Below are 57,671 nucleotides of genomic sequence, written 5' to 3'. Positions count from 1 at the left end.
GTAGCGAGTGTTGTCGCCGCCGATAAAGCCGCCGACCAACGTCGTTCCGAAGAAATCCGCAATGCGCGGGAGACCTTCGCCGCTCTAAGCGGCAAGGAGCGCGAAGGGTTTGTACGAAAATTTACTGCTCATAACAACAGTCTCGGCATTCGCAGTATCGAACGCCAGGGGTTAAAGCCCGCGGAGATCAACGAGGCAAACGTATTGCAATGGCCCAGCATCGCGGATACGTTCTGTCTGTTCGTGGCTGGCGAACTGCGCAAGGCGAAGCGGACAAAGGCGCCTGCTGCCTAAGTTCCAGTCTCCTACCGAACACGAAGATCAAGTTCGCAGATTTGCAATTCGCGGTTCGAGTGATCGTCTTCGTCATCCTCTTCCCGCGAGCGGCGCTCTGTAATTGAAGCGCTCCGTCGACGCAGGTTGATGACGTCGGCACACTCTCAACTCGAAGGGTGGGCGCCCATGTATCGATTCGAAGAGTACGACCTGATCATCGACGCGCGCTGCGAGCGGGAATTTGCGGAGGATCATATTCCCGGCGCAATCAACCTGCCGGTCGTCAACAACGACGAATACGCGGAAGTGGGAACCTTGCATCGGACCGACAAGATGCAGGCGTACCTGATCGGTGTGGCGTATTCGCTCAAAAATATTGCGCGCCACCTCGAAGGCGTGATCGCGAAGCGTCCTCGCCGCGACAGAATCCTCGTGTACTGCTTTCGCGGTGGAAAGCGGAGCCGTCTATGGTTCGACGCTCTCGATACGATCGGTTACAAGGTACAGCGGTTGCCAGGAGGCTGGAAGGGCTATCGTCGTTGGGTCAACGAACAACTGGAAACTTACCCGCGCGAGTTCTCCTATGTCGTGCTTTCTGGTCCGACCGGCTGCGGGAAAACGCGTCTGCTAAACCAGCTCGAGACCGAAGGCGCACAGGTGCTCGACCTCGAAGCGATTGCCGCTCATCGTGGCTCGGTGATCGGAGCGATACCTGGAGTTTCACAACCGACCCAGAAGTACTTTGATAGCTTGCTTCTTCAGAAGCTTTCGACGTATTCCAGGGACCGTACTGTTTGGGTCGAAGCCGAAAGCAAGAAGATAGGTGATGTTCAGCTACCGCCGGCGCTGCTCGAAACGATGCACTCGAAAGGGATTCTCCTGCAGGTCAGTGCTCCCATGGCCGAACGCGTACGGCTTTGGCGCGAAGACTACGCGCATTTCGAAAGCGATCCGGATGCGCTGGTCGAGCGGCTTGCTTATCTACGTAGCCTCGTGGGCGGGAAGGAATTTGACCTTTGGCGTGGTTTGGCTGGAAGCCGAAAGATTCCCGAATTATTCGAACGACTAATGATCGCACACTATGATCCTTCGTACTCGCGCTCGATGAAGCGAAACTATCAAATGCACGCCGACGTACCTCGAATCGAACTCTGTGACCTGAGACCGGCCGTGTTGAATCAGTGCGCTCGGATTCTGATCGGTCGTCTTGGTTGATTTGTGGAATATAACCAAGTTGGCTGGACGAATGCACCTTACCTGTTCAGTAATTGTTTCCGATTTTATTGATTCCGCATATACGGGTAATTTTTCTTCTCTGAAAAATGCCGCGTGAATTCACTATGCTCGGGAGACTATTTCGGAATGTAACAGAGGTAGTGCGCCGCAATATCGGAGCGGTATTTTCATATCAATGCGTCTCGCTCCTACCATCCTGGATAAGGGTGCGTGTCGAAGAAGCGCTTCGGCTTTCCGTTCGCGAGCTAGGACTGTTATGGGCATGCGCCGGTTGCGCCCATGCCACGCTGCGCAGGGCTTCGGGGACGCAGGCACCAGTTCGTGAACTCGCGGGCCGGCGTCGTTCGTCATAAGGAGCGCTGCCCGTACATCGCTAGCCGGATGTGATGCGTGCTCACTGCTGCCTTATCGGCACCAAACTGATGGGTGAGAAACTATGAGTCAGCCAATCAGCATCGTTTGTCCGGCCTGCGGAAACATATTCGGCGATGACCCGTGGGACTGTTTGCCAGAAGACGAGGTTCATCAATTGACGTGTCAGGCATGTCGGGCCCAATTTTTCATGAGCCTGTTCGAATGCGAAGCCTGCGTCTCGGACAATGTAATTACCTCCATGTTGTCGAATGACTGCGTCGATCGCACGTGCAGAAAGTGTGGTTTTCACCCAGGCGCCATTGGTGAGGACTATGAGGAATCTCTTGTTTGAACGTTATATTGCCGCGTCGACCGAACAAGTCGGCATTAGGCTGTACCGCGTCGAAACCGGGTTCATCGCCGAGCGGTTTGTCGTTCAAGGGAAGCAGATGGTCGCCGTGCAGGTACTTCCGATGTTTGAATTGGCTGACTTCGAAGACTTCGCGTCGTCCGATCCTCACTATTCGATGATGCGAGCCATTTATAGCGAAGTGCGGCAGTTGGTGTGGGGAAGGTAAGGATAGTGCAGCGCATGGAGTAGGGTGGCTGTCATGGAATTTAGCGTTGATGATCTCCAGAATGCGGCTGACGAGATGGAATTGATTCCACTCGTTAAACGGACCGTCCAGACCTACGGTGCAGACTGGTTTGTATTCGTCACCTTGCATCCTTCCGACTATTCCGATAGTCGGTCAACCTACCGATTCCTGATCGGTTGTCGCCCCGAATGGTGCCAGCTGTATAACGCAAACCGTTGGTATCTGACAGACCCGTGCCTGGAATATGCGCGCTCTAACACAGCACCCGTGCTAGGTTCCGTGCTGCCGGTCCAGACCGCTGGGCAGCGGCGCATGCTCGTTGTTGCTGCGGAATACGGATTCCGGAGTTTCTATATCGTTCCTGTCCACACGAGTGAGAGAGGGCGCATCGGCATTCTTTATCTTGGGTCCGAGCAGGCACCCGAACAGATGGAGCCACGATTCCACGACGCACGCCCTTTCTATCGCGCGCTGGCAATGGAACTCCTAGATTGGTCCTCGGGTGCCGTGAGGGAAGAAGCTCTACAGACAACTGGCCTGACGCACGAAGAACTTCGGATCTTGCGGCTGGTAAAGGCCGGATTCACCGCCACAGACATTGCCGCTGAGCTGAAGGTATCGTCCATCACGGTCTATCGTCAGTTCCAGCGCATCAATGAGAAGCTCGGCGTTGCACGCATCACTGCGGCAGTGAAATTCGCGGACGAGCATGATCTCCTGGCGTGATAAACCTGGGTGGTACTGGTTGTCGTCGACACTGCCAGCTTCAGCCATCGTCGCTTTTCAGTACGATCACCCATGGGTGTACCTCGGTTGCATGATCGCTGCAATTCTTGTCTTCGATACGATGCTCGGTGAGCATGTCGCCGTGGAAAATCAACAATGCGATGTTGCATCGGCGCGGATCGCTGTTCCCATCGGTTTCATTTGCTTGTGGTTGCTCGCGGTCCTGGATTCGACTTCCCGAATCAAGCAGGTCGCAGTGCCGGAATTTGTGGGCCTTACTGTTGTATGCGGCGTTCTAGGCGCGTTTGTAATGGCGCACATTCACGAGGTGATGCACCGCGATAGCCGCTGGGCAAGAAGAGCTTCCGATGTAGCGATGACACTCGCAGGCTATCCACACTATCGATTGGTACACGAACTGCATCACGCACATGTAGGCGATTCCCAGTTCGGGTCAACTGCACCCATCGGACTGTCGCTTTGGAGGCATGTGGGGCGTTCCTTCGGCAACTCACTGATTGCGGTTCTTGCCGACGATCGCCGACGACTAGCTCAAGGGCGAAAGCGCAGGCTTTGGTTTCCTGTCTCTGTGTGGCTCGGAATGGCGGTGCTATTCGTGTCCTTTTGTGGGCCCCGCGGCATACTGTTCTACGTGGGGCAATGTGCGATCTCTATTTTCGTTGTCGAAACGATCGGCTACATACAGCACTACGGGCTCGTTGATGTCGGTGATCCTGTCGCCTGGAACTGCCATTCGTGGCTGTCAAATCGACTGTTTGTGAATAACGGCCTTCACGCCCATCACCACCTCGAACAAACACTTTCCTATGAGCACCTCAAGCGCGGCGCTGCAATGCTGCCTGCAGGTTACATTCACATGTTCTTCCTCGCGCTCATTCCACCGCTTTGGTTCTCGGTCATGAAACGCCACGCCATCAGAAGCGCTGGCGAATCGCCATAGCATCAACGAGTGCAGAAAACAAGAATAAACACGCCTCTTGAACTTATCAGGGTGTTTCAACGAGAGTGTCAGTGCGGTGTCGATTGAGTGTTGCCTTCGACGAGCGATGTGACAGGTAGCACGACGAAAGTACGTAAGGGGAGGTGGGAATGAGTGACGTCGTTCGCTCGCAGTGTCGATTACCCAAGGAGTTAAACGATTGGTTGGCCGAGCGCGCAAAGCGTGAGTCACGCTCGAAGAACGCGCAGCTGATCGTTGAGCTTCGTGCCCGGCACGCCGAAGTGGAGGGAAAGCGGCTGGTGTGCTTTCGCGCCGTCTGCACACGGTAACGTTCGCACAGGCGCTTAATCCGCGTGAGTGATATGACCTCGCGAGGGCACTTACTTGTCACTAGCGAGCAGTGCCTGTAGTCGCTTAGCGACCGTATCTAATTCTTTTGGGGTCAGCAGGTTCCGCAGGCCGATATGCCCTAGAACCTGGGAGAGTTGGTCGGTTGTCAAGGGCGAGGGAGCAACCTTCCCCAATGCCACCTCGTCGCTTGGTGTTAACAGGGCGTTGCTGAGCTGTGCCACCAATTCGCCGTTTAGAGACCGCCCGCTCGCCGCCGCCGCCGCTTTAAGTTGGAGGTAGACCGGCCACGGCAGCCGGAACTGGGAGCGAAATGTGTCATCCATAGGTGCAACATTTGACACTACGTAGACACCAACGAATAGTGACGAGTAATGTCACTCGTAGTGTCACTATTGAGTGACATATTAAGGCAGGCCGCGTTCACGTACGGAAACGAGTGCTTGATGTCCCTGTTGGAATCCTGCACGGTAGCCAGTGAGGAAAATGGGCATGACTAATGGTTCGCGTCAATCGCCGAAGTTTTCGAGGTTGCCATGATGTCGATAGATTTCGATACTCTCGCACAACAGTGTGCTCCGGCTGTTCATCCGATCACACTCCAGGCGATCGTCCGTACGGAATCCGATTTCAACCCTTATGCGATTGGCATTGTCGGTGGCCATCTTGTGCATCAGCCCCGCAATCGCGCGGAAGCTTTTGCGACGGCAAAAGCACTGGATGCACGCGGCATCAACTTCAGCTTGGGGCTAGGCCAGATCAACAAGGTCAATTTGACCCGCTACGGCCTGACGTACGAAACCGTATTCGACATATGTGCGAATCTGAGCGCTAGCGCGGACATCCTGCGTCGCTGCTACGAACGTGCAATTGAGACCATCGGTTCCGAAGGGCGGGCGATGGGCGCCGCAATCAGCTGCTACTACAGCGGAAACTTCGAGCGTGGATTTGTCACTGAGCTCGATGGTGCGAGCTACGTTTCCCGCGTGTCGGCGAACGCTCAGTACGCGGAAGGTCCAGTAAACGTTGTGCCGGCGATTCCGGTCGTTATGAATCGGCCGGCGGTAATGAAAGCATCTTTGCCGCGGCCGAATCACGTGCGCCGGGCGACAACATCAGGGGACGAAGTGGGAAGTGACCCCGCCTCACGCACACATCCGTCCTGGGATGCCTTTGGGGATTACCCGTGCGACGGTAACTCGTGCAAATGAATTTGACCCCGCCGCTACGCGGCAGTTGATCGATCGCGAACAGATGGAGGAATCATGTGTAGCCGGATCAAGCTCAAATCTTCGAAATCAGTACTGCAGAGAAAATATGTGGCATACGTTGCTGGCTGCCGTGCCACAGGCTATATGCGGATGGCGTTCGTTCTGACCAGCATCACCGGAACCCAACTGGCCTTCGCCAGCGGTCTGGACTCGGCGACGCAGGGCGCGAATACGTTCAAGATCTGGCTCTACACAATCTTGGGAATTATCGCGTCATGTGTGTTGCTCTGGAAGGGCGCGGAATGCTGGGCGGACCGCGCGCACTGGGCAGAATTCGTTACGCTGGGCGGCAAGGTCGCGGTGGTAGGCGCCGTGGTCGGTACTCTCGCCCCGTACCTGTGGAACCTTTTTACCTGAGAGCGCGCCATGTCAGATGAGAAGGCCCACTATCCAGGCTTCAACGGACTGGGCCGTACGCCGAACATCTGGGGTGTACCCTACATGGCTATGCTCGTGGTCGTTGTGTCTTCCATGCTGCTCGCGATGTTCGTTGGATTCTTCCTCGGACCGGGGGGGCTTGCCTTTGTCTTTCTGGGAGGCCCCGTACTTCTTTATTTCAAGAAGGTGTGCGAAACCGACGATCAGGGACTGCGCATCATGTGGCTTGAGATGCGCTGTCGCTTTTACTTTCTGATGCAGAAGCTCCGCGCGTCCGTCAGAGCGAGCCGCGCCGCTCCACGCTTTGGTAACACGCTGACACTGGCGCCGCTTCGTTACGGACGCCAGCGAAGGGTCTATCGCCACTTTCTCAGCCCATTGCCCCGCGGCACGCACCGTCTGCGCGAGCTCGATCCGGAAGAGTCATGACACAGAAGCCCGAAATTTCGAGTGAGATACTTGGCGGCCTCGGCGCCGTCGAGGACTGGCTGCCAAGGTTCGGTCACCCGGTCACGAAGCACGTCCAGCATCTTGACGGCAACCGGTTCATGGTGACGCTCGCGATGAGCGGTGTGCCATTTGAGGTGCACGACAATCCGGCGCTCGAACGCATCTTCGACCGTGACACAGAAACCTACAGCAAGCTTGGGCGCGATCTGGGAGGCCGGCTCGGCTACTGCACGACATTCGCACGGCGCAGGGTGAATTTTGACCGCGTCTATCGGTTTAAACAGCGCTTTATGCAGTGGTTCGCGCATGAATACATTGGGCACTTCAACGACGACCGTTTTTACGAAAACCGCTACTACTTCTCGCTAATCCTGAAGTACGAGGATTTCGACGATGGCCTGAAGGAGATCGAATCGCTCGCGAAGCAGGCGGTGCTGCAGTTCGCCGACTACGAGGCAGGGCCGCTTGAGGTGTATCCGCGCACGCACATGAGCGGCATGCAGATGCTCTTCTCGAAGCAGTACGGCTTTATCAGCGACCTCATCAATGCGGTATGGACTGACGTGCCGGTCGCGGCGGAGCCAGGTAACGACGTCATCCCGTCAAGCTATCTGCATTTCGGCTACAACACGGTGGCGATTCGTGGGCCCGGGGTTGCGGCTGGTCGGCAGTTTGCAACCTGCCTTGACTTGCGGGGATTTCCAGACAAGCCGGGCTGGGGCCAGTTGAATCCGCTGCTGACGCTGCCAATGGAGTTCACGATAACCCAATCGTTCAACTGCCTCACCGGGTTCGATGCGAACCGGGCGATCGATTCGGCTGTCAACAAGCTGGAGTCCGCTGGCGACAAGGCGGAGCATCAGCGCAAGGAGCTGAGACAGGCCCAGGGATATGTCAACACAGGCGAGCTCAGCTTCGGGGAGTATCACGGCGCGGCAGTCATTTATGGCGAGACGGCGAAGGAGGCGATCACAAACGGCGATCTGTTTGTTTCACGTTCGCGCAATGAATGCGGCGTCGAATGGATGACCGCTACCGGCTCGGCGCCGTTCACGTACTTTTCTCAGGTGCCAGGCGCAAGGGTCAAGCCGCGGCCCAAGGTACAGTCCTCGCGCAATTTCGCTTCGATGAATGCGTGTCACGACTACTCCACAGGCAAGGCGGAGGGCAATCCCGTCGGTGATGGGTCGGCGATCGTTCCGTTTCGCACGAAGGCTAACAACGTCTATAACTTCAATTTTCACGCAACACGTCTGGGTGATGTCAACGTGGCCGAGAGACTAGCCGGTCATACCGAGGTGAAGGGGACGACAGGTACTGGCAAGACAACCCTCGTTGCCTCGGCAATATCCCTGCTCATGCGGTTCGAACCGTTGCTTTTTGTGCTCGACAAGGGACGGGGCTGGGAGCCGACTGTTCGCATGCTGGGCGGGGCGTATGTCTACGTGGAGAAGGGCGCACCTACTGGCTGGGCGCCGTTCCAGTTAGCTGATACCGCAGAAAACCGCGAATTTCTCTACGGCCTCGTTGAATTGTGCGGCCGCAAGAGCGGCCCCGATCATCAAGGCAAACCCGTCAAGCTTGACCTGACTGCAACCGAGAAAGCCCATTGCCGTACCGCCGTCGACGCAGTCATGGATATTGAAGATGTGCGGCTGCGTCGCTTCAGCATTCTTTTGGACAGCATCCCGGACGAGGGCGACGACTGCCTGCGTGCGCGCCTGTCGATCTGGTGCAAGTCGGAGAGCGGCCGGTTCTGGTGGGTGTTCGACAACCCGCCAAACCTTTCGCTGAACCTCACCGAGCAGCGGTGCATCGGCTTTGATGTCGAGGCATTCCTCGTAGAGAACTATGAGCCGTCAGAGGCGGTGTTCGCGTGGCTCTTTCACCTGAAGAATCTCATGCGGAAGAAGGGTGCGCTGATGGCGACCGTTATTGAAGAATACTGGTTGCCCATCCGCTTCCGCACGATCCGGGAGCAGATCGAGGAAACACTCGCGAGCGGTCGCAAGGAAGGTGAATTCATGATCGTGCTCACGCAGCAGCCGGAGCAGGCACAGAAGGCGGCCGACCTGTATCCGGCGCTGCGCAGCCTTATCGCGACGAAGCTGTACCTTGCCGACCCTGCTGCCGAAGAGGCACCGTATTTGCGCGATGGCCAGACAAAGAAGGAATTTCAGGAGTTCAGGAAACTGACGCCGCAATCACGCGGTGTCCTGATCAAGCAGGGCAATCAGTCGGCCTTCGCCAGTTTCGACTTGCGCGGTATGGACGACGCGATCGCCGTGTTTTCAGGCGACCGAGAAAACGCCCTGATTCTCGATGGCGTGCGCGCCGACGTGGGCAATGACCCCGACGTATGGCTGCCCGTCTACCTGTACCGCGTATTCGAACGCAAGCAGCGTACGCGGTTGATCTCGAAGTACGGCGTGGATGAGGCGCTGTGGAGCGATGAACTGACCGTGGCACTGATGCGCAAGCGTGCGGAGCTCGAAGCAGTCTACGGCCACCTCGCGCAGATCATGACCGAAGTGGCAGCGGCCTGACCCTAAAACCGAATGGAGATATCCGTGGAACCTTTGATTGCCGTATCGACCGCATTCCGAGGACTCACGCGCCGCGGCTTTCCGGTCGTCTCTTTTCTTTGCGTTGGGCTGACCGCGCAAGCCCAGGGGGTACCGACCATCTCGCCCGCGGAGCTCGCGCAGCAGATGACGATGGTGCAGAAGCTCGTCCAGCAGATCCAGAATCAGGAGGATCAGATCCGTGCCATCACCGGTAATAGCGGCCTCGGGACGATCGCGAACAACCCGGCACTGCGCAGCTATCTACCCGATGAGTGGCAGGACATCTATTCGCAAGTCAGGGCTGGTAGCCTCTCGGGCATTAGTTCACCCATGCAGACCATAGAGCAGCAGGAGGGTATGACCGGGGCGAGCACGCCCGCCCAGCAGCGCTACTACGACACACTCGCCGCCAACAAGGCGATGGACGAACAGGCGTACTCGGCGATCATGGAGCGTTTCAGCAACATCCAGTCGCTCATGCAGCAATCGAATCTGACTCAGGATCCGACCGAGAAGGCCGACCTTCTAAACCGTCTGGCCGCCGAAGAGGCGATGGTGACAAATGACCAGACGCGCCTGCAGCTCACCGCAAACCTGCAGGGCCAAGAACTCAGACTCGCGGAGGAGCAACGTGATCGAGAATTCGACAACGCTTTCCTGGGGAAAACCAATGGCCAATAAAGCACTTCTCGGAGCAGCTATCTCCCTGCTGGTTGTGATCGCAGGCTATCTCGGATATCTCGCATGGGACCGTCATCAGCACAACTTGGAGGAGGCGCAGCAGCAACAGCAGGATCTTAAGTTCGATGCTTCATTTCTTGGTACGACGCCAGAAAAACTGGCTGCTGAACGCAAGGCGAAAGGTATCAATCCGGCGAGCGACGCTGCCGAAGCGAGCGCGGCAGGACTGAAATAGTTCTACTTGGCCATCCCCTTGATTGAAGCAGGAGGCATCCGTGGCAGCTATCCAGCTTTTCACGTCAATGACGAATTCGTTCGACCAGAACGTGCTGAACACGATCTCGTCCGGTTCGACGCGAATTATTTCGCTGATTTCGCCACTGATGGCCGTGTGCTTCAGTATCTACGTACTCCTCGTATGTTGGGGCTACTGGCAGGGCCGCAATGATGATCCGATCGATGACTTCATGAGGCGGGTGGTGAGCTGGACATTCATTCTAACCTGTGGGATGAATATCCAGTTCTACAGCACCTATGTTGTTCCGTTTTTCAATGGGCTGGGAGAGCAGCTTGCAGGCACGTTGACCGATGGCAGCAACCCGGTATCGGGGCTTGATAACCTGCTCAACGCCTATATCAACGCCGCACAGGCCATTTACCTGCAGGCGTCTGGTCTCAAGATCATTGCCGCAATCTGGACGATCGCGCTGATGATCATTCTCGGCGCTGCCTTCATGGCGATTGCGATTGCCTACATCATTCTCGCGAAATTCGCGCTCGGCCTTTTGCTCGCCCTCGGGCCATTGTTCATTTCGGCCGCGCTCTTCCCGCCGGTGCGGCAGTTTTTCTGGAACTGGGTGGGGCAGTGCATGAACTACGTTTTGCTGGTCGCGCTTTTCGCGGCCGCATGTGCACTGCAGGTCAATTTTGCGATGGGTATTGTGCCCCTCGATGGCTCTCCGTCTCTCGCGCAGGTTATTGAGCTCGACGTCATGGGGTTGTCGTTCTGGATCATTTCACTGAATCTGCCTGGCCTCGCCTCGTCTCTCGCCGGCGGGGTCGGAATTTCCACCATGGTGGGCAAGCTCGGGACTGTCGCCAGGCTCGCGACCGAACTCGGAAAGCTTGGTGGTGCTGGCAAGGCGGCGACCGGAGGCAGTCTGCGCGAAGCGGGGTAAGCAATGGCCCGATTCCTTCTACTGATGGCGCGGTGGTGGTTGATCGCCGCCGTGGTAGCAACGATCGGTACGATCGTATCGATCAAGCTGTTCTTTTGAACACCCGAGAGAGAGTGAGGGCCAGGTGAAAGCAAGACATACCTATATCGCGAGAAAGGTGGAGGCGATAGCCGTCGTCCTGGTGGTGGCGATCTTCTCGGGCTGCAGTTCACCCCCGAAGCCGCCGGAGCCCACAGGCCAGTGGGTACCCGTCAACCCGATCACGGCGCAGGTGAGCCGGACACAACAGAAGTGAGGGTGGGATGTCAGCCTTGATCAGGCGGTGGATTGCCGCAGCGATGCCGGCGCGCGGGCGCAAGGCGGAGACTGCATCATTCGTTGCTCCGGCAGAGCACGAGACGCTCGATATAGCTGGCAACGATGTGGTGGGATGGTACCTGAAACAGGCGCTCACGTTCGAGCGCTCGAAGGTGCAGGCCGCGCAAGAAAAGGCGCGGATTGCCGACCGCAGGTCGGTGCTCTCGGGTGGCGTCGCTCTTGCTGCCGTTTTTGGCATGGGAACATTAGGAATACTAAATAGGCCAAATCCGCCCGCTGTACTACGGGTGAACGATACGACGGGCACTGTGGACGTCCTGCCGACGACGGCGAACGGCCATGTGACCTTTACGCAAAAGACTGACCGCCATGACCTCCACACCTATGTTGTGCTGCGCGAGAGCTACGACTGGGAAACGATCGAGGACACTCACAAGGCCGTGATGGTGATGAGTGACGATCGCGAGAAACAAATTTACGACACCTTCATGCGGGGAAGTGGCGGTCCCCTCAAGATGCTGAAGGACCAGGCGCGGGTCATTGCCAGTGTCGGCTCGATTACGTTTGTTGGGTCGACCGCGCAGGTCTTCTTTTCCAGGCAACTGATCCCCCTGAACCCGGCGGCACAGCGTCCCGATCCGACGTTCTGGATCGCGACCGTGGCCTTTACTCGTGTGAACGTTCCCGAGAGGACTGACGAACAGGATATCGACCCGGACGGATTTCGCTGCGCGAGCTATGAAGTTTCACGGGACTGGACGCGCGCGCCTGCCGATGCCTCGCCAGGCGGCCGCGCAGCGCCGGCCGCTTCCGCGATCTCGTCGAGCGGAGGTGCCGCATGACGGTGCGCGTGTTTCCCGCCTGTCCCGCTCTGGCGCTCGCGACCGCGCTTGCGGCGGGCACCGCGGCGTTCGCCGTCGAAACACCGCATAGCTGCGGCGGCGATCCGCATGTTCAGTGCGCGACCTATGATCCTAACCAGTCTTATCGCGTCGCGACTGCTGCGGGAACTGCCGTATTCATCCAGTTCGAGCCCGGTGAACATGTGATCGACAATGGCGCCGGAATGGGCGACAGGAGGGCGTGGTCACTCGGCATGAACGATAGCGGTGCGCTACTGAAGCCTCAGGCCCTGCAGCCGCAGACCAACTTCCTCATCGTGACGAACCGTCGTGTCTACGCGATATCGCTGGCCGACGCGACGGCGGTCCAGCCGGCCACATGGATATTGCGCTTCAACTATCCCGATACGCGCGCGAAGGCGAGCGCCGCGCAACTGCGCCGGGAGCAGGAGGTCACAGCGACGCTCGGCGCTGCTTCACACGGGCCGATCCCCGGGACAGCGCCGACGGCGAGTTTGCAGGCGGCGGGTAGTCCGGGCGTGCCGCCATCGGTGCAGGCGGTCTCGACCGCTAATGCGTCGAACATGCAGTACATGATGCGCGGCGATCGGGTGCTTGCGCCGACACTGCTGTGGGACGACGGGCGCTTTACGTATTTCAAGTATTCGACCACGCGCGATCTCCCGACGATCTTTACGAAGCTGCCTGACGACAGTGAGGCGACTGCAAACTACCACATGGAAGGCGATACCGTCGTCGTCCACGAGGTTTCGAAAGCGTTCGTCATTCGGTACGGGCAGTCGGTGCTTGGTATCCGTAATGACGGTTATTCGCCAGACGGGCGCTATGACGCTTCGGGCTCGTCCCTGCCGGGAACGGCGCGGCTCACGCGCCGGCATGAAACGTCTACCCCCACTCCGAATCCGGGCAGCTGAGCTCTGCGCATATACAGATGAAAGAGCGCAACGAAATCGCAAATGGGTCATCTCCCGATGTCGGGCCGCAGCCTTCGCTTGAGCTTCCGGCGCGGCGCAAGACGCGAACCGGCAAGATGCGGATCGCGCTAGTCGCGCTTGCCATGATCGCGCTCGGCGCTTCGGCGCTGACGATCTACCTGCAGCGTGTGTTCCAGCAACATGAGGAATCAAAGGCGGCAGATCTTAGAAAGCCGAAAGATTCGGGCAGTAGCGACACCGGTACAGATATCGAGTCGCAGAAGGATCGCATCAAGCGCGACGAGGCAGCGCAGGCCAAGGCGGCTTCGGACGCAGCTGCCGCAGCGCTCGCCGCATCCGAAGCACGCGCCAGGCTCACACAGCCCTCGGCCGCAGCGTCACAAGCCGGGATGGGGCAAGTGGTTAGCAATCAAGCGCGGCCGCTGACGCCGGCCGAACGGCGTCTGTCGGGTGGTGTGCTTGCGCTTGGGAACGAGCGGGGCGTCGGTGGGACGGGTGACGCTCCCGGCGGCGGATCAATGGATGCGTTCGGGCGCAACGGCCAAGCGAGCACTGAAAATGCTGGTGGTGACAAGGAGGGCCTCGCGGGCATGGTGCGCCCGATGGGCCAGTCGGCCTTGCGCGGCGAGGCGGGCGTGAACGGCGCGCCGCGTGCGGAAACCGGAAGCTCTAACAGCAGCGCACTGGAGAGATCTCTCCAGCCGTCGAAGCTGCAACCAATGCAGGCCTCGTTCCGGTCCAACCGTCACTACCTGCTCAGCCGAAACACGATGATCCGCTGTGGGCAGGCGACGGCAATCCGGACCGACCGGCCCGGTCTGATCGGTTGCCCGATAGCTCAGGATGTCTGGTCCGACGACGGCACGACGCTGCTGGTGCGCAAGGGGGCGATTGCCAAGGGTGAAACGCGTGATGCCGTGATGCAGGGGCAGGCCGTAATCGGTGCGATCTGGGACGAGATTGACGACGGCGACGTGCATATCCCGCTCCACTCACCGGCAACCGACACGCTTGGCGCCGCAGGTATCCCCGCCTACGTCGACGAGCACTTCTGGCTACGTTACAAGGGGGCGCTCATGGTGAGCCTGATCGGCGATTTCGGCCAGGCGCTTGCCAACAAGGCGACAGGCGCGGGCCAGACGATCACCTTCACGAACAGTTCGAACGCGACACAGGAAGTGGCGGCCGAAACGTTGCGTTCCACGATCAACATTCCGCCGACCGCGTATTCGAATCAGGGCTCACTGATCAACATTTTTGTGGCCCGGGATATCGATCTGAGAAGTGTGTATGAAAACGTCGGCCTGGACGGCAACGAGGTTGGCAATACAGGCCAGCAATGAACAGAGGCCTGGCTCTTGTCGATGAGGAGGCAGGTTCAATTTCCGGAGGATTTACCGCTGTGAGGCATCCAGCGCACCGAGTGGGTCACGTTGTCGAACGTCGAACAGTTTGATTGTGAATTGGGGAGGATTGCTGGTGAATGACTCTGCGATTATCGACGTGATCGAGAAGGGGACCATCGCCCGGAACTTCCTGAAACAGATGGGCATATCGAACTTCTTCGACGGCTCACTGACTGAAGTGGCGATCAATCGGCCGGGCGAGATCTGGACGGAGGGATCGGACGGCTGGAGGCGGCACTATGCGCCTGCCTGCACGTTCGATGCTTGTTTTAAGCTTGCGAATGCGCTCACCGTGATGAAAGGAGGCAAGTTCTCCACGAATCAGCCTATTCATCCTGTGGTGTTGCCCGATGGTGAGCGTGGACACGTGCTGATGTCGCCCGCCTGTGAGCAGGACACCATTTCGATTACGATCCGCATTCCGTCGAATGTTCGGTATACGGTCTACGAGTACGAGGAGAACGGCTGGTTCAGTGGCTATCGAGATGTGTCGCCGCGGCGTGATAGCGCGCACCACGATCTGCTTCAGCCGTTTGAGCTTGAAATGCTGAGGGCGAGGAGCCAGTGCGACGTCGTACGTATGCTCGAGCTAGCCGTCGCCAACCGGCTGAACATCGCGCTCGCTGGTGGCACCGGCTCCGGTAAGACGACATTGAATAAAGGCCTCTCTGACCTCGTACCGTCGTGTGAGCGAATCGGCACGATTGAAGATACGCCGGAGCTCTCACTGCCAAACCATTCGAATCACGTCCATCTATTTTTCAGCGACACGCTACCCGCGAAGGATCTCGTGCGCTCCACACTGCGTATGAAGTTCGATCGTGTGTTCCTCGCCGAGCTACGAGGCGATGAAGCGTGGGATTACATCACGCTGCTGAACACCGGTACGCCTGGTGGCATTACAACTGTGCATTGCAACGACGCCCGTTCGGCCCACTCGCGCATCGCCACGCTCGTCAAGCAGAGCGCGGTGGGCCAGACACTCGATTGGCGTTTCATTATGGGCCAGGTGCGTTCGACGATCGATCTGGTGCTCTTCATGCGCAACAAACGGCTTGCGGAAATCTGGTACGACCCGATCGGCAAATGGCAACTGCTGGGCGGTATCTCGTGAGCTTTGCCGTGGTGAAGGAATCGGCGAACGCTGTTGCAGATTGCGTCGTGTGCAAATGGCGACCGGATGGCGAATTTGCCCTCATGCATCAGACAGGCTGGGCGATAGCACGATACGCCCTTTGCGAGGAATGGCGCTATCTGCTTTGGGAGCCGACGACCCGGTGCGGGTCATCGAACGGGCCTGCGTGCCATGGACGGTTCGATGACGTGCGCGACTGCAATGCAACCGCACCGGCGCCTCGTGCTACATGAAACGGAGTAGGGAAGGAGACGGGGATCGCGATACACGTGAGGCTCCGCATTGACGACGGTTGCATCGTCGTGACCAAGAATTGAGGGAAGCCATGCCTAGATATCTCAGGATCGTTGTCCCCTGCGTCATATTGCTGGTCATCGTGGCCGGTGCGGTGGCCTTGGGCCAGTACATCGGTGGCGCGCTCTTCGCGCGCATACAAAAGCTGCCGCCTGAAACGGCAGGCGTATTCACGCTTCACGATTACTGGCTGGGGTACGGCGATGTGCCCGCGGTTCGGCGTGTGCTGAAGGTCTGCACGCTGCTCTCGGTAGCGATCGGCGGCCTGCCGGTGGCGGTGATCACGATGGCGCTGGTTAAGAGCCGCGGACGCGTCGCCCAGTTTGGCGAAGCCCGCTTCGCTTCGAGGCGCGATATCGAGAAAGCCGGCCTGCTGGATCGGCGGGGTCGCGAGCCATGAGCCAAGTGTACCCCCCGTTTATCGTCGGCAAGTACAAGGGCGAATACCTGAAGTACCACGGCCAGGACTTCCTGATGCTTGCCGCCGGCACGCGCGCCGACAAGGGCGTATCCATGGTCATCCCGAATCTTCTTACGTATCCGCATTCGGTTGTGGTGGAGGATATTAAGGGCGAAAATTTCCTGTACACCTCCGGCTATCGGCGCCAGTGCGGGCAGGAAACGTGGCTGTGGGCACCGTTTGCCGAAGACGGCCGCACGCACGCGTATAACCCATTCACATACATTGAACACCGGTCAGCCTATACGCGTGTAGGTGATGTGATGGCCATCGGCGAACATCTCTATCCGTCGAACGTCGATCCACGGCTGAAATACTGGAACGACAACGCACGCAATCTCTTTATCGGGATCGTGCTGTATCTGCTCGAGACGCCGTCGTTGCTCTGCACGTTTGGTGAGGTGCTGCGGCAGGCCTCCGGAAAGGGGCGCTCGATCCGCGAGCATATTTCGTCGATCGTCAGCACGCGTACGAATGCTGCGGTTGCGCTGCCCGCGCTTAGCTTCGAATGCCTGGACTGTCTGAACCGGTTCCTGTCCCAGTCGAAGGAGGCGTTTGGGAACATCGTGTCCACAATGACCGCGCCGCTGAATGTCTTCATCAATCCAATCGTAGACGCAGCAACGTCGCGGTGTGACTTCAATCTCGCAAGTGTGCGCCGGAAGCCCATGTCGATTTACGTGTCGATCAGGCCGAACGAACTCAAGGCCGGCGCGCTGCTCATGAACCTCTTCTACTCACAGTTGATAGATCTGAATACGCGCGAGCAACCCGCCGAGAACCCTGAACTTCAATATCAGTGCGCGCTGATGATGGACGAATTTACGGCCCCCGGAAAAATCGACATCATCGACACCGCCAATGCCTTCATTGCGGGCTACAACCTTCGCCTGATGCTGATTTTCCACAGCATGTCCCAGCTCGAGGACCCGAAGCTGTACGGCAGGCATGGCGCGCAGACGCTCGCTGTGAACTGCAAGATGCGCAATATTTTTGCGCCCCGGACACGAGAGGATTCCGAAGAGTATTCGAAGATGCTGGGAACGTTCACCTATCTCGCGCGTTCGCGCGGGCGCAGCCGAGGTCGCAGTTCGTCCACAAACACGAACGAGACCGAACACGCGCGCCCGCTGATGCTGCCTCAGGAATTGCGTGGCCTGCCCAGACGCAGGCAGATCATCACCATCGAAGGGTGCAATCCGATCTTGTGCGACAAGGCGTACTACTACGAAGACGCCGAGATGGTGGATCGCCTTGTGCAGCAAAGCCCGTATCTGCAGGGCGTCATGGCGGGCCTTCAAAAAGCCAATCGCCGGCGCGAATTCTTTGGATTTGCGCCGAAGTTTCCGGACGAAGCTCAGATGAAACACGCGGCCTTCGTGGAACGGGAACTCTGCGCGCCGGTGCCGCAGATCGACGTTGAGCAGTGGTGGCATCGACAGAACGACGTGCGCCGTGCCCAGGCGGCCGAGATGGCAGCGTCGTCCACACTGGTGCGCGAAGTGCGCGAGCACGAAATCGATGTGCTGAAAGCTGTCCACTTTGCCAACCGTACCAGCATTCGCGCTTCGCTTTTCAAGCTGATGCCCTACCTGAGCGAGGTGCTACCTGATGCGACCTCGGGTGACAAGCCCGCGGCCGCGCCTTTCCCCGTATCTGAAGGAGCCAGGCTATGAACGAGATTGAATTCCCGGAGGACCAGCTAGGGTTCCACGAGCGCGACGCCGCCAATTCCGACGACGCGTCGGCTATCCGAGCGCGCCAGACGTTACCGGCAAATGAACCCGATGTACGTACCGCGTCGAAGGCAACTGAAGCGTCGCTCGACGAAGCAACGCAGAAGCGGATGAAGAAAATACGCGGAACCGACCGGAAGGAGGTTGAAGCTTTGCTCAAGGATAGCCCGCCGGTCAATAACGCTGTCACCCCGGCCGCCGGCATTGGGAGGACGCTTGCCGCGAAGGAGACCGACAACGCCATCCAGCCGAAGCCGATCATCGAGAAGACCGGCTACGAGGTCCCGAAGTCGGTTCGCGATCAGTATGTGGCATTCGAGGGCAAGTATCTCGATCGCAAGAGCGAGACCGTGCATTTCGAGGACAAGGGCCGTTCGCTGGCCACGGCGAGCGAAGATCGCGATGTGATCCAGCACATGGTTGCGGTGGCTCAGGCGAAGTACTGGAGCGAGCTCCAACTGAAGGGCAGCGACGAGTTTCGCCGTCAAGCGTGGATCGCCGCCGAACTGGCCGGCGTGCCCTCGCGCGGCTTCCGGCCTAAGGCTCAGGATCGGGCGACACTAGCTGCCGCGCGTGAGGCGATGCGTATTGCTGCCGGCGAACGGTCGACAGCTGGCGAACCGGCACGCACGAATACGATTGAATCAGAGGCCGATGCGAAAAGCCCCGAACAACCCGTTGCGTCGGGCGAAAACAGGGGGGCGCGGAAGGGCGCGCCGCGCACAGCAGGTGAGGCACCTCGCCCAAATAAGGGTAACGGCTTTCCTGGGCCGGAGAGTCCCGCACCCACGCCGGTTCGATCTGGCGCCGGCGCCACCGGTGGCCTAGCACAGAGCGACGCGCGACAGCAGGCACAAGCCACGCTCCAGACCACGACTCCGCCGGGAGTCACGGCGGGTGAGCTACTCGCGCACGGGCCGTCGCCTTTCAATCACGATCCAAAGCACAAGGACAGTTACTACGCGACCGTCCGCACACAGGCAGGAGAGCGCACCGTTTGGGGCCTCGACCTCGAACGGGCGATTGCGGACAGCGGTGTCCAGATCGGGCAGCGCGTCGAGCTTGAAAAAGGTAGCACCCGGCAAGTCACCGCCCTGCAGCGGCAGTTCGACGGTAAGGGGCGGGAAATCGATCCGAAGCCCGTGACGAGCCGGCGCAATGAGTGGCTGGTGTCGTCACCCGATGTGGCAGGCTTGCCAACGCGCGAGCAGCGTCAACAGATGGCGAGTGTGCGCCGGGAAGTCAACGAACAGCGCCGCATTAACGAGGCGCGTGAGCGCTTCCTGAATGGCAATTGGCGCTACACGAAGGAGCAACAGGCCACACTCGAAGCGGCGCGCGAGCGCATCAAGGAGCAGGCTGCGCGCGAGGTGCTGGAAGACGAAATCAAAGGATTGCCCGAGCAGCAGAAGGAGCAACTGCGAGGGGAGTTCGAAAGCGCCGTGGCCGAGGCGCGCGCAACTAACCGTCCGCTCGAGGTTCCGATGCCACAGGTCAGTGACGCGACGATCGAGGCGGTGCGCGAGCAGATCGAGCGCGAGCGTGCGACGCAGGAGCCCGGCCGGCAGCACGCGGGGAGCGCCGCTACGGAAAGCGCGTCGGAGCAACCCTCGCTGGAGGCCGGACATGACGCGCCGCCGTTCGAACTTGAACCCTGATCGTTACGTGAAGCCGGACGCTGGCCCCGTGCAGACGACGGCCACTCCTGCCAATTCTTCTCCGGAGCAGCGAAGCATGAAAATCGCAGTGTTAAATCACTCAGGCAACGTCGGCAAGACGACCGTCACGCGTCATGTGCTGGCACCTCGCCTGGAAGGAGCGGTGGTGATTTCTATCGAATCGATCAATTCCGACGGCACCGACACGGCCGCCCTGCGCGGCAGCCAGTTTGACGAGGTGCAGGACCGGCTGATGAGCGTGAGCCGTGCCGTTGTCGACGTCGGCGCGTCGAACGTCGAAGACTTCATTACGCTGATGAACCGCTATGACGGTTCGCACCAGGACTACGACCGCTTCGTCGTGCCAACTGTGGCCGGGGCCAAGCAGCAGGTCGACACCATTTCAACCCTTCAGACGCTCCAGCAAGTTGGCGTCCCGCGCGAGAAAATCCGGGTTGTTTTCAACATGGTCGACCCGAAGCAGGATCTCACGAGCGCATTTTCGAGGCTTTTCGAGGCAGTCGGGCGCGACGGCTGGTGTGCCCTTAACCCCAATGCCGTGATCTACGAGAATCCCATCTTCGAAAAGATCAAGGGGATCGGCAAGACCATTGCCGATATCCGGAACGATCCTGCGGACTACCTCGCCATGAACGCCGAGGCAATCGACTCCGGCATGCCCGAGGAGCAACGCGCGCATATCCGGCGCATGGTGGCACTGAAGCGGCTCGCACGCCGGGTCACATCTGAACTCGACGTGGTGTTCGCGGAACTGGTGAGCTGACATGGGCGCAAAGGACGACGCGATCCGCGAGGAGCTGATTGCTGCCGCGCTAGGTGAGGTAACGAATGTGCGCCGCGAGGTGAAGGAGCTCGGCGAGCTGGTCGAGGCGTATCGCAAACAGTTTAAGGACGATGGTGAGCTCCTGATGCTACGGCTCACCGCGCGCCACGAGCAGTTTTTGAAGCAGTTCTCCGAAGCGAGCCTGGACGTGCTGGAGAAGGCCGCCAGTTTCGGTGAGGCACGCGATCAGCTGCTCGCCGAACTGTCGCTGCGCCAATACGACGAAGCGAACGGCCGTAGTCGTGAGCTCCTGCGCGAACTACTCCGGCACGAACGACGTCGTGGCGGTTTCGTCAGTCGCGGGGAGCTCGCGAGCTGGGTGCTGGTTGCGGCAATCATCGCAGCGGCGCTGTCTGTGGCACTACCGACCATTCTGGCCGGCCTGCATCTGTTCGGACGATAGGGGGCGACGCAATGAAACGACGATCAGTTGCGGGCGCACTTTGCCGTGCGGTCCTCATATGCGCACTCGCGACGCCGCTGGCGCGCGCGAACGATAACGTGGACGCGTGCGGGGTGGTGCTCTGTCTTGCCGGTGTGATGGGCGGTGGCAGCGGTGGCAAAACGTGCGACGAATACGAAGCGACGTACTTTTCCATCGTGCGATTCCATCACGGGCATTTCGATCCAGGTGGAACCACGAATGCACGCGGCGACTATCTGAACGAGTGCGAGTCGGTCGGAAGCGACTTGAGGGGCTCGGTCAATTCGAGGTATGGCGCCGTCGAAAAAGGACCTTGAATCGCGCGCCGCCTATGCCGTGCCGCTTTGCCACGCTTACGTATCACCAGCGATGAGGAGAACCCGCCATGCGCCTGATCGACAGGGATCGCCCCGACCGCATCGAGCGGCCGCTCACCCCGGAAGAAGCCGCCGCGGTGCGCCGCTTCTGTGGAGAGGGACAGCAAGTTCAGCCTGGCGACGTTGGACTCGTGACGGCCGTGCTCGAAGCGATGCACGACGGACGGCGCGTCCGGCAGTGGCTCGAATGCGACTGCTGGCCGGGTTCGCAGAATCAGCCGCGGCTCACCGCCCGTGTGCGCGATGAGGGCGCGCGCCATTTCGTGCGCATGCACCAGTACGGCGGACATCGCTGTGCACTGACCTCGTTCCGGCAGGGTCCGGAACCGGAAGCCGAACTCGGTAGTGCGCTGGCGGTCCCCGGCAAGCATCATCCATTCAGGCCAGTCGGTGATGCGCTCGACTATCTCGACGATCTCCGTGAGAGCGTCGCGCCGTCGGGCGGCCCCGGCGAGCCGCCCGTGGGTGGTGAAACTGGCAGGCGTCTGCCGCGCCTTGGGCGCATCATGCATACGCTGCTCGAGGACGCGGGATTTGCTATCGTCCATGCTGACCTGCTGAAGGATAGGACCCGTTCGTGGGAGCGCCTTGAAAACTGGGCGGGCGCCGAGGCATTGAGTCCGGAGTTGACCCTGGGGCAGGTCCTGTACTTCAAACCGTGGATCAGCCCTGCCGAAAAAATGGCTTTCATCGATGGGCTGCCCTGGCCAGGAAAGAAGGTTCGCAGCGCGCTGCTCCTGTTTGTCGCTGATGATGTTCGCGACGGTGCCGCAATCAAGTACACAGCGATGGGCGAACGCCTCGTCCGACCGATAAAGTTCATCCGTGCCGGCGGCCGCGATCACGCCCTGAAGCGGCCGCCATACTGGGTGCTTGCCGTCGTTGACCGCGACCGGAATGGGTATGCCCGATTTCGCGAGGGGTACGTCCAGCACGCATATTCCGCGGCGCATCCGGTTCCGTTGGACAGCCACTACGAGCGTGTGACGCTCGAATCGCTGTTTGCCGTGATGGAGTGGGTCAGGAAGCGTGGTGTCGATGTGACGCTTTGCAAGCCGCTCTTTGACCGGGAGGTGCGCCAGCCTGACGGTTCGAGCCTCTGGTGCCGCCCAGACTTCGAGCTGACGTTCCGCACGCTCGCGGCCGGTTACATGGCAACACGTCTGCATCGCATCGTCGTCGAGACAATGGGCGCAGATGAACCGGATTACCTTGAGCGCAAGTCTCGTACACACGCAATCATGAAACGACGGGGGATTCTCATCGAGCACCATGTCGCAGACGACAGCGGGCAGGCTCAGCGCGACGACGCGTTCTTTCGTCACGTCGGCGCAAAGATTCTCCATCTCGCTGGAGTACGACGGACATCAACGGATCAGGAGGCGCGGCAATGATTCCGCACTCCAAATCGGTCCAGCTTGTACCACCGCCACGCATCGATGAGCCCAGCAGGCAGCAGCGATACCTGCCATGGAGGGGAGCTTCGCGAGGGATGGCAGGCGAGCTGGCAATGCCTGCGTCACGAGAGGACGAGGTGCTGTGGTGGGGGACCAGACACCTCGCCCGCGCACGGGCAAGCAATGCTATCCGGTATGACAAGCCAGCGCGGGCGGTGGTTTGGGCCCATCCTGCAGGACGCTAGGCCATGCCGCGGAGGAAAGCTAAGGATGGGGTGGGACTTGGCAAGCCGATCGCATTCAGGCTCCCGGAGGCGGACCGGGAAGTCTGGCTTGCGAAGGTGGCGGCGTCGGGCCTTACGCAATCCGAGTTTTTCCGGCAGGCAGTGTTGACTAATCGTACGCGCGTGATCGCGCGACCTGCGGTCAGTACGGACCGCAAGCGGTTGCTGTACATCTTTAACAAGACCAGCAGGACCCTGAACCAGGTTGCGTATTGGGCCAACTCGGAGCACGTACGGGGCACGCTGTCCGAAGCGACCTACGAGCAGTTGCTCACGCAACTGCAGATGATCTCGCGATATCTGAAAAGCACGCTGGTGAAGGTGGATTAGCCGCAGTGGGATATGCGTAGCAAGGATTGGCACTTTGCCATCCTTGGTGTCATGCAGGCTTGCGTCGTGTCCAACATCGCGAGCAGCGGTTCATAGAACGGGAGCGCTGAACGATGCTGATCCGGGTACGTGGCTATCACGATGGGATCAAGGAATATCTGGAGAAAGGCCAGAAGCAGGATCGGGAGGTAGGGCGCGACGAAATGGACGAACGCGTGATCCTGGCTGGCGACCTTGCACTGACAAACGACATCATCCGGTCGATGGATACTGGAGCAGAGCGCTACCTTCACGTCACGCTGTCGTTCAAGGAGGACGACGTCCCGCGCAACGTGCTCGAGCAAATCGTGAGGGAATTTGAAGCGTTTGCGTTCGCTGCTTACCGGCCTGATGAGTACAACTTCTACGCGGAAGCCCACGTACCACGGATCAAGAGCTACGCGAATCGCCGCAGCGGCGAGTTCGTCGAGCGCAAGGTTCACGTGCATGTTGTTATCCCGGAGGTGAACCTGCTGACCGGCCGGAGACTGGAGCCGTTCGGCAAGGTCGACAGGAACCACAGGTTCCTCGAGGCGTTTCAGGAGCACATGAACGCGCAATACGGGCTGGCGAGTCCGAAGGACAACCGTCGCGTACGGTTCACCGACGCGTCGGAGATGATCAGCCGGTACAAGGGTGACATTTTCCGTCCACTGAATCGCGAACTGAAGGCCCGGATCCTTGAGGCGGTGGTCGCGGGCAACGTCACGCGCTACGAGGACTTCCTTACGCTGCTCGCTACCTTCGGTGAGACACGCACACGTAACGCCGGGCGCGACGACGCCTACGAGAACGTCAAGCCACCCGGCGCCGACAAGGGCACCAACCTGAAGGAGTTCGTGTTCTCGCGCGAGTTCATCGAGCTCGATGCAGATGGCAAGTGCGCGGCGCTTGAACAGGATGTTCACGCGGAGTACGTCCAGCCGGGCTCGTCGCGCGCCACGCCCCAGGCGTATCTCGATGCCCTCGCGCAGTGGCAGGACACTCGCGCGCGGGAGATGAAGTACCTGAATAGCGGGAGCAGCTTCTACAGGACGTGGCAGGCCGCGTCGCCGACAGAACAGCGGCGCATTCTGGAACACCGCGAGCAGCGGTTCTATGACTCAGCAGGAGGACACGATGGCGGAGAACGACGAAACGACAATGGACGTGGATCCCCGGACCGGCGAGACTCATGGGATGGGCGAGGGCAGTGGTGGACAGAGCCGCAAGGACAGCGCGAGCCAAAGTGGCGGCGGCAATGGCAGCAGCAAGAAGGCTCGGACCACGAATCCCCAAGGCGCTGGCGACGCGGAGCAGATCACGACTTTGACGCTCGCTTCAATCGACCCGGTGCGCCGACCCAATCCCCACACCGTGTGCGAGGTGTGTCCGGCCGCAGTGTGGATGGCGACGCCGCGCGACGTCAAATGCTTTTGCCGCCTGATGCACTACTGGAGCTGGGAAACCAGCAGGCCGACCGAATTGACGCATTGCGATGGACTGGCGATCGCGAGCGAGCGGGAAGAGAGCAGCTAGCGCCTGACGCGCGATGGCGCGATGGCGCCGGGTACGATTTCGACGCAGGCATGGATTTTCCGGCACTGCGGGCGGGCGTGCTCTGGTCAGACGCATCGGGCGACCGCGTGCCGGTGCTCGACGCGATCGCTGCCCGGATGTACGCGGCGTGGGATACGGCCGATGACGCAGCGCGGGGCCGCCTTGCCGCGTCTGCCGCGGACAAGTTTATTCGCGCTGGTGGCCCGTTCGGTTCGCGAGAGCCTTTCGGCATGAATCCGGCACTGGGGGGCGGATCGCTACCGGAGGGATTCAGTGCGCGCGAATCGATTCGCAGCCTCGCGGATATCCAGTCGCTCGATGCGATCCGCTCTCTGCCCTTCGCTGAGACACTGCCTGCCAGCGACGTTGCTGACCCGGCATTCAACGCGCGGGCCCGCATCGCCACCGGGCGCGAAGCAGATACCCTGCGTGATCAGCTCGCGCGCGACCACGTGGAATCGCGCGCCGCACGCCGTGCGTGTGATCGCGACGAGTTCGCCCAGATCCGCGTCACACTCGATGGGACGCGGTTGCTTGCAGCGCTCGCGCACTCGCATGGCCTGATCGTCGAAAAGTACGGCATCGGAAAGGGCGCGGATGGCGGTGACCGGATCCGGGCCGGCTCGCGAAACCTCAACGTATCGGACTTCCTCACGAAAGAGATGGGCTTGCCATGGGACGAGGCGGCACAACTGCTGCGCGAGATGTACCGTGCGCAGACGGGCCATCGCTCCGAATATGTACCGCGTCGCGCGCCCGAACGCGACCTATGGGGCGAATTCCTGCATTGGCGTGCGGCGTACCGTGACGGACTGCGCCGGGCGTGGGATCAACAGATGCAACACGAAGAAAAGCGGCGGAGCGCGATCAGGGAAGGGTTCGACAAGGTGCGGAGCACATTCGCCGATCGCGCTGACCTTTCCTTCACCGAGCGACGCGAGCAACTGTCGGCCGCCCGCGTGGCGCGTCTTCAGGCCGAGGCGGCGTTGCGCGATCACATCCGCAGGGAACGCGCTGCGCTTAAGGGCGCGGCGCGGCGGCCTATCAGCGAGCATTACCGCGACTTCCTGCAAGAGCGTGCGCAGACCGGGGACGATCGGGCGCTACGCGAGTTGCGACGCATGCAGCAGCTACGCCTCCAGCCGCAGTGCACCGATGGGGACCGTACCATGGCGCTCGCACCCGCCTCGTGTGGGCCAGAGATGCCGCAGCAACAAAACGAGATTTTCTGGCGCGGTCCTTCGATCACATATGAGGTGCGGGCTAGCGGAGAGGTTGATTACCTTAAGGACGGGGCGGTGCTTCTCGTCGATGAAGGCCGCACATTGCGGCTGTGGAACAGCGAGCGCGACGCCATCGAGATCGCACTGCGATTTGCCCAGCAAAAGTTCGGTGCCACGCTGTCGTTGTCGGGCCCGGAAGACTTTCAGGCGGCCGCGGCGCATGTGGCCGCAGACCTGCGCATGCATATCGCGTTCGAGCAACCCGAGACCGAGCACCTGCGCATGATTCGGTTGGCCGAGCTTGATGCGGAAGCGGAGGAGCGGCGCGTGCTGCAGCGCGAGCGTGACGCGCAGGAGAGCAACCAGCTGCGCGACGCCGTGCGCAGTGTGCCACCCGCACACGATCAAGATGTAACGCCACCCACCGAACCGGACGCCCCCGACGACCCCCCAGGGACTCAGAGATAGCGCGGTCATCTGGAGGGCGGTATGAATTGGACACTATGCGGGCCGAATGTCAAACGGCTACCCACCATCGTACGCTGTGTCAGTCCGGTCTGAACTTCATGCAAAGGGCTCCTCGGGAATGCCCGATGCCTGCAGGAGCGGCAGGGACCCGCCGCCGGCGCCGACGAATACGAAGCTCGCATCAATGCGCCGGGTGCGGCCGTGAGAGCTTGTATCGCGCAACGTCACATGCCACGAGCCATCTTCGTTGCGTGCGATCTGCTGAACATCGCTATTCAGGCGAAGGTTGAAATTTGACTGGCTCTCAAGATAGCGTACGAACTGGTGCGTGATTTCGCCGAAGTTCACGTCGGTGCCCATCGAAGACCACGTCGCGGCGACCTTCTGGCGCGTGTCGCGGCCCTCCATCATGAGGGGAACCCATTCGGCAATTTCCCCGTGCGATTCCGAGTATTGCATGCTCTGGAAAAGCGAATTGTTTCGTAGCGCCTGATGACGAGCTTTCAGGAAGCGAACATTCTCGTCACCCCAGACGAAACTCATATGCGGCGTCGCGTTGATGAACGATCGTGGCTGCTTCAATATTCCCCGGTTCACACCCCACGCCCAGAACTGTCGCGAGATCTGAAAATCCTCGTTGATCCGCACGGCTTTGGCGATATCAATAGAGCCGGAAGAACTTTGCGGCGTATAGTTGAGTTCCGCCAGGGCGGCATGTCCGGTTCCTGCGTTATTCCAGCCATTTGAACTCTCCGCGGCGACCTCGCCGAGCCGCTCCACCATCGTCATCGACCATCCGGGCTCGAGTTCATGGAGCAGAACGCCAAGTGTCGCACTCATGATGCCGCCGCCTATGAAGAGGACGTCGACCTTTTCGAAGTCGTCTGCGGATTCGCCACGGGAGAGCAAGGCATTCGCCCGCCCCGATAGCGCTTCTCGTTTTGCATTTTCCTGGGTCGTCATTCGCCGCCGCTTATCTGCAAGATAGTTTCTTCAAATGCCACACCGTTGTTGTCATCCACTGAAGCGTCACATTGCTGAATTCCGCCGAACCCATGTTTCTCAACTCCGGAAACGACGGCCACGACCAGGCATTCAGTGATAATCGGTGAAAATGGTGTATCAAACCGATAGCCGGTTTGACTCTGTCAAGCCAGATGCGATGCTACGACTTCGTCCCTGCTACATATAGTCGCGGTGTGGAAATGGACCTTTGCGGGTTGTCAGCCAATAAACGGCATTCCTTTCGAAATGCTTTTCTGAACAGGATTTGCGACTCAATCGATAGCCAACCGTCGATGCACGGATAATTTCGTTTGGTGATTGTTCGGGCGGCTCGTTAATCGTCACAGACGAATCGACTGCAGAAGAACGACATGATTCGCGTAGCGCACCAGCTGCGTGCGTGGAACGGACCCTTGCTTCGGCAGCGCTTAATCGGTGCGGATCGGCAAACTATAGTTTGCGGTGTCGCGGCACTGTGAGGCCGCGAGTAAGGAGAGATGTCGTGAAAGTTCTGCACTGTCTCGTGGTGGCAATGTCGCTTTGCACAGTGACCGCCTATGCACAGGAAAATCATGCTCAGCCGTCGGCGGCAAGCGAAAATACCGTGACGAATCAGAATGCATCGGCAAATCAGGGATTCGGCCGCGTCGAGCACAACAAGTCCAAAGACAAGACGGATGAATGCGTTGGCCCGGTGTCGTTCTGCAATATTTACTTCGGGAGCTGACCGCCGGGCGTATTTGCGGCGATGTGCTTCCAGGCAGCGGTTTTTTGCCGGCTCGGAGAGACAAGTTGAGCAACTCGGATACATACCCTGTCTGGGAGCGCACGGTGGCGCTGCTCGGGCAAATCAGTTCGTCGGGCGACTCGCTCGCGCAGAACCGCGCCTGGGTGCCGAGGAAGGGAAGCGCGCCAACACGTACCGGTGGCCGTGCAGTGGATTGCACAAGATTCACGCTCGTCGAGCGTGTTTCTGATCGCGCGATTCTGGTCTGCTGGCGCGATGCCACCCTCGGACATTACGCTGAGCAGCCCTGGATGAAGGGCGTGACGCGGCGCTCGACCCGCTGTGTTTTGAGCGGTCTGCGTGTCAGGCGGGGGGGCATCGTGTATCGGCCTTCTACGAGAGGGCGACGTTGCGCGAATTTCGAGGAAGTCGTCCTGGCCGTCGTGGTGGACGGCGCCACGGCGAGTATCCGTTAGCGGCAACGTCTGTCGCCTTTCCTGGTGCTTCTTTACCCAAGGTCGAATTCTGGTGCTGGCGTTTGCAATTCCATATAAAACGAAGCGAATGGCACGGGCGTTTGTCTCACCGGCCTGAATCGCTTCAGGTAATCGAAGTTTATGCAGTCAAAGTACACGACGCGCCTGGCCGTGCGAGCAGTGGGCCTCGCAGCGGTAATTGCGTTGAGCGCCTGTGCCGCCGTAGATGGCCGCGGCGAATGATCCGCTGGAGCCGATGAATCGCGCGATGTTTTCGTTCAACGAGGGGCTTGACCGCACGGTGGCGAAACCCGTTGCGACGGCATACGCAGATGTAATGCCGCAACCGCTGCAAACGGCGGTCAGTAATGTGTTTTCGAATCTCGGCGACGTCGGCAATTTCGCCAATGATCTCTTGCAGTTGAAAATCACGGCGGCAACGGAAGATTTGGTGCGCTTCGCGTTCAACTCGACATTTGGACTCGGCGGCCTGCTCGACTGGGCGACGGCCGCGGGGCTGCCAAAGCATCACGAGGATTTCGGCCTCACTCTCGGTCACTACGGTGTGCCATCCGGTCCCTACCTTGTTTTGCCGCTCTTTGGTCCGAGCTCCGTGCGGGACGCAGGCGGATTACTCGTTTCGAGCGCCATGAGCCCGATGACTTATTTTCCGCTTGCGGCAAGCACGCCGCTCTTTGGGGTCAATGTGATGAGCATGCGTTCGCGCATGCTCGGTGCAACCGATTTGCTGGAACTGGCCGCGCTGGACAAGTACAGTTTCGTGCGGGACGGTTATCTGCAGAGTCGCGCCAATGCGCTTGACGACGGCAAGGCATTGCCGGACTACGTCGATCCGTCGCGCACCGATACCGCATCCGCGACGCAAGACGCCAGTCAGGCGCAGGCACAGCGGCAAACTGCGAGATAGGGTGCCCGTATTTCGATCGACGCGAAGCGGGTATGAACAGGCGTGCCACAGATGCAGGGGCGCCACTGCAGCACGCGACAGGATGCACAGGAATCGGAATATCTTGCACCGCCCAATCGCAGCGTCAACGTTATAGGCGCGCCCGAGCATATCCACGGACCCTGTGATCGGCTTTGTCAAGTTGGTGGACGTAGGCTATGTGTGGCGTAAGAGTAGTTATCCTTATCCGATATCGTTCTCAACTGCGGAAAATTCAGTCCAACTATGCCATGTGGCGAATCGCTCCTTGAGTAAGGCGCGATGACATTCGGCACGCATCTGAGATCTTGCCAACGGATCGGACCGAAGCATAAGAGAATCGCCTGCCTGCGACGCGGCTCGCGAAAACCGCACATCAGGGTTTTGCGCTTGCGGGTCGGCTGGTGGCTGCTTTCGGCACGGTTGTTCACCCGTGCGGCAGTCTCGACAAAAACGTGCTTCACATGAGCGAGCTCGGGAATATCGGCCGTAGCCCGGATAGCTGCGTAGCCGGTCGGTAATGATCCTGGCCGGCACCGGGTTTGAGCGAAGTACCCTGCGGAAGAAGCGCTTTGCCGCAGCCTTGTCGCGCCGCTTTTGCACCAGCACGTCGAGTTCCCATCTGTGTTCGTCGACCGCACGCCATAACAGATACGGTCCGGCGCGCAGCGTCACGAACATCTCATCCATGTGCCACGTGCTGCCCGGTTTTCGCCACCTTGCGTTGGCACATTGGGCAAACGTAGCGCCGAGGATGGGCGCGGGGTTTGGAGAGTGGCTTCCGAACACGCTTGATATCGACGAGACCTGCGGGCGTTAGGTCATGGGAGACAAGCATCCCTATGCACTGTTCGAGTCGGGCGGCGATAAGCTCGCCCTCATTCATTGAAGGTGCTGTTCGTGCCTTTGCGCTCCGCGCCGTTTTATATCACCGTGCAGGAATACCTGCAAGCTCGCGCGTGGAGAATGTCTCTTCCGGATTCCCTGCTAATGCAATTGCGATTTTGGACGTTAGTAATACCAGTGATCTTTGCATCTCATCGCCGCGTTGATCGGGCCTGACTGCACACATCAGAGATCAAACAGATGAACTGTCCCAACTACCGTCACTATGACAAAAAATGTTAGCATTCGCGCCCGCCTCGCGTTGGCGATGGGCTTCCTTGCCGCACTGTTAGTTATCGGCGGACTCATGGGAGTCGTAGGCATTCTGATGAGCAATGGGGATGTAAAGCAGCTATACGCGAGCCGTCTGGCATCTTCAGAAGCGTTGGGGCAGTCGAATGTCGCGCTCTCCAGGGCGCGTCTTTGGCTGTATCGCATTGCGCTCGATCCAGCCAGTCCGGAAGTCGAGCAGGAAACCCAGACGGCCCGTGATTTACTCAGTACTTCGAAGAAGGCATGGGACGCCTACCGCAAGCTACCTTTTTCGGGGCCCGAAGAGGCGCAGCGCGCGGCGGACGTCAACAACAAATACGACGCACTCGTCGAAGGTGGGCTTGACCTCATGTTCAGCGCAATTGCAACCCATGACGCCACGAAGATTCCCGAAGTATGGAAGAACCTTCCGCCTTCGTTGTTTATCGACGTGTCCGACGGTATGGATGCACTCGGTGAGATCCAGGTCACGACCGCACGTGTGATGTTCGATACTGCACAAGCGCGATTTCACTGGTTTGTTGGAATAGCGATCATCGGCATTGCGATTGCTCTGGCCGCAGCCGCTTTCGCATGGTGGTCGCTGCAACGGGCGATCGGTTTTCCGCTTGCGAGGGCGCTGGACCATTTCAAGGCGATTGCAGATGGAGACCTGACGACGGACGTTGAAGTCCATTCGAGCGATGAGATGGGGCAGTTGATGTCAGGTCTCGACGCGATGCAAAGCAAGCTCGTTCAGACAATCGGAGCGGTGCGGGAAGGATCGCGGTCGATCACAACCGCGGCTCAGGAAATTTCAGCGGGCAACCTGGATCTGTCGCAACGGACGGAAGAGCAGGCAGCGTCGCTTGAGCAAACGGCCGCGTCGATGAATGAACTGACTTCGACCGTGCGCCAGAATGCTGACAATGCGAAGCAGGCGAACGAAGTGGTGAGGAGCACGGCGCAACTCACCGAGCGGGGCAATCAGGCGACGCAGGAAGTCGTGCAAACGATGCGAGGCCTCTCCGATTCGTCGGGAAAGATCGCTGAAATCATTGGTGCCATCGAAGGTATTGCATTTCAAACCAATATCCTGTCACTAAATGCAGCCGTCGAAGCTGCCCGGGCAGGCGAACAGGGACGAGGCTTTGCTGTAGTCGCCAGCGAAGTGCGCTCGCTTGCGCAACGGAGCGCGACAGCGTCCAGGGAGATCAAGGATCTCATCACCGACTCGCTACAACGCGTTGAAGCGGGTGCGACGCAAGCCGATAGCGCGATTGATACGATGAAAGCAATACTGGACTCTGTCAGGAAAGCTAGCACCTTGATGAACGAGATCACCACCGCATCGGAAGCGCAATCCAAGGACATTGAACAAGTCAATCAAGCCGTCTCGGAAATGGATCATGTCACTCAGCAAAATGCTGCGCTCGTCGAGCAGGCATCAGCGGCCGCCCTTTCGCTGAAGGAGCAGGCGGGGAAACTGGAGGACGCAGTTTCTATATTTCTCGTCGTCAAGGACTGAATAAGTTCAATGCTTTGCTGCTGTCCCGCTCAAGCTCCAATGTGAGGTTGCTCGCCGGCGCTTATAGCGGCTGCTGGATGAGGAATTCTCTGCTCCTAAGTGTCAATTAGTTGGCCACCGCCGCTGTTGGGTCGTCGTCTCGCGCCCAGCCGCCACCCAGTGCGAGATACAGCTTCACCGTCGCCAGCGCAGCATCTGTTTGCGCCTGCGCCAGCGCGTCCTCGCGCTGCAGCGCGTCGATGCGCGCATCCAGCACGTCCTGGAGAGTGCGTTGCCCGCCCTCATACAACTCCCGCGCGCTTTGCACATTGCGCCGGGCGAGGTCAAACGACGCGCCCAGCCGCGCACTACGCGCATCGAAGCCGTGGCGCAGCCCATACGCGTCGTCCACTTCTTCGAGCGCCTGGAGCAGTGTTTTGTCATGTTGGGCGAGCGCCGCCTGCAAGCGCGCGTCGTTCGCGCTAACGTTGGCGCGCAGGCGCCCCGCGTTGAAGATCGGCAGGTCCGCGCCGACGCCGATGAGTCCCCCCGCGGCGGACAAGCCCGGAAATCCGTCGAGATGGACATGGCCGTCCAGGCCGATAAAGGTGAGGTAGAAGCGCGGAAAAAGATCGGCCTTCGCGCTGCCGAGCCGCGCTGCCTGCGCGCGCACGAGCGCGGCGCTCGCCCTCACGTCGGGACGGCGTTCGAGAACGGATGAGGGTATCTCCCCCGAGGGCACGGCCGGGATTTCCAGCGCGAGAGGCGGGCCGAGCGGCGTGGCGTCTTGTGCGGTGCGGCCCGTGAGTACCGCAAGACGCCGTTCGCGCACGGCGATCTCGCTCACGAGGAGCGGTCGCTGCGCCTCCTGCCGGGCGATCTGGTCGTCGACGCGGCCAAGGTCGTAGCGCGTCGCCTGACCTGCCGTGAAACGGGCGTCGGCATAGCGGCGCAATGCGTGCAGCGCATCGAGGCTGCGATCGAGCACTGCGAGCCGCCTTTGCAGCCCGCGCGCCGTCAGGTAGTTTTGCGCGACTTCCCCGGCGATCGCGATGCGTGTGCCGCGCAGCTGCTCCGCCGACGCGTCGGCCATCGCGGAGGCGGCCTCGGCGTCGCTCGCGCGGCGTCCGAACAGATCGACTTCCCAGATCGCGGTCGCGCCGCCTGCCCAGGCATCGACGTCCGGCGTATCGTCAGGGGCAAGAGTGGATGGGGTGCTCAGGCTGCCGAACCCGTGCGCGGCGCCGGCCTGCGCGGAAAGCGACGGGTAGCGGGCCGAGTCGGCCATCGCTGCGATCGCGCGCGCCTCGCGCACGCGAGCCTGCGCAATTCGCAGGTCATCGTTCGCGCGCAAGGCGGCTTCGACGTAGCCGGTCAACTCGGGGTCTTGCCATGTCCGCCACCAGTTCGCGAGATCGGGGGAAGCGTCGCGCGGCGAAGGCACTTGAGAGAACGCGGAGGGGACGTCGCGCTGCGGCGGCACGTCCACTTTGATGAGTGAGGTGCAACCCGCAAGCGCGGCCGCGAGGCACAGTGCGCAAACGCGCAGCGTCGAGGAATGGGGCGAGGGATAGCGTGGACGGATCATCGCGGTTCAACCTTGTTGCGCGAGCATGGAGCGAAAGCGCGCGAGCGCGAGCAGCAGAAAGAGGGCGCCCGCGGCGCTCACGCCCGCGAGCTGCGGCCAGACGAGGTCGAGATCCGCGCCGCGAAACAGGATGGCCTGGGTCAATGACACGAACTGGGTGGTCGGCAGCAGCTTCACGAATGGCTGCATCGCGACCGGCATGCTTTGCACCGGCGTGGCCGCGCCCGACAGCAGATACGCGACCGCATAGGTCGGCACCGCGAGCAGGCCGAACTGCGGCATGGCGGGCGCGAGCGTCGCGAGCCACATTCCGAGCGCCGTCACGGAAAAGAGGTACAGCGCGGTGCTGAGCGCGAAAAGCCCAAGTGAGCCCTGTAGCGGCACGCGCAGCCACAGATTGACGACGGCCACGAGCGAAAGCAGCGACACGACAAAAATGACCAGCCCGTTCGCGAGAATCTTCGCCACGGCGATTTCGCTCGCGCGCACGGGCATCACAAGCAGGTGCTCGATCGTACCGTGCTCACGCTCTCGGATCACGGCCGCGCCCACGAGAATGATCGAGAGCACCGTGATGTTCACGACGATCTGCATGCTCGAGGTGAACCAGTACGATTCGGTGTTCGGGTTGAACAGCACGTGCACAACAGCGCGCGCCGGCAATTGCGCCTGCGCGTCGCGCGCGTGCATGAACGCGAGCGTTTCGGCGACGAAAATCTGCTGGAGGTACGCGGTGCCGAGTCCTGCCTGGGTCATCGCCGTCGCATCGACGAGCACCTGTACGCTCGGCGCACGGCCCGCGAGCACATCGGCCTCGAAGCGCGGCGGAATTTCGATCGCGAAGATGTACGTGCCGCGATCAAGCGCCGCATCGATGTCGCGCCGGTCGACATCGACGGGCGGCTTGAAATAGGGCGGCTGGATCGCCGCGCGCAGTTGCCGCGAAAGCTCCGAATGGTCGGCGTCGACGATGGCGACCGACGCATTCGAGACTTCGGCCTTGATGCCTTTCGCGACGGAGTACACGGCAAACGTGAAGGCGAACACGATCAGCGCCATGAGCGTGGCGTCGCCGAACAGGCTGAAGATTTCCTTGTGCGCGAGCCGAGCAACGTTTCTGAACCATTGCAGCATCGCCTACGTCTCCTGCTTCGGCAGCAGGCACCACGCGCCGAACAGATAGGCGAGCGCGAAGCCTGCCAGCGCGGCGTACATCGTGCCAAAACTCGCCGCGCCGAGCCCTTTCGTGAAGCTGCCAAGGCTCACGAGCTGGAACCACGAAGAGGGAAAGCCGACGCCGGCCCAGTAGCCCGTGCCGGTGAGTGTCGAAACCGGGTAAAGCAGCCCCGAGAAGTTCACGGACGGAATCAGGCAGAGAATAGCCGTGCCGAAGATCGCCGCGACCTGCGAGCGAACGAACGTCGAAACGAGCAAGCCCAGACCCGTGGCCGCCAGAACGAAAAGCAGCGCGCCGAACGATAGCGCGATGAACGAGCCCTTGAGTGGCACGCGCAGCACGGTCACGGTCAGAACGACGAGCAGCAGATAGCTCAGCATCGCGAGCGCCACATACGGCATTTGCTTGCCGAGCAGATATTCGCCCACGCTCGCGGGCGACGCGTAGAGGTTCGTGATCGAACCCATTTCCTTTTCGCGCACGACGCCGAGCGCGGTCAGCATGGTGGGAATCAGGATCAGCGCGAGCATGATGATGCCCGGTGTAATGGCGTAGATGCTGCGGAACGTCTCGTTGTAGACGAAACGTGTTTCGACACTCATGGGCAGCGTGGGCTGCGCGACTGGCGCGCGCGCCATCTGCATGCTTACGTAACGCAGCAGCACAGCGTTGACGTAGGTGTCGATCGTCGCGCCAGGGAAGGGGCTCGATCCGTCCACATAGAAGGCTAGCTCGGGACGGCGGCCGGCCAACAGGTCGCGACCGAAGCCCGGTGGAATCTCCACGACGAGCTGCGCGTCGGCGGCGCGCAGGAGGCGTCCCGCATCGTCGTCGCTATGCGCCTCGCCGGACGGGACGAAATAGTGCGAGCCCGCGAACTGCTCGATCAATTCGCGGCTGGCCACGGTGCGGTCGCGGTCGAGCGTAGCGAAGCGCACGTTGTCGACGTCGAACGAGACGCTCCATGCGGCGGCCAGCAACAGGACGACTGGGCCGAGCAACGCGAACGCGAGCCGCAGACGGTCGCGTGCGAGTTCGAGCGTTTCGCGGCGCGCGAACGCCCAGGTGCGCGCGAGCGGCGGCACGGCCGCAAGCGCACCGGCCATCGCGCCTGTCGTCGCAGCGGCGCCGCGCGGGCGGTGGGGCGCTCCGCTTGCATCGGTGATCGGGCCGGACGTGGAGGCGGCCTTCGCCACGCCAGAGGATTGCGCCTCGTCGCGCTGCGCGTCTTCGAGCCAGGCGACGAACGCGTCTTCCAGGGTCGCCGCGTTGCGCGCCGCGCGCAGCGCCTCGGGCGTGCCGAACGCGAGCACGCGCCCGCGATGCATGAACGAGATGCGGTCGCAGCGCGCGGCTTCGTTCATGAAGTGCGTGGAGATGAAAATGGTCACGTGCGCTTCGCGCGAAAGCCTGGCGAGATGCCGCCAGAACATGTCGCGCGCGCCGGGATCGACGCCCGAAGTGGGCTCGTCGAGAATCAGCACTTCTGGCCCGTGCAGGCAGGCTGCGGCCAGTTGCAGCCGCTGGCGGATGCCGAGCGAGAGACCCGCCGGGCGCTCGTCGGCATACGGCGCGAGTTCGAAGTCCTCTAGCGAGCGCGCGACGGCGCGCCTCGCACGCTCGCCCTCCATGCGGTAAAGCTTTGCGTGCAGTTCGAGGTTCCGGCGTACGCTTAGCTCCTCGTACAGCGAGAACGACTGGGACATGTAGCCCACTCTCATGCGGGTGCTCATGTCGGTCGCCTTGATCGGCTTGCCGAGCAGCGTGGCTGTGCCCTCGGTCGCGTCCAGCAAGCCGGTCAGCATTTTCATCGTGGTCGTCTTGCCGCAACCGTTCGAGCCGAGAAAGCCGAAAATTTCGGCGCGCTCGATGCGAAAGCTCACATGATCGACGGCTACGAAAGAGCCGAAGCGCCGCGTGAGCCCGACGGCCTCGATCGCGGGCGGCCCCGCGACCGGCTCACGCGGCGCAATGACCAGTTTGCCCGCGTCCCCGCGCTTGTGCTCCGGCAGTAGCGCGATATAGGCGGCTTCGAGGTTCGGCGTGCCCGCGCGGCGCAGCACCGCTTCCGTGCTGTCGCTCACCAGCACACGGCCGTCGTCCATCGCGACCAGATGTTCGAAACGCTGGGCCTCCTCCATATAGGCCGTCGCCACGATGACGCTCATGCCCTCGTGCTCGCGCCGCAGGTCGTCGACGAGCGTCCAGAACTGCCGGCGCGACAGCGGGTCGACGCCCGTGGTCGGCTCGTCGAGTATCAGCAGGTCGGGGTTGTGCACGAGCGCGCAGCACAAGCCCAGCTTCTGCTTCATGCCGCCCGACAACTTGCCAGCGGGCCGGTCGGGGAACGGTGCGAGGCCCGTCGCGTCGAGCAGACGGGCAATGCGTTGTGCGCGCTCGGCGTCGGCGAGTCCGAACAGTCGGGCAAAGAAGTCGATGTTTTCGTAAACCGACAACGTTGGGTAGAGATTGCGCCCCAGCCCTTGCGGCATGAACGCAATGCGCGGCAGCACGCGCTCTCGCGCGTCGCGCACGCACAGGTCCGCGTCGAGCACGATGACCTCGCCGTGCTGCACGCGCTTGACCCCGGCGATGAGGCCAAGCAGCGTGGATTTGCCTACGCCGTCCGGGCCGATCAGGCCGATCGTCGTGCGCGCGTGCAAGACCAGCGACACGCCGTCGAGCGCCTGCTTCGCACCGTACTGGTGCGAGACGCCGGTGATGCGGATCGATTCGCGATCCTTATGAAGTCCCTTAGCTTCGCCCGCAAGCGCCATTGCCTAGCTCCCGCGCACCGCGAGCACTTCGGGCCAGGGGCGCGACGGATCGACGCGCACGTAGCCTTCGCCGGTCATGCCGCCTTTCAGGCGTGAAGCGAGCTTGCGCGCGACGTCTAGCGGCAACTGGAGTTTTACGCGGTACATCAGCTTTGCTCGCTCACTATCGGTTTCGACATACTTGGGCGTGAACTGTGCATCGTCTGATACATAGCCGATGCGTGCCGCGATGGGCTCGCCGGGGTACGCGTCGAGTACGATGCGGGCGTCCGCGCCGATGGCGAGCTTGCCCGCCTGCGGACCAGGCAGAAAAATCGTGAAGTAGATGTCGTCGGGGTTGAGCATCGACACCACGCGGCCACCGGCCGGGAGGACGGTGCCGGCCTCGACCACGCGATATTCGACGCGGCCCGCGAGCGGCGCCCGCACCGTCGTGTCGTCGAGCACGACTTGGAGCCGCGCGATCTGGGCCTCGGCTTCCGCGATGGCGGACCCTGCTTCGGCGCGCGCTGCGCGCGCGGCGCTTTCGCCCGCCTGCGCGCCTTCCAGCGCGAGACGTCGGCGATCGCGCTCGACCGCCGAAATCTGCGCAGCTTCGAACAGTTTCACGGCCTGCGCGGCCTCGAGTTGCGCGAGGCGCACTTGCGCGCCGCTTGCGTCGAGTTGGGCGGCGGCGCGCATGGCTGCGCCAGCTGCACGTTCGCGGGCGGCCTTCGCCGCCGCGAGCTGGGCGCGCAATTCGGCGCTATCCTCCCTGGCGACGACATCGCCCGCCGCGAGCACGTCGCCCTCGTGCACCGGCAGATCGACGATACGGCCGCCGTACTTCACCGCCACATCGACGCGCGCGAGTTCGAGCCGACCGTTTGCGTGCGCAACGTTATCCGGCAGACCCCGCCCCTGATTGCGCTGCCAGCCGACTGCCGCTCCAATCACCGCAACGATCGCGATTGCCGCGAGCGTCCAGCCAAGCTTTTTATTCATCAACTACCCTGCGTAGCATGTTGAATGTGCCCCATGACATTCGCGCCATGAATATACGCTGCCCGTCGATTTCATGGCGTGCGAATGGCCAGCGCGGGGCGCAACAGGCATGGTCGACAGTTCGGTGTGCGGTTGATCGCCAGCCGCCGTGTTAAACCAGTCCCGCCGCCTCGCGCAGCTTGCCCCCGTTGATGAGTTCGATCGCGCGCGGACCCTGCGCAGAATCGCGCCTTCCGCTTCCAACGCGCTGAGCGCGCGGGTCACCGTTTCGATGGTCAATACGGGACAGTCGGCCATGTCGGGACGGCCCATCCGAAGCGTGAATTCGCCCGCACCGCCACCGGATTGCGCGCTCACGTCCTTGCCCCACAGAAGGGGAAGCCCGCGAGCCGCGCACTTGCATGTTGCTTCGAGACAGTGATGGCATGGCTGTGGAATGAGCGCAGCACATGACATAGTTTGCACAACAAGCCGATGTTCAGGAGCGGATCGAGTTCGAGTATCGCCTCTAATGCCGTGATGGCAATCTGGTGCGAAAGCAGGGGGGCGAGTGCTTGTAAGCGCTCCTGGCGTAACCTGCCCGGTGATGCGGGACGGACGAGACCGGTTTCGCCGAGCGCGTCCCCAGCGCGGGCAATTTCGCGTCTTACGCGCGCTGTATGGCGAGCCAACGCATGAGCAATGGCAAGAAAGGGGTGAAGGCAACACCAGGAGCTGCAGCAGGTAGCTGTCCTCGGCCTTTATCGAGGCAGCGAATTCTGGGCTATGGTTTTGCACCGAGGCCACGCGTTTCTGTGAACGCAAGAAGGCCCGCACGAACACGACTCTCGCACTCAAGGCGTCGGCGCACAAACCAGCATGTGCCTGTTTCCACGATAAATAAGGATGCCTATTTTTTAGAGGCGCTTTTTTCTCCAAAGCCTTATAGCGACAAATCCAGCGATGGCGTGCGCAAGCCGTTGACAAGCTCCGCGCACTGAGCGCCACTCACGCGGATCGCGTCAAGCGGTGCGGGGCGAACGGCACGGCTGTGAAAAAGACACAGACCGTCGCGGTCTGGAAAGACCGGAGCGCGGGGCGCGCGCTTCGGCCGGAGGTTCCGCCAGGAACCGGCGCTTCACGCGCGCTCAACCCGGCTCCCGGCTTACCCGCGACTCGCTGGCCGCGCGGCAATTACTGGCCGAAGTAGACCGGCTTAGTGCCGTCATCCGAGGGGCGCACAACGGCCGCCGCACCCGATGCCGACGAACCCGCCGGAGCGCCGCCGACCGCGCCGTTTTGCGCCGCGACCTTGGCTTCGGCGGCCTGGATCGCGTCCGGATAGTGCGCATTGTCACCGTCACCGGGACGATAGCCGGCGTTTTCGAGCTGGATGAGTTCGGCGCGCACCTGGGCGCGGGTCACCGGTGCGTTCGACTGGGCGAACGAAGCAACCGGGACGATAAAGGCAGCGGCTACGGCAATAGCCTGAATAAGCGACTTCATGATTACGACCTCCAGTTTGGTTGGTATTGGGAGCGGCATTTACTGCGATCCATGACCAGAAGTGTAGAAGTCGTATGACGTGCGGGTTAACCCCTAATTTCCAAAGGCACTTTTGTGGCTGGCGGAAGGATCGGCGCCACCAAGCTTTCGCACGTTCGCGTGTCACGCGGATCGCCACGGAACGGTTCGCCCGAGATAGTCGACGTAGTGCAAGCCGGCGCGGCCCGCGTGAGGGTCGACCGTATTCACCAGGTTCGGAATGCTATGCTCGATGCCGAGCTTCGCTTGCGGGCCGCCCATGTCGGTTCGCACCCAGCCGGGCGCCATGAGCAGCAGGGTTCGCGCTCGCCAGCGTGGCGCGCCGCGAGGCTGCGCATGAACATGTATAGTGGCGGCCTTGCTGCCTCTATACACCTCGTAATTCCGGTTCACATTGTTCGTTATGCTGCGTTGCCCCGGGGACATCATGCCGATCGTTGCGCCGGGTCGAACGAGATCCTCAAACGCCTCGACCACGCGCATGTTTTGTCCCGGCATGGGGCATCGGGCCATGGCGTCGCCTACGCGTTCGAGCTTCCGGTGCTTTCGCCGTGCCGCCGGAAGTTTTCGCATTGACCGGTTCGCATGACGAACTGAAAGGGTGACGGCTAAATCGGCGACGCCACGGCGGCGGCGCCGGCGAGTTGTTGCTGCGTGAGTTCTTCGAGCGAGGTCATGTCGCGGGAGATGACTTGCGAAAGATGTACGCGCAGGAATTCCAACCACGTTTTCGTTTTCGCATCCACGAACTTGCGCGACGGATAGAGCGCATGAATGCGGTTCTTCTGGAGGACATGCCGCGGCAGTACGCGCACGAGCGTGCCATCGCGCAAGCCCTCTATTGCCGTATACACCGGCAGCATGCCAACGCCCAGGCCCTCACGTATCGCCACCGCGAGCGACTCCGCAATGTTCACCTGAACCGGCCCGCTCACATGCATCTTGACGCTGCCTTCGGGGCCTTCGAGCGTCCATTCGTGAGCGGGCACGCCTGGGGTCCTGAGTATCAGGCAGCCGTGACGCGCGAGATCCGCCGGTGTGCGCGGCGCGCCGTGCTTGCATACGTATTCCGGCGACGCGCACAGGATGCTGCACGAGCTGCCCAGTTGATGGGAGATGAGATCGGAATTCGGCAGCGACGCCGCGGTGATGACCGACACGTCGCTGCTGCCCTCGAACAGATCGGGCAGCGACTGCGAAAGGGTAAGTTCGACCGTCACTTCGGGATGCATCATGCGATAGCGCGAGATGGCGGGCAGGATGTACTGCTGCCCGATGCTCGCAAAGCTGTGCATGCGCAGCGCGCCTGCGGGGCGTTCGTGTGCACCGCAGGCTTCGTCTTCCGCGCGTGCGACGTCAGCGAGTATCTGCTTGCAGCGCGTCAGATAAACCTCGCCGGCGGGCGTGAGCGCGAGTCTGCGCGTTGAGCGGTTGAGCAGACGGGTGCGAATACGGGCTTCCAGTTCCGAGACCGCGCGTGACATGGAGCTTGTGGGTAAATTGAGCGACTGGGCCGCAGCCGTGAAACTGCCGGCTTCGACGACGCGGACCAGCACCCGCATGTTTTGTAGGGTATCCATCAGACCTGCCAGACTTCCTTGTGAATATTTTGGTTCGCTGTAAAGGCGATATTGTCGCTGGTTGCTATGGGCCATTGTTGAGCGATCTGGAACGGACGTTTTTTTCGTGTCCCATTAATTTGCGCGATTGAGCCTCCTACAATCGGCGCCCGGGTCCGCCGTGCGCAACGGCGCTTTTCACAACCAATCGGGTGCCGTGCTTTTTCCATGATTCGCGTGCGAGCCGTCAATCGAGCGCCAAACCTGCCTCATCGCGCCCGAGTTATCTGGCGCGCGTTGCGGCTCGGCGTGCGCGACTGGCAGACCAGTCATGGCACGATTTGGCTCCACCTGCTCAAGACTGTCACGGCCGCGTTGGCCGCGATGGGCATTGCCATGCTGCTCGATATGCCGCAGCCGCGTATCGCGATGACGACGGTATTCGTGCTGATGCAGCCGTTGTCTGGCATGGTCTTCGCGAAGAGCGTGTATCGCATCGTGGGCACCGCGGCGGGCATGATCGCAGCGGTGGTGCTGGGCGCGGTGTTTGTCCAGCAGCCCGAGCTATACATCATGGGCATCACGGCCTGGGTTGCCGCCTGCACGGCGGCGGCCATGCGCAACCGGCATTATCGCTGGTACGCCTTCGTGCTGGCGGGCTATACCGCCGCGCTGATCGGTATTCCGCTCGTGATGCAGCCCAACGGCCTTTTTCTTGCCGCGCTCGGGCGCGGTGCCGAAGTGGCCGTGGGGATTCTGTGCTCGGGCGTGGTCAGCGCCGTCATCCTGCCAAGGCAGACGGTCTCGTTGCTGGAGAGCACGCTGCGCGCACGGTATCTGGACTTCACGTCGTTCGCGGCGCTCGTCTTGTCGAGCGGGCTCCACAGTGGCGCGTTCGAAGGGCGGTTCGCGAAGCTCGTCGATGAGATCGTGGGTTTCGAGGCCACGCGCGCTTTCTCGTTTTTCGAAGACCCGATCATGCGCGCGCGCAGCCAGTTGCTTGCGCGCCTGAACGGCGAGTTCATGGACGTGTGCGCGCGTCTGCACGCGTTGCGGCAACTGAAAAAGCGCCTGCGCTGGAGCGAGGAAGCCATCGCGCCGCTCGCGCCGTATTTCAGCGAGCTTGCCGCGCTGCTCGCGCAGCGCCGGCGCCAGGGCGAAGCGGATCGCGTACGCGCTGCGCATCGCGCAAGGGCTGGAGACGTTCATGCGCACGCTGCCGCGCCACGTGCGCGAGACGCGCCGGCCGCTGGAAGCCGCCGCGCCAGCTGCGTTGCAGGAGTTCGATACGTCGGCCGAACTGATCTACCGCTTCACGGCTGAGATCGTTCGCTATAGCCACACGTGGGCGTCGCTCAAACAGGCGGGCCTGCCCACGGAGCGGCGCATCACGCGCTATGTGCCGCGCACGAGCTGGTACGTGGTGGCGTTCACCTTCATGCGTACGGCCGTGGTGGTTGCCGCGCTCGGCTGGTTCTGGGTGGATACCGACTGGCCGAGCGGTGGCCTTGCAATGATCGCTGGCGCGCTGACCTGTGCGCTCACTTCGTCCGCGCCGCGCGCCACACGCATGGCCTTCCAGATGGCCGCGGGCGCGGGCTGCGCGGCCGTGGTGGGCTATCTGCTGATGTGCTACGCGTATCCGAACATCGACGGCTTTCCGCTGCTTTGCGCCGTGCTCGTGCCGTTCTTCGCGCTCGGTGCGTTCCTCGCGACGCGCGCGCGTATCGCGGGTTTCGGGGTGGGCTTTTCCGTGTTCCTGTGCCTGCTCGCGGGCCCCGACAACGTCATCGTCTATGCGCCGGATCTGCTGATCAACAACGGCATCGCGGTCGTCGCGGCGATGATTGTGGCCGGGCTCGCGTTCGCAGTTGTGTTTCCGCCTCACATGACCTGGCTCGTCGAGCGCATGCGAGTGGCGTTGCGCGCTCAGGTCGTGCTTGCGTGCCACGGCGAGCTGGATGGCCTCAATCAGCGGTTTCAGTCGGGCACGCACGATCTGATGCACCAGTTGCGGCTTATTCTCAACGGACGCGCGCAGGCGCACCGGCGCGCGCTACGCTGGATGCTGATCACGCTGGAAGTGGGCCACGCCGTCATCGACCTGCGCCACGAGGCGCAAACCGCCGCGTGGTTAGGCGCAGCCGATAGCCGTTGGACCGCGAGCCTCGAGCAGGTGAAAAGCGATATCGCACGGCTTTTCGAGCATCCCGGCGCGAGGCAGCTGGAACGCGCACTGATGGCGGTGGGTGCGGCCACCTGGATCGCCCAGCAAGCGCTTCCCGCGGTTCGCCACGACCGCGAACGCCGCCACGACGTGCAGCGGCTCCTGAGTCACCTGCATTTCATCCGCAGCGCGCTCATCGACCGCGACACGCCGCTCGGCGCGATTGCGCGTCAGGTATCGTTTCACCGTCCGGCGCGCACACGAACCGCTTGAAGCGCGGCGTGATCTTGCCGCGGTCTGCAAAGATACCATCCACGCGGCGTCCTTAATCATTTCGACTCCAGATCATATAGTCACATCACTGCTTACGCTGTACCTGTTAGCACTGGAGATGAAAATGAAGTCCGTGAAGATCGCTGTTGTTGCCTGTCCGCTGTTTGCCGCGGCCGCTGCGAATGCGTAGAGCGAGGCACCGGCAGCGGGCGCGACCCAACAAGTCGTGCAATCCGCCGCCCCGCAGGCAGCGCAAGCCTCTGGCCGAAGCGAGAGTGCGAAGCCCGAAAAGAAGAGCGAATGCGTCGGTCCGGTCAGCTTCTGCAATATATCTTTCGGTGGCTGAGATCGAGCGCTGCGGGCGTTAGGAAGACGCTCCGCCCTGGCCACGGCGTCGGCCGCTTCGCGAGGCATGCGAGGAGTGCGAGAGCTTTTACTGTAAGCGGGATGGCGCCCCGCGGGGGCCGAACCAGGATTCGGTGACCCCCAGCGCGCTGGGATTACTGCGTGAGTGCCCGTGTTGTCTACCCAACCCGCAGAGCCTGCGGCTCACATGGAGGAGCGTGGCAGGCACTTATTCCCTCGTAGCAGACGCCATCCACGTCACTCCCCGGATGTCTCGTTGCGCAATAGCGGCCTCGCCAACTTTGCCGAGACATCACACCCTACGCCGCGAGCGATTCGCTCCGGCCGTTCAGTGAGCCATCAGGATACGCATTCATGGGCCGCCAAAAATTCAGGAAAACAGGTTGCAAGCACGTGCCCAACAACAAGCTCTTGTCTCTCGCTTCCTCGATGGTTCGCGCGACCTCTCTGCAAAATCATCTGGCGCTCGAGGCGCAGCGCAGCCGCTACGGTGCGAGCTTCCATGTCACGTTGCTCTTTCGCACTGTCTATCTGAGCTACCTCTTGCGCGACACCATCGAGCAGGGCTGTGATCTGGACGTGTTTCAGGACGCGGAATCCGCGCTGTACCATTGCAGCCTTCGTGCCGAAGAGGACGGCTCATGGCTGCTTGCCGAAGCCGATATCGACGCGCTAAAGATCGTGCTGACCGTGCACGATTGGCAGCTTCAGTTGGTCCCGGCGCATGTGTATGAGTCCGCATGCGCGCACCTTCTCGATTACTTGATAAGCGGAGAGACGACCGTTATCCCCGGGGCGCCGAATAGTGCACTGGTCAGGAATTCGTGATTCGCGCATTGAGAACATCAGCATGCCGAAAACTTGATTCGGTATGTTGATCGTGAAGGGCTTTGCGAGTCGCATTCCGCGCATTCACGTGCGCGGAAAAACAGGGTGTTGGAACCTCCGTTTTACTCCAGGAGGTTTTCTTCCGCCGCCCTTCCATAGTTTCTAGAGAACGCCCACGCGCGCCTGCTTGCCCAGCACCTCGCCGCACAAGGCCAGCCAGGCGCGCGCGGCGTGTGACATGTAGCGATCCGGCGACCAGATGTGCGTGAGCGTCCAGTCGAGCGCGGGCTCCGTCACGCGTGCGAGCGCGAGATTGCTGACGTCGAGATGCGCGAGAAACGGTTCGGGCAGGAACGTGGTGCCGAGCCCCGCCGCCGCCATCGCCGCAAGAAAGTCCCAGTGTCCGCTCCTGGCCACGACGTGAGGCTCGATGCCGGCTTCCTGAAATGCCGCACGAAGGCGTCGGGTCAGGGCGAATGCGTCGTCCAGCAGTATCAGCGGTTGACCCTTGAGCGCGGCAAGCTTCACGGTGCGCCGTCCCGCCCATGGCGCCTCGCGCGGACCCACGGCCCAGATCGTGTAGCGCGCGATTACGCGGGTCGCCAGCTTCTCCTGGCTGGCTCCGGGCAACAGCACGGTTGCGCCGACTTCCAGTTCGCCGTCGATGACTTTCTGTTCGAGCAATTGCCCGCCATGTTCGGCGAGCCGAAGTTCGAGCTTCGGGTAACGCTGCTGAAAGGCACGGACCGCGGCCGGGAAGAACAGGTTGCCCATAGGCGGCATGCCCACGGTGAGCTGTCCCTGGCCGAGCAGCGCGACGTCGGCGACTTCCGTTTGCAGTTCGCGTATTACCGAAAGCGCCTGCAAGCCACGCTCGTAGACCACGCGGCCGACGTCCGTGAGCTGTACCTGGCGGCCGTTGCGGATCAAGAGCGGGTGCCCGATTTCATCCTCCAGCTGCCGCACCATCTTGCTGATTGTCGACTGGGTGACAAAGACGGCGGCCGCGGCCTGCGTGAAGCTGCCCAGTTGAACGGTTTCGGCAAAGTAGCGCAGCGCGCGGACATCGATGGGCATCGTCTGAAGGAGAAAGAGAGACGGCGTAAGGCATGAAAAAAACGACTGCATTTCATGACATTAAATCACGTTATGCATCGAACAATCTTCATTAAACTTGATGACATCGGGAGTCGGATAGGCGTCATTCATCGTACGGACGGGCGGCAAACCGACAGACAGTTGCATACCAAAGGAGACAGAAGTGCTTGAGGAGCGGATTCGTCTGGCGCAACTGCGCGACAGGATCGTTTCGGCGGAGGAGGCCGCGTCGCTGATTCATGACGGCATGACCGTCGGCATGAGCGGGTTTGGCGCCGCCGGGGACTGCAAGGTGGTTCCACTGGCGCTGGCCGAGCGCAGTCACAAGCACTCTTTACGGATTACGCTGATGACGGGCGCGTCGGTGGGTCACGAAGTGGACGGCGTGCTTGCCGAAGCGGGTGTGATCGCGCGGCGCATGCCGTTTCAGTCGGACCGCACCCTGCGCAAGCAGATCAACGCGGGCGAGGCGATGTTCGTCGACCTTCACCTTTCCGAAATGGCGGAGCAGTTGCGCGACGGCCACCTCGGCCCGGTCGACGTGGCCGTCATCGAAGCGGTGGCGGTGGGCGAGGCCGGTATCGTACCAACGATGTCGGTCGGCAATTCGGCCGTGTTCGCGGCGCTTGCGAAGCAGGTGATCGTCGAGATCAATCTGGACATGCCGCTCGGGCTCGAAGGGTTGCACGACGTTTATCTGCCGCGCGCCCGTCCAGACCGCGAGCCGCTTGCACTGACCGGCGCGGCGCAGCGCATCGGCCTTCCGTATATTCCGTTGGACCCGCAAAAGATTGCGGCGATCGTCGTCACGCGCAGGAGTGACAGCCCCAACCAGGTCCTGCCGCCGGATTCGGACACCACGCAGATCGCCGGGCACCTGAGCGGCTTTCTCGCACACGAGGTACGTGCGGGCCGGCTTGGCCCCTCGTTGCGGCCGCTTCAGGCCGGCGTGGGCTCCATCGCCAATGCTGTGCTACATGGGCTCGTCGATTCGGGTTTTCGCGGTTTGCGCATGTATTCGGAGGTGCTTCAGGACGGCGCGATCGAGCTGCTCGACACGGGCTGTGTCGATTTTGCGTGTGCCTCCGCGATTATGCTCTCGAGCGAATATCAGAAGCGCTTTTTCGAGGGACTGGAGCGCTACCGCTCACGCGTGCTGTTGCGGCCGCAAGAGGTCAGCAACCATCCCGAGGTCATTCGCCGGCTGGGCGTTATCGCGGTGAACACCGCACTCGAATGCGACATCTATGGTAACGTGAACTCGACACACGTGGGCGGCACGCACATGATGAACGGCATCGGCGGCTCGGGCGACTTCGCGCGCAATGCGTATCTTTCCGTGTTCGTGACGAAGTCGCTTGCTAAGGCGGGCGACATTTCGAGCATCGTCCCGATGGTGTCGCACGTCGATCATACTGGCCAGGATGTGGACGTCATCGTAACCGAGCACGGGCTGGCCGACCTGCGCGGTCTCGCGCCGCGTGAGCGCGCGCAGCGGATCATCGCGCATTGCGTGGACCCGTCATACCGGGACGCGCTGCGTGATTATGTGACGAAGGCGGGCACGCGCGGCGGACACACGCCTCATCTGATCGAGGAGGCGCTCGCATGGCACGCGCGTTATCGCGAGCGGGGCAGTATGCGAGCCGATCAGGCTGTGCGCGCGCCTTCGCAACCGCCTACCGTGTCTGCCTGACTTTGCCTGATCTTGCACGATGGATACGTTACAAAACATGCGGGTGTTCGTCCGCATCGTCGAGGCGGGCAGTTTCACCGCCGCGGCCTACTCGCTCGATTCAACCACGGGCGGCATGTCACGCGCGCTCTCTGAACTCGAGGCGCATCTGCGCACGCGCTTGCTCAACCGCTCCACGCGCCGCCTCGCACTCACTCCCGCCGGCGAGCTCTATTTGAAGCGCTGCAAGCAGATTCTTGCGGATCTTGGCAGCGCCGAGGAGGAAGCCAGCGGCGCGCATGAGCGCCCTGCGGGCGCGTTGCGCTTGCATAGCTTCGCGAGCATCGGGCAACAGTACGTGTTGCCCGCGATCTCGAAGTATCGCGCATTACATCCCGAGGTGACGATCGAGCTGACGCTCTCGCAGCGCATGGCCGACCTGTTCGAGGGCAGCAGCGACGTGTCGGTCGTCACGGCCACCTCACTGCCAGATTCCGATCTCGTTTCGCATCAGTTGGGATCGTCGTGCAGCATCCTGTGCGCGTCACCGGGGTATGTGCGTACCCACGGCGCGCCTCGCACACCCGCCGATCTCGCGCATCACGACTGCCTGATCCTCAAGACGCCGACCTCGCCTGTGCACGAATGGGCGCTCGAAGGCCCGGAGGGCAGCGTGGAAATGCACGTGGACGGCCCGGTGCAGGTGAATATCGCGGAATCGCTCGCGGTAGCGATTCGCGAGGGCATGGGCATCGGCATGCTGCCCGTTTATGCGGCGATTGACGGCCTGCGCAACGGCACGCTCGTGCGCGTGCTGCCGCAACACATTCTCCAGAAGGTCAACGTATATGCACTGTATCCGTCGCGCAAGTTCGTCGATGCGAAGACGAAGACCTGGGTGGAGTTTTTGCGCGCCCATCTGCCCCAGGTGATCGCGCGCGACATGGCGCTGCTGGAAAAACTGACGCGCGAACAACTCGCGCATACGCCGGTGATTGAGGCGCATGAAGCGTCGGCAGACATGTCGTGAATGCGCACCACGGTGCCCCCGCGCCGCTAGAAGCGATGCCGCAGTCCCACGGCCGCAACGAGCTGGTTCGCGCCTGACGCACGGGAGAAGTTCGAGATCTGCGCACCTTGAATGCCCGTGCCCTCCAGCTGGTTCGCGCGTTGATAGATCGTCTCGACATAGACGTCGGTGCGCGGCGAGAAGAAATACGTAGACACGAGGCCCGCCTGGTGCCATTTCGGATAGCGCGCGCCGGTTGGCGTGGCGAAGCGGCCTAGCGTGAACGTGTAGCCCGCGGAGAGGTTCCAGTCCGGCGTCACGTAGTAGCGGACATTGACTTCGACGTTGTCGAAGCGCACGTCGTCACCCGGCAGGCTGATGGCGGTGTCGGCCACATTGTTGATCGAGGTGGCGTTGTCCAGGCGCGTTTCGCTGAAAATGAGGCCTGCAGCGCCGGAGCCGAAATGGTAAAGGCCGCCTGCGGCCCAGGTGCGTTGCCGCTCGGCATTGAAGGGTGCGCCTGCGGGCACGGCGCCATCGGTATTGGCCGTGGAGAGGTTCGAGGCGCGGTCCAATTGCACGTAGCCCGCGCCGGTATCAAGGTTGCCGTACTGATACGAGAAACCGAAGCTGTACGCGCGGTTGTTCGCGAAGCCGCCCGCCGCGTTCGAGAAGCCGTACAGCGCGCCGAGCTTCAGATTGCCCAGCACCGGCGTGACGTATTTGACTGAATTATTGATGCGGGTGTAGTTGTCGAGATTGTCGTTGTCGTAGACGTGTGCGAAGCCCGCGCCGCCATACGACGTTCCACCGAGCGAGAACGGTTCAACGAACTGCACGACCTCGTCGAACTGGCGTCCCATCGTGAGCGTGCCCGCGCGCTGAGACGAAAGCCCCATCCATGCCTGGAAGCCGAACAGGCGGCCTTGCTGCGCCGCGTTGCCGTTCATCACGGAAAAGCCGTTGGTGAGCGTGAAGATCGCGCTGAGATCGCTGCTGAGCGGCTCGTTGCCGGACAAGGCCCAGCGGCTGATGTTGATGTCGCCGTTTTTCGCCTGCCAGGCGCTTTGATGGCCGTTCGTGTTGCCCGCGTCGCTCACATACGCGATACCGGCATCGACGGACCCGGACAGGCGGATGGACTGGGCGTGGCTCGCGGGACTCGCGAACGCGATCGCGACGCTGGCGAGACCAACTTCGAGTTCTATTTTCCGAACCGACATATACATTCCCCTTATTTTAAGTAATGCTTATAAATGCATCGAAGCGTTTCGCGCTGCCATGCGTATGCGAGTCGGTATAGTTAATTGGGAGCGGTGGCGAAAAAATCACAGCGAGTGGAATGGAGTGTTCCAGATCGCTCAACAAAGCCGGTGACAGGCGAGGGCAAGCGGTGCGAGGGGTATCGATCGATTTGCGATATGGATATCGCCATATCTTGCTTGACGCGTATGCACAAGCCGGTGATGACATGTTTCATCTGTAACTTTGCGGTCACCCGCCTGGCATCCGCAGGCTACCGTGCTCCCGCAAACTAACGGCGCTAGCTCGCGTTTCGGCCCGGCACACGGCGGCGGGGTCCGCGGCCGCGCGGAGGCCTCAGTTGCATCATGAAGCGGGCTTCCGGGTTCGGTCGCCCGTGCGTGGGCGATGAGAACGTCCCGCGAGCTGGCGCACGACGCTCGCGGGCGGTCCACTGTTCGTTGGTCGTGCCTTTATCCGCACCGATTCGCAGGCCGTTCAGTTGCTCGGGCGACTTCAGCACCCCCTTCTTCGCGATGAACTGCGTGCGCGATGCAAAGTACGCAGCCTATCGGCCCGACATGCAAGTGGGAACCAGGCTTTTACCAGATCGAAAGGGATGCGAGCAATTTGGCTCGCACGGCCCCCGTGTAAAGGACCGCGCGAGAAGAAGGGGTGGCGCGCGCTAGAACCCGTGAATCAGCGCGATGCGATACATCATCTGGTTTTGCCCCGAAGAGACGTCCGCCGAGCCGGGAATGTTCGCATAGTCGAATTGCGTGCCCGTGTTCGCGGACACGGCTCGCTGGTACGCGCCTTCGAGATAAATGGATGTGCGCGCTGAAATATCGTAATTGAGCTTCAGGCTCAGTTGATGCCACTTCGGATTGTAGCTACCGGTGCTCGCGGTCAAGTGAGCCTGCGTATACGTGTAAGCGCCGCCCAGGTAGAGCGAGTGCGTGAAGTGGTACAGCGCGCTGACTTCGAAGTTGTCGAACTTCCACGCGTGCCATACGCCGCCGGCCGGCTGCGTGTTGCCACCATCGGAGGTGAAGTAGGCGTTGGCGGTCGGATCGTAGACGTCCACGTGTGAATACGCGAAGCCGAGCAGCCAGTTGGAGAACGTGTAGTTCACGCCCACCCCGATATTCTGCTGCGATTTCGCGTTGAATGTGTTGTCGCTCGTGACGGCGCCCGACGAATTGGCGTCCGCGGTCGTTGCGCTGGAAGCATTGTTCATTTTCAGGTAAGAAGCGCCGAGCGAAAGGCCGCCGTTGACGTATTGCGCGGCGAAGCCATAGAGTCGGTTATCCGAAAATCCGCCAGCCTCGTTGCTGAAACCATACATCGCTTCGCCCGTAAACCCGCGATACGTGGGCGACACGTACTTGACTGAGTTGTTTACCCGGAACGAGTAGTCGGTGTTGTCGTTGTCGTACGGGTGCGCGAAGATGTAGCCGGTCCAGTTGCCGTTGGCCGTCATTGGCGAGAACATGTCCACGCTCGGATCGTACTGGCGGCCCAGCGTGAGCGTGCCGAATCGATCGGATGAAAGGCCGACCCAGGCTTGGCGGCCGAACTGGCGGCCACCCTGCCCATTGTGGCCCGTGTTCACGTCGAAGCCATTCTCGAGCTGAAACTGCGCACGCACGCCACCGCCGAGATCTTCCGTGCCTTTCAAGCCCCAGCGGCTCCCATAGTCGTAGCCGCTCTCCAGTTGCCACGCCGTGTTGGCCCGCGCGTTGCTCGTGAAGTTGAGCCCGTCTTCGATCTTCCCATAGAGCGTGACGCTATTCTGCGCGTAGGCCGCACTGCTGCCTATCAGTGTCACGATCAGGCATCCCCCCAGTTTTGCGTTCAATTCCGTTCTCCCGTCGATACGAATTCGCGGCGTTCGCCGCCCCCGTTCCGCTTACGCGCCCGGCCGGTCGAACCGGAAGCGGATAAGCGTGTTGCATTGCAGGAGGGGAGTTTCAAACATCGAAAATTTGCGACTAAGTGCCGTTTCCGTAACGCACCTTTCCAGACCCGAGCGAAATCGACGCGGCGCGCGCGGCCGCTGGACGCACGGTTTGCCATCCGGCCCGCACGAGGCGCGGCGTGAAGAAATGCGAGAAGGCCCAAGGCGTAAAGATCAATGGCCTGCCTGCGTCGTCCGAACTCGTCGCCTAAGATGAGCAGTCCGACCCGCGCGCGGGCGTGCGGGTCGCAAACGCGGGCACGGCGGGCGCCTATGGCGTCATGACGACGAAGGCCAAACGCATCGACGTGATCGACGACCGCACGGCGTTCATGTCAGGGCGAAGCGGACGAGTTTGTGAAGGCGGCCAAGGCAGGCGACCGATATACCTGATCGTGACACGGATCGTCAGCAGTGCGGCATGCGGCAGATGTTCTGATTGTTACGCGGGACTCACACCAATGCCGCATCACGCGAACGCAGCCACAGCGTGAGCGCTTCATGCGGCATTGGCTTCGCGTAGAGGAAGCCCTGCAATTCATCGCAGCCGATGCGGCGCAAAGCGTTGGCTTCGTGTTCGTGCTCGACGCCTTCCGCCACCACGCGCATGCCGAGCTCATGGCCGAGTTCGACGATCGCGCGAATCACGGCGAGATCAGAAGCCTCGTTTAGCCGCCCATGCACGAACGCGCGATCGATCTTGAGCCGGTCGAGCGGGTAGCGGTGCAGATAGCTAAGACTCGAGTAGCCCGTGCCGAAATCGTCGAGCGACAGCTTGACGCCCAGCGCGCGGATCTTCTTGATTGCGTCGAGGTAGTGACCGACGCTTTCCATCAGCACGGTCTCCGTGATTTCGAGCTCGAGCCGGTCCGGTTCCACGCCATGTGCCGCAAGGGTATCGCGCAGGTGGTTGACGAGCCGTTCATCGTCGCGCATCTGGATGGCCGAGAGATTGATCGAGACCCGCATGTCGGGCAAACCGGCTTCGCGCCAGCGCGCGATCTGGCGGCACGCTTCCTCGATCACCCATGCACCGATTGGCAGGATCAGCCGTGTTTCCTCCGCGATGGGAATGAATTCCGACGGCTGGACGAGGCCAAGATCGGGATGTTGCCAACGCAACAAGGCCTCGACGCTTATCAGATCCCCTGTCGACGCATTCACGCTGGGCTGATACGCAAGCCACAACTCATTGCGCTCGACGGCCGTGCGCAAGTGCGTTTCCAGTTCGAGGCGATGACGCGTGCTTTCGGCCATGTCCGGTGAGAAGAATTTCACGAGATTGCGGCCGCTCGACTTCGCACGGTACATGGCCGCGTCGGCGTTTTGCATTAGTACTTCTATCGTCGCGCCGTCGTCGGGAAACATGGCGATGCCGATGCTGCACGCAACCTGCAAGGTCATGCCGCCAATCGAATGGGGTTCGCGCATGAGCGGCAGCAGGCGCTCTTCGATGAGCCGCGCCACGTCCGCGCTGCCGCCCGCGCCCGAGAGCAGCACTGTGAACTCATCGCCGCCGAGCCGGCTCACGATGTCGCCGGCCCGTACCGATTGCAGCAGACGCCGCGCGACCGAGCGCAAGAGCCCGTCGCCCGCGTGGTGGCCGAGCGTATCGTTGATGTCCTTGAAGCGATCGAGGTCGATGAAGAGCACGGCAACGCGGCCGCTTGTCTGGCGCGCGTGGTCAATGGCTGCGCCAACGCGCTTCGTGAAGAGCGCGCGATTGGGCAGCTCTGTGAGCACGTCGTGTTCAGCGAGAAACTGGATTCGCGCCTCGCTCTTCTTGCGGTCGGTGATGTCGATGAGCGTGCAGATATAGTGCGAAACGCTCGCGCGCTTGTCGCGCACGGCGCTAATCATGAGCCACGCGGGATAATCGCCGCCCGCGCGCCGGCGCACCACGGCTTCGCCGTTCCAGACGCTCGAAATGTCGACGAGCGCGGTGAGTTGCGGCATCACCGGTTCGCCGTTCGGCGACGCGAGCACGAAATCGGGCAGCGTGCCGCACACGTCTTCGGCGCGGTAGCCCGTGGCGCGATAGAACGAAGAATTCGCGGTGAGCAGGCGCCGGTTCCCGTCGAGAATCAGGATCGCCTCCGACGAAGCCTCGAACACCTTCGCCCATAGTTCGAGCCGCTGCTCCATGAGCTTGATCTGGTTGATCGGCGTGAAGGAGGTCAACACGGCATCGCGGCCCTGAAACGTGAGGTGCCGCGCCGAAAGCATGGCCCACGTGGGTTCTTCGCTGCCCATCCAGCGCACTTCGAACTCGTCCACAGCGTCGCGATCGGAGAGCTGTTGGAAAAAGCGCGCGCGCACTGCGGAATCGAGGCCCAGCGCCCACGGGTCGGACGTGCAGCCGTTGAGCCAATATAGGGCAGGGCGATTCGCATGCAGCACCTCATGACCCGGCACCGCCGTGACCATCATCGGCACGGGTGTCGCTTCGACGAGTGCATGCTGCGCCTGTGAAGCGCGGGCCGTGGCCGCGAGTTCCTTTTGCACGTCGCGCTCGCGATCGAGCTGCACGAGCATGTCGTTGAAGCCGAGCACGAGCTGGCCGATCTCGTCCTGACTACGCCATGTAGCGCGCACGCCATGGTCGCCTGTGCGGCGCACGGTGTCCATCACGCGCGCGAGCTCGCGCAGCGGCCGCGAGATCTGCTGCGCGACGAGGTAGACCATCGAAAGAATCCCGCACAGCAGAAAGAGCGCTGTGCCCAGATGGAGCCACATGCGGGAGAAGAGGCCGCGTACGCGCGCATGCAGCAGTGTGTCGAGCTCGACCTCCGTGGCGTGCCATGCCTCGCCCACGCGCGCGACGAGCATCTCGTGCGCGGCCTGCGCTGCCGCGCGGCTCGCGGCGTTGCCGCCGGACTGTGCGACCACCGTGCGTGCCGCCTCGCGATACGCTTCGAGCGCGTCGAGCAGATTCGCGACCGGAGCGGCGAGCGCGAGCTTCACATCCTTGTTTGCGGCGGCCGCTTCGGAAAAATCGGAGCGCAAGCCCTGCGCGACGGCGTCGAGTTGGCCTTCGAGAACGAGATAGCTTGTACTCAGATCGCGCCGTGCGGGCGCACTGTCGGCGCCAACGCTGCCCTCGCGCAAACGTTGGCCTATGCCGTTCGCGGCGTCGAGCAGCGCTGGATAGCGCAGGATCGACAGCGACATCGAGTAATAGCTGTCCAGATCGGGGTCGAGGATCAGGTTGGACTGATTGCCCACACGCGTGATGAGTTCGCGACAAGCGTTGAGCGCCGCCCGCACGACCTCGGGAGGGGGCGGATGCTCTGCGCGTGCGGCGGCCGCCAGCGCCCCGAGCGCGCTGCGTGTGCGTCCGTTCAAGTCGCCGCTCTCGAGGTTCGCGCCATATTGCGCTTCGGCGCTCGCGAGTGCGGACGTCAGGCGGCCGACCTGTTGCGTGTCGACGCGACCGTCTGCGCCGCTTTTGGCGACGTCAATCAGCACGTCTTGCAGGGTGCCGAGATATGCATTGCCGATGATCTCTTTCTGCGAGAAGTCGATCGAAATATATTTTTCATGAATCAGGATGCCGCTGATATATACCACCGCACTCAGATCGAGCAGATAGATCAGCAGCAGCTTGCGCCCAACGCGTAAGCGTCCGAGCAAGCGAATAAGCAAATTGTGTTTCATCGGACACGCCGAAACGACACTAGAAAATACGCCATATTCATGACCGGAAAAACGACGCGCCTGAGAGCAGGCGGCTCACTTCGAAGCGCACCTGACTCTAGCGTAACGGCTAAAGATTACGGCAACTTTAACGCGTCAAAATCAATTCATCTGTGTTGACGCGTGCTCGCTTCGATGGCTGCTCGATGCCAGCTTACGAGAGCGGCAAGCGAAACGCTGAATTCACAGCCTCGCTAGCCGCACTTTCAGGTGCGCGACTCGATGACTTTCGTTTGTCGCCCCAGGCAGGTTTGCCTGGACCGCACGCACGGTAAGCGTGCTTTCCAATAATTACGCTCAGAAACGACGTGTCTCGCTCAAGGTTAGCAATATCCGACCTCTAACCGCGACGACGCGGGTTCATGGATATTGAAGTTCGCGGACATAGAACCTAAACAAATGCCGTATGGCGTCCAGGAGCCGGTTTTCCGTGCCGACTGTCACTTGTGCCGAGCCGCTATTTTGCCAGGGACGGGGTGCGCGGATCTCATCGAGGCGGCGGGCTCGCCTCGAAGCACTTACTCATCCGCCGATGTTTAACTGCACTCAGGTCCGATCCAGCGCTTTTATCGTTAGCGCGGCGGCGGCGGCACGCGTTTCGACATGCAGCTTGCGGAACAGATGTTCCAGATGCTTGTTGACCGTGCGTGGCGCCATACCCAGAATGTCGCCGATGTCGCGATTCGTTTTGCCGCGTGAAACCCGGAGCAGGACTTCGGCCTCGCGCGAAGTCAGGCCGAAGCGCGAACCGAGCGCATTGCGCTGTACCGTATCGTCTAGTTCCTTGAGGATGATGATCCATTCGCCCGGCTCGGGCGCGGGCGTCGCGCTCGCCGAGCGGCGAACGTGCCCCGTTGCGAACTCGTGAACGGCGTCGGGTGGGCATCCGCGCGCAAGCCACTCCTCGAACCAGGCGTGCAACTGCGGCGGCAATGTCAGGCGCGCGCCGGCTTGCGTTGCCTCATCCGCGTGATTGGCATCGACCTCGGAGTAGGCCGCGATCTGGCGCGCGGCCTGCGGACTTTGCCAGCGGATCGCGCCATCGGCGCCCACGATCAGCGCTGCGCGTGTATCGAGCGACAGCGCGGCGTGCGCATAGAGTTGCGCGCGCGAGCGCCGCACGTGCGCGTCAATGCGCGCGCTCACTTTCGGTCAACGCCGTCATGAAGATCACGGGAAGGTACTCGTGGCGCAT

General features: G+C 61.3%; 46 protein-coding genes and 7 pseudogenes (1 of these 53 running past the window's edge). 35 read left to right on the top strand and 18 right to left on the bottom strand.

Annotated features, from left to right (window positions below):
* The 5 genes from U5A52_RS34205 to U5A52_RS34185 all read left to right on the top strand — a co-directional run.
* A protein-coding gene (locus U5A52_RS34205; RefSeq protein ID WP_321938375.1) for a replication initiation protein crosses the window boundary here: on the top strand, positions 1-294 show its final stretch. It extends 1,212 nt beyond the left edge of the window; 294 of the gene's 1,506 nt are visible here — the last part of the coding sequence; its start codon lies off the left edge, out of view; it ends in the stop codon at positions 292-294.
* A gap of 168 nt (positions 295-462) precedes the next feature.
* Entirely contained in the window at positions 463-1,491 is a 1,029-nt protein-coding gene (gene mnmH, locus U5A52_RS34200; protein WP_321938373.1) for a tRNA 2-selenouridine(34) synthase MnmH, read from the top strand.
* 719 nt (positions 1,492-2,210) lie between these two features.
* A complete protein-coding gene (locus U5A52_RS34195) occupies positions 2,211-2,444 on the top strand; it encodes a hypothetical protein (RefSeq protein WP_321938371.1) in 234 nt (77 codons plus the stop codon).
* A 33-nt stretch (positions 2,445-2,477) separates the two neighbouring features.
* On the top strand, positions 2,478-3,191 hold the full coding sequence (locus U5A52_RS34190) for a helix-turn-helix transcriptional regulator (protein ID WP_321938369.1): 714 nt from the start codon (positions 2,478-2,480) through the stop codon (positions 3,189-3,191).
* Positions 3,175-4,152 (top strand): fatty acid desaturase, encoded by a 978-nt coding sequence (locus tag U5A52_RS34185; RefSeq protein WP_321938367.1) that lies wholly within the window; start codon positions 3,175-3,177, stop codon positions 4,150-4,152. The genes U5A52_RS34190 and U5A52_RS34185 overlap by 17 nt, the downstream gene beginning before the upstream one ends.
* 380 nt (positions 4,153-4,532) lie before the next feature.
* Here the strand turns inward: U5A52_RS34185 and U5A52_RS43380 are convergent, their stop codons facing one another.
* Positions 4,533-4,826 (bottom strand): Arc family DNA-binding protein, encoded by a 294-nt coding sequence (locus U5A52_RS43380; protein WP_408602520.1) that lies wholly within the window; start codon positions 4,824-4,826, stop codon positions 4,533-4,535.
* Positions 4,827-5,036: 210 nt separating this feature from the next.
* Between U5A52_RS43380 and U5A52_RS34180 the strand changes: the two genes are divergently transcribed.
* The 21 genes from U5A52_RS34180 to U5A52_RS34080 all read left to right on the top strand — a co-directional run bounded on the left by U5A52_RS34180 (position 5,037) and on the right by U5A52_RS34080 (position 26,755).
* The gene (locus tag U5A52_RS34180; protein ID WP_321938365.1) at positions 5,037-5,711 is read left to right on the top strand and encodes a lytic transglycosylase domain-containing protein; all 675 of its coding nucleotides are present in this window, start codon (positions 5,037-5,039) and stop codon (positions 5,709-5,711) included.
* Between the two features lie 54 nt (positions 5,712-5,765).
* The gene (locus U5A52_RS34175; RefSeq protein ID WP_321938363.1) at positions 5,766-6,128 is read left to right on the top strand and encodes a hypothetical protein; all 363 of its coding nucleotides are present in this window, start codon (positions 5,766-5,768) and stop codon (positions 6,126-6,128) included.
* Positions 6,129-6,137: 9 nt separating this feature from the next.
* A complete protein-coding gene (locus tag U5A52_RS34170) occupies positions 6,138-6,578 on the top strand; it encodes a VirB3 family type IV secretion system protein (protein WP_321917272.1) in 441 nt (146 codons plus the stop codon).
* Positions 6,575-9,145, top strand: coding sequence for a transporter (locus U5A52_RS34165; protein ID WP_321938362.1), 2,571 nt, complete (start codon positions 6,575-6,577; stop codon positions 9,143-9,145). The genes U5A52_RS34170 and U5A52_RS34165 overlap by 4 nt, the downstream gene beginning before the upstream one ends.
* A gap of 24 nt (positions 9,146-9,169) precedes the next feature.
* On the top strand, positions 9,170-9,847 hold the full coding sequence (locus U5A52_RS34160; RefSeq protein ID WP_321938361.1) for a type IV secretion system protein: 678 nt from the start codon (positions 9,170-9,172) through the stop codon (positions 9,845-9,847).
* Positions 9,837-10,082 (top strand): hypothetical protein, encoded by a 246-nt coding sequence (locus tag U5A52_RS34155; RefSeq protein ID WP_321938359.1) that lies wholly within the window; start codon positions 9,837-9,839, stop codon positions 10,080-10,082. Before U5A52_RS34160 ends, U5A52_RS34155 begins: the two co-directional genes overlap by 11 nt.
* A 67-nt stretch (positions 10,083-10,149) precedes the next feature.
* A complete protein-coding gene (locus U5A52_RS34150; RefSeq protein ID WP_321938431.1) occupies positions 10,150-11,025 on the top strand; it encodes a type IV secretion system protein in 876 nt (291 codons plus the stop codon).
* A gap of 124 nt (positions 11,026-11,149) precedes the next feature.
* Positions 11,150-11,320, top strand: coding sequence for a hypothetical protein (locus U5A52_RS34145; RefSeq protein ID WP_321930775.1), 171 nt, complete (start codon positions 11,150-11,152; stop codon positions 11,318-11,320).
* A 7-nt stretch (positions 11,321-11,327) separates the two neighbouring features.
* Positions 11,328-12,185 (top strand): type IV secretion system protein, encoded by an 858-nt coding sequence (locus tag U5A52_RS34140; protein WP_321938356.1) that lies wholly within the window; start codon positions 11,328-11,330, stop codon positions 12,183-12,185.
* Positions 12,182-13,120, top strand: coding sequence for a TrbG/VirB9 family P-type conjugative transfer protein (locus U5A52_RS34135; protein ID WP_321938354.1), 939 nt, complete (start codon positions 12,182-12,184; stop codon positions 13,118-13,120). The genes U5A52_RS34140 and U5A52_RS34135 overlap by 4 nt, the downstream gene beginning before the upstream one ends.
* 17 nt (positions 13,121-13,137) lie before the next feature.
* A complete protein-coding gene (locus U5A52_RS34130) occupies positions 13,138-14,484 on the top strand; it encodes a TrbI/VirB10 family protein (RefSeq protein ID WP_321938353.1) in 1,347 nt (448 codons plus the stop codon).
* Between the two features lie 202 nt (positions 14,485-14,686).
* A complete protein-coding gene (gene virB11 / locus U5A52_RS34125; protein ID WP_321938429.1) occupies positions 14,687-15,661 on the top strand; it encodes a P-type DNA transfer ATPase VirB11 in 975 nt (324 codons plus the stop codon).
* A 346-nt stretch (positions 15,662-16,007) separates the two neighbouring features.
* Positions 16,008-16,376 (top strand): hypothetical protein, encoded by a 369-nt coding sequence (locus U5A52_RS34120; protein ID WP_321938351.1) that lies wholly within the window; start codon positions 16,008-16,010, stop codon positions 16,374-16,376.
* Positions 16,373-18,112: a type IV secretory system conjugative DNA transfer family protein gene (locus tag U5A52_RS34115; RefSeq protein WP_321917259.1), complete on the top strand. Its 1,740-nt coding sequence runs from the start codon at positions 16,373-16,375 to the stop codon at positions 18,110-18,112. The genes U5A52_RS34120 and U5A52_RS34115 overlap by 4 nt, the downstream gene beginning before the upstream one ends.
* The gene (locus U5A52_RS34110; protein WP_321938348.1) at positions 18,109-19,830 is read left to right on the top strand and encodes an LPD7 domain-containing protein; all 1,722 of its coding nucleotides are present in this window, start codon (positions 18,109-18,111) and stop codon (positions 19,828-19,830) included. Before U5A52_RS34115 ends, U5A52_RS34110 begins: the two co-directional genes overlap by 4 nt.
* A 76-nt stretch (positions 19,831-19,906) precedes the next feature.
* Positions 19,907-20,614, top strand: coding sequence for a StbB family protein (gene stbB, locus U5A52_RS34105; protein ID WP_321938347.1), 708 nt, complete (start codon positions 19,907-19,909; stop codon positions 20,612-20,614).
* Between the two features lies 1 nt (position 20,615).
* Positions 20,616-21,077 carry a hypothetical protein gene (locus U5A52_RS34100; RefSeq protein ID WP_321938345.1) on the top strand — a complete coding sequence of 154 codons (462 nt, stop codon included), beginning with the start codon at positions 20,616-20,618 and terminating at the stop codon, positions 21,075-21,077.
* A gap of 11 nt (positions 21,078-21,088) precedes the next feature.
* Complete coding sequence (locus U5A52_RS34095; protein WP_321938343.1) at positions 21,089-21,415, top strand: killer protein; 327 nt, start codon at positions 21,089-21,091, stop codon at positions 21,413-21,415.
* A 68-nt stretch (positions 21,416-21,483) separates the two neighbouring features.
* Positions 21,484-22,869: a hypothetical protein gene (locus U5A52_RS34090; protein ID WP_321938342.1), complete on the top strand. Its 1,386-nt coding sequence runs from the start codon at positions 21,484-21,486 to the stop codon at positions 22,867-22,869.
* A 251-nt stretch (positions 22,870-23,120) separates the two neighbouring features.
* Positions 23,121-23,486 carry a plasmid mobilization protein gene (locus U5A52_RS34085; RefSeq protein ID WP_321917248.1) on the top strand — a complete coding sequence of 122 codons (366 nt, stop codon included), beginning with the start codon at positions 23,121-23,123 and terminating at the stop codon, positions 23,484-23,486.
* Between the two features lie 113 nt (positions 23,487-23,599).
* Positions 23,600-26,755 carry an LPD7 domain-containing protein gene (locus U5A52_RS34080; RefSeq protein ID WP_321938341.1) on the top strand — a complete coding sequence of 1,052 codons (3,156 nt, stop codon included), beginning with the start codon at positions 23,600-23,602 and terminating at the stop codon, positions 26,753-26,755.
* A 111-nt stretch (positions 26,756-26,866) separates the two neighbouring features.
* On the opposite strand, the pseudogene U5A52_RS34075 reads toward U5A52_RS34080, so the two are convergent.
* A pseudogene (locus U5A52_RS34075) lies at positions 26,867-27,718 on the bottom strand (malate:quinone oxidoreductase); the annotation flags it as partial.
* A 544-nt stretch (positions 27,719-28,262) separates the two neighbouring features.
* Between U5A52_RS34075 and U5A52_RS34070 the strand changes: the two are divergent.
* The 3 genes from U5A52_RS34070 to U5A52_RS34060 all read left to right on the top strand — a co-directional run bounded on the left by U5A52_RS34070 (position 28,263) and on the right by U5A52_RS34060 (position 29,891).
* Positions 28,263-28,487, top strand: a complete 225-nt coding sequence (locus U5A52_RS34070; protein ID WP_321938340.1) for a hypothetical protein — start codon at positions 28,263-28,265, stop codon at positions 28,485-28,487.
* Between the two features lie 65 nt (positions 28,488-28,552).
* Positions 28,553-28,963 (top strand): DUF3331 domain-containing protein, encoded by a 411-nt coding sequence (locus U5A52_RS34065; RefSeq protein WP_321938339.1) that lies wholly within the window; start codon positions 28,553-28,555, stop codon positions 28,961-28,963.
* Positions 28,964-29,189: 226 nt separating this feature from the next.
* Positions 29,190-29,891: a VacJ family lipoprotein gene (locus U5A52_RS34060; protein ID WP_415774090.1), complete on the top strand. Its 702-nt coding sequence runs from the start codon at positions 29,190-29,192 to the stop codon at positions 29,889-29,891.
* Between the two features lie 222 nt (positions 29,892-30,113).
* Here U5A52_RS34060 and U5A52_RS34055 read toward each other — a convergent pair.
* A pseudogene (locus U5A52_RS34055) lies at positions 30,114-30,659 on the bottom strand (DDE-type integrase/transposase/recombinase); the annotation flags it as partial.
* A 361-nt stretch (positions 30,660-31,020) separates the two neighbouring features.
* Here U5A52_RS34055 and U5A52_RS34050 point away from each other — a divergent pair.
* Positions 31,021-32,574, top strand: coding sequence for a methyl-accepting chemotaxis protein (locus U5A52_RS34050; protein WP_321938338.1), 1,554 nt, complete (start codon positions 31,021-31,023; stop codon positions 32,572-32,574).
* Between the two features lie 106 nt (positions 32,575-32,680).
* On the opposite strand, the gene U5A52_RS34045 is transcribed toward U5A52_RS34050, so the two are convergent.
* The 9 genes and pseudogenes from U5A52_RS34045 to U5A52_RS34010 form a co-directional block, all read right to left on the bottom strand.
* On the bottom strand, positions 32,681-34,141 hold the full coding sequence (locus U5A52_RS34045) for a TolC family protein (protein ID WP_321938336.1): 1,461 nt from the start codon (positions 34,139-34,141) through the stop codon (positions 32,681-32,683).
* 6 nt (positions 34,142-34,147) lie between these two features.
* A complete protein-coding gene (locus U5A52_RS34040) occupies positions 34,148-35,275 on the bottom strand; it encodes an ABC transporter permease (RefSeq protein WP_321938334.1) in 1,128 nt (375 codons plus the stop codon).
* 3 nt (positions 35,276-35,278) lie between these two features.
* On the bottom strand, positions 35,279-38,095 hold the full coding sequence (gene rbbA / locus U5A52_RS34035; RefSeq protein WP_321938332.1) for a ribosome-associated ATPase/putative transporter RbbA: 2,817 nt from the start codon (positions 38,093-38,095) through the stop codon (positions 35,279-35,281).
* 3 nt (positions 38,096-38,098) lie between these two features.
* Positions 38,099-39,079, bottom strand: a complete 981-nt coding sequence (locus U5A52_RS34030) for an HlyD family secretion protein (protein ID WP_321938330.1) — start codon at positions 39,077-39,079, stop codon at positions 38,099-38,101.
* 3 nt (positions 39,080-39,082) lie between these two features.
* Complete coding sequence (locus U5A52_RS43375; protein WP_415774089.1) at positions 39,083-39,535, bottom strand: helix-turn-helix domain-containing protein; 453 nt, start codon at positions 39,533-39,535, stop codon at positions 39,083-39,085.
* A gap of 717 nt (positions 39,536-40,252) precedes the next feature.
* A complete protein-coding gene (locus U5A52_RS34025; protein WP_321938328.1) occupies positions 40,253-40,564 on the bottom strand; it encodes a DUF4148 domain-containing protein in 312 nt (103 codons plus the stop codon).
* A 162-nt stretch (positions 40,565-40,726) separates the two neighbouring features.
* A pseudogene (locus tag U5A52_RS34020) lies at positions 40,727-41,086 on the bottom strand (3-oxoacyl-ACP reductase); the annotation flags it as partial.
* A gap of 125 nt (positions 41,087-41,211) precedes the next feature.
* A complete protein-coding gene (locus U5A52_RS34015) occupies positions 41,212-42,183 on the bottom strand; it encodes a LysR family transcriptional regulator (protein WP_321938326.1) in 972 nt (323 codons plus the stop codon).
* Positions 42,183-42,392, bottom strand: a complete 210-nt coding sequence (locus tag U5A52_RS34010; protein WP_321938325.1) for a hypothetical protein — start codon at positions 42,390-42,392, stop codon at positions 42,183-42,185. The genes U5A52_RS34015 and U5A52_RS34010 overlap by 1 nt, the downstream gene beginning before the upstream one ends.
* Between U5A52_RS34010 and U5A52_RS43370 the strand changes: the two are divergent.
* A pseudogene (locus tag U5A52_RS43370) lies at positions 42,391-44,602 on the top strand (FUSC family protein). The gene U5A52_RS34010 and the pseudogene U5A52_RS43370 overlap by 2 nt on opposite strands.
* Before the next feature lie 720 nt (positions 44,603-45,322).
* Positions 45,323-45,796, top strand: a complete 474-nt coding sequence (locus U5A52_RS33995) for a hypothetical protein (RefSeq protein ID WP_321938319.1) — start codon at positions 45,323-45,325, stop codon at positions 45,794-45,796.
* Positions 45,797-45,958: 162 nt separating this feature from the next.
* Here U5A52_RS33995 and U5A52_RS33990 read toward each other — a convergent pair whose 3' ends face one another.
* The gene (locus U5A52_RS33990; protein ID WP_321938317.1) at positions 45,959-46,873 is read right to left on the bottom strand and encodes a LysR family transcriptional regulator; all 915 of its coding nucleotides are present in this window, start codon (positions 46,871-46,873) and stop codon (positions 45,959-45,961) included.
* A 184-nt stretch (positions 46,874-47,057) separates the two neighbouring features.
* Between U5A52_RS33990 and U5A52_RS33985 the strand changes: the two genes are divergently transcribed.
* Positions 47,058-48,590 carry a succinate CoA transferase gene (locus U5A52_RS33985; RefSeq protein ID WP_321938316.1) on the top strand — a complete coding sequence of 511 codons (1,533 nt, stop codon included), beginning with the start codon at positions 47,058-47,060 and terminating at the stop codon, positions 48,588-48,590.
* A 19-nt stretch (positions 48,591-48,609) separates the two neighbouring features.
* Positions 48,610-49,599, top strand: coding sequence for a LysR family transcriptional regulator (locus U5A52_RS33980; protein WP_321938315.1), 990 nt, complete (start codon positions 48,610-48,612; stop codon positions 49,597-49,599).
* Positions 49,600-49,625: 26 nt separating this feature from the next.
* Here the strand turns inward: U5A52_RS33980 and U5A52_RS33975 are convergent, their stop codons facing one another.
* From U5A52_RS33975 to U5A52_RS33965, 3 genes and pseudogenes are all read right to left on the bottom strand, one after another.
* Positions 49,626-50,801, bottom strand: coding sequence for a porin (locus tag U5A52_RS33975; RefSeq protein WP_321938313.1), 1,176 nt, complete (start codon positions 50,799-50,801; stop codon positions 49,626-49,628).
* A gap of 473 nt (positions 50,802-51,274) precedes the next feature.
* A pseudogene (locus tag U5A52_RS33970) lies at positions 51,275-51,382 on the bottom strand (amino acid ABC transporter substrate-binding protein); the annotation flags it as partial.
* A 123-nt stretch (positions 51,383-51,505) separates the two neighbouring features.
* Positions 51,506-52,681: a porin gene (locus U5A52_RS33965; RefSeq protein ID WP_321938311.1), complete on the bottom strand. Its 1,176-nt coding sequence runs from the start codon at positions 52,679-52,681 to the stop codon at positions 51,506-51,508.
* A gap of 350 nt (positions 52,682-53,031) precedes the next feature.
* Here U5A52_RS33965 and U5A52_RS43365 point away from each other — a divergent pair.
* Positions 53,032-53,155: pseudogene (locus tag U5A52_RS43365) on the top strand (branched-chain amino acid ABC transporter substrate-binding protein); the annotation flags it as partial.
* A gap of 78 nt (positions 53,156-53,233) precedes the next feature.
* On the opposite strand, the gene U5A52_RS33955 reads toward U5A52_RS43365, so the two are convergent.
* Both U5A52_RS33955 and U5A52_RS33950 read right to left on the bottom strand, forming a co-directional pair.
* Positions 53,234-56,437, bottom strand: coding sequence for an EAL domain-containing protein (locus tag U5A52_RS33955; RefSeq protein WP_321938309.1), 3,204 nt, complete (start codon positions 56,435-56,437; stop codon positions 53,234-53,236).
* Between the two features lie 585 nt (positions 56,438-57,022).
* Positions 57,023-57,671: pseudogene (locus tag U5A52_RS33950) on the bottom strand (helix-turn-helix transcriptional regulator); the annotation flags it as partial.

Source organism: Paraburkholderia sp. J8-2 (assembly GCF_905220195.1).
In the GTDB taxonomy this organism is placed as follows: domain Bacteria; phylum Pseudomonadota; class Gammaproteobacteria; order Burkholderiales; family Burkholderiaceae; genus Paraburkholderia.
This window is presented reverse-complemented; position numbering and strand designations above follow the sequence as displayed.

Coding starts and splice junctions, on each gene's coding strand:
- rbbA (WP_321938332.1), bottom strand. CDS start 38,095: ATGGCGCTTGCGGGCGAAGCTAAGGGACTTCATAAGGATCGCGAATCG.
- U5A52_RS34115 (WP_321917259.1), top strand. CDS start 16,373: ATGAGCCAAGTGTACCCCCCGTTTATCGTCGGCAAGTACAAGGGCGAA.
- U5A52_RS34155 (WP_321938359.1), top strand. CDS start 9,837: ATGGCCAATAAAGCACTTCTCGGAGCAGCTATCTCCCTGCTGGTTGTG.
- U5A52_RS34040 (WP_321938334.1), bottom strand. CDS start 35,275: ATGCTGCAATGGTTCAGAAACGTTGCTCGGCTCGCGCACAAGGAAATC.
- U5A52_RS34185 (WP_321938367.1), top strand. CDS start 3,175: ATGATCTCCTGGCGTGATAAACCTGGGTGGTACTGGTTGTCGTCGACA.
- U5A52_RS33995 (WP_321938319.1), top strand. CDS start 45,323: ATGGGCCGCCAAAAATTCAGGAAAACAGGTTGCAAGCACGTGCCCAAC.
- U5A52_RS34045 (WP_321938336.1), bottom strand. CDS start 34,141: ATGATCCGTCCACGCTATCCCTCGCCCCATTCCTCGACGCTGCGCGTT.
- U5A52_RS34120 (WP_321938351.1), top strand. CDS start 16,008: ATGCCTAGATATCTCAGGATCGTTGTCCCCTGCGTCATATTGCTGGTC.
- U5A52_RS34025 (WP_321938328.1), bottom strand. CDS start 40,564: ATGAAGTCGCTTATTCAGGCTATTGCCGTAGCCGCTGCCTTTATCGTC.
- U5A52_RS34080 (WP_321938341.1), top strand. CDS start 23,600: ATGCTGATCCGGGTACGTGGCTATCACGATGGGATCAAGGAATATCTG.
- U5A52_RS34050 (WP_321938338.1), top strand. CDS start 31,021: ATGACAAAAAATGTTAGCATTCGCGCCCGCCTCGCGTTGGCGATGGGC.
- U5A52_RS34030 (WP_321938330.1), bottom strand. CDS start 39,079: ATGAATAAAAAGCTTGGCTGGACGCTCGCGGCAATCGCGATCGTTGCG.
- U5A52_RS33980 (WP_321938315.1), top strand. CDS start 48,610: ATGGATACGTTACAAAACATGCGGGTGTTCGTCCGCATCGTCGAGGCG.
- U5A52_RS33975 (WP_321938313.1), bottom strand. CDS start 50,801: ATGTCGGTTCGGAAAATAGAACTCGAAGTTGGTCTCGCCAGCGTCGCG.
- U5A52_RS34100 (WP_321938345.1), top strand. CDS start 20,616: ATGGGCGCAAAGGACGACGCGATCCGCGAGGAGCTGATTGCTGCCGCG.
- U5A52_RS34140 (WP_321938356.1), top strand. CDS start 11,328: ATGTCAGCCTTGATCAGGCGGTGGATTGCCGCAGCGATGCCGGCGCGC.
- mnmH (WP_321938373.1), top strand. CDS start 463: ATGTATCGATTCGAAGAGTACGACCTGATCATCGACGCGCGCTGCGAG.
- U5A52_RS33990 (WP_321938317.1), bottom strand. CDS start 46,873: ATGCCCATCGATGTCCGCGCGCTGCGCTACTTTGCCGAAACCGTTCAA.
- U5A52_RS34150 (WP_321938431.1), top strand. CDS start 10,150: ATGACGAATTCGTTCGACCAGAACGTGCTGAACACGATCTCGTCCGGT.
- virB11 (WP_321938429.1), top strand. CDS start 14,687: ATGGGCATATCGAACTTCTTCGACGGCTCACTGACTGAAGTGGCGATC.
- U5A52_RS34060 (WP_415774090.1), top strand. CDS start 29,190: ATGGCCGCGGCGAATGATCCGCTGGAGCCGATGAATCGCGCGATGTTT.
- U5A52_RS34175 (WP_321938363.1), top strand. CDS start 5,766: ATGTGTAGCCGGATCAAGCTCAAATCTTCGAAATCAGTACTGCAGAGA.
- U5A52_RS34085 (WP_321917248.1), top strand. CDS start 23,121: ATGCCGCGGAGGAAAGCTAAGGATGGGGTGGGACTTGGCAAGCCGATC.
- U5A52_RS34010 (WP_321938325.1), bottom strand. CDS start 42,392: ATGGAAAAAGCACGGCACCCGATTGGTTGTGAAAAGCGCCGTTGCGCA.
- U5A52_RS34165 (WP_321938362.1), top strand. CDS start 6,575: ATGACACAGAAGCCCGAAATTTCGAGTGAGATACTTGGCGGCCTCGGC.
- U5A52_RS43375 (WP_415774089.1), bottom strand. CDS start 39,535: ATGTCATGTGCTGCGCTCATTCCACAGCCATGCCATCACTGTCTCGAA.
- U5A52_RS33955 (WP_321938309.1), bottom strand. CDS start 56,437: ATGAAACACAATTTGCTTATTCGCTTGCTCGGACGCTTACGCGTTGGG.
- U5A52_RS34135 (WP_321938354.1), top strand. CDS start 12,182: ATGACGGTGCGCGTGTTTCCCGCCTGTCCCGCTCTGGCGCTCGCGACC.
- U5A52_RS34190 (WP_321938369.1), top strand. CDS start 2,478: ATGGAATTTAGCGTTGATGATCTCCAGAATGCGGCTGACGAGATGGAA.
- U5A52_RS34095 (WP_321938343.1), top strand. CDS start 21,089: ATGAAACGACGATCAGTTGCGGGCGCACTTTGCCGTGCGGTCCTCATA.
- stbB (WP_321938347.1), top strand. CDS start 19,907: ATGAAAATCGCAGTGTTAAATCACTCAGGCAACGTCGGCAAGACGACC.
- U5A52_RS34110 (WP_321938348.1), top strand. CDS start 18,109: ATGAACGAGATTGAATTCCCGGAGGACCAGCTAGGGTTCCACGAGCGC.
- U5A52_RS34015 (WP_321938326.1), bottom strand. CDS start 42,183: ATGGATACCCTACAAAACATGCGGGTGCTGGTCCGCGTCGTCGAAGCC.
- U5A52_RS34170 (WP_321917272.1), top strand. CDS start 6,138: ATGTCAGATGAGAAGGCCCACTATCCAGGCTTCAACGGACTGGGCCGT.
- U5A52_RS34130 (WP_321938353.1), top strand. CDS start 13,138: ATGAAAGAGCGCAACGAAATCGCAAATGGGTCATCTCCCGATGTCGGG.
- U5A52_RS34180 (WP_321938365.1), top strand. CDS start 5,037: ATGATGTCGATAGATTTCGATACTCTCGCACAACAGTGTGCTCCGGCT.
- U5A52_RS34090 (WP_321938342.1), top strand. CDS start 21,484: ATGCGCCTGATCGACAGGGATCGCCCCGACCGCATCGAGCGGCCGCTC.
- U5A52_RS43380 (WP_408602520.1), bottom strand. CDS start 4,826: ATGGATGACACATTTCGCTCCCAGTTCCGGCTGCCGTGGCCGGTCTAC.